The sequence below is a fragment of the Rhizobium sp. R339 genome, from assembly GCF_002211395.1.
In the GTDB taxonomy this organism is placed as follows: Bacteria; Pseudomonadota; Alphaproteobacteria; order Rhizobiales; family Rhizobiaceae; genus Rhizobium.
In genome coordinates, this window is the sequence record NZ_LOKV01000012.1 from 57672 (window position 1) to 113665 (window position 55994).

A 55994-nucleotide genomic window follows, 5' to 3' on the forward strand; every position below is an offset into this window, starting at 1 on the left:
ATCGCGAACGAGCTTCTACGCAGCAAAATATCGAACTGGCAGTGACATCACTTGCGGACGGGCTTAGAAACCTGGCGAGCAGAGATCTGCGGAACACCATCGAGGTCCCGTTTGCTGGGGATCTGGATATTCTCAGGCGAGACTTCAACAGCACGGTCAGCGACTTGAGCTCGACCATGCTGGACGTTCGTGCGACGTCAGCCGAAATTCACACCAATGGCCGGCTCCTCGCGGATGCGTCCGAAGAACTTTCTCGCAGAAATGAACAGCAGGCAGGCTCGATCGAACAGACTGCGGCAGCGATCGAAGAGATCACCATCACCGTAGCGGAGGCCTCTAAACGTGCAACGAGCGCGGCTGACATCGTACAGCGCGTCAAGCTCGAAGCCGATGGCTCACTTGTTATCGTGGAAAATGCTATCGCCGCGATGTCTCGGATCAAGGAGGCATCCGATCGCATAACGAGTATCGTCACGGTAATCGACGGCATTGCATTCCAGACAAATCTTCTCGCGCTTAACGCCGGAGTTGAGGCTGCCCGCGCCGGAGAAGCCGGCAAGGGATTTGCTGTCGTCGCGCATGAAGTCAGAGAACTTGCCCAACGTGCCGCCTCGGCTGCGAAAGAAATCGGCGCTCTTATCCATCATTCGACGACCGAGGTGGACGTGGGGGTAGATTTTGTCGAGAAAGCCGGCCACGCCCTCGACGATATTGCGGCCAAGATTGGCGCGGTTTCCGGGGATGTCGGGCAATTGGCACTCTCGAGTCAAAGTCAGGCAAAGAGCCTCAATGAGATCAACGACGCCGTAAGCACCATGGAAAGAGTGACCCAGTTGAACGCCGCAATGGCCGAGGAAGCTGGCGCGGCCACCCGCCGGCTTGCGGAGCAAGTAGACGACCTCGTTCAATTGGTGGGGTCGTTTGCACTTAACGAGCTGCCATTCGTCCACGCGGAGAGGGCGGCCTAGCCTTGATTGCCCACCCCGTGGCGATTCAGCCCTCCGCTCAGCACTTAAATAAATAAGGATACTCCCGTTGAAGCTCGATCCAAACAAGCAGTTCTCGGCCTTTCTTTTCGATATGGATGGAACCCTTCTGACTTCCATAGCCGCTGCCGAGCGAGTTTGGGGTGCCTGGGCGAAACGCCAGGGGCTGGATCCCATTGCCTTCCTGCCGACAATGCACGGGCAAAGGGCGATTGACACTATTCGGCGGCTGGAGCTTCCCGGCGTGGACGCGGAGATTGAAGCTGAAAAGATCACAAATGCGGAGATCGACGACGTTGAGGGGGTTGTCGCGATTGCGGGAGCGGCAGAGTTCCTAGCTGCTCTTCCTACCGATCGTTGGGCGATCGTCACATCTGCTTCAAAGGAGCTTGCTCGGCGGCGACTTGAAGCCGCGGGGCTACGCATGCCGAACGTCATCGTGACCGGAGAAGATGTCGCTGCTGGTAAGCCGGACCCTCAATGTTTCCTTCTTGCGGCAAGACGGCTTGGAGTTCCGGCTGCAAATTGTCTTGTTTTTGAGGACGTTGAGGCCGGCGTAAAAGCCGGCAAAGCGGCAGGCGCGGACGTAATGGTCGTCACAGCAGCCGGGCATGATTTGGATTTACCCGGCAACCCAACCATAAATGACTACACCAAGATTGCGCCGGTGGTGTCTGCAGACGGACTACTGTCGATTACACTTGCATATGCGTGATAGCGCCCCGTGTTTTCAATAAGTGGTGGTCACAGAATCGGCGGAGCGTTGTGGCTAACAAGCGCTCGCCCACAGTGTGGCGGCGGGTCACCCCTCGAATGTGTAGGGCGAAAATTTTCTTTTGGATCGGTATCATAAATGAAGCACCGATCGGCACGCAAATCCGGATCCGTGACTCTTCTAAGCAAGCCTCTCACCGCTGAACCGAGAATCTAATCTTCAACTCGGGCACACATCGCGGCCATTTGATGTTCCCGAAAGGAGTTAGGGGCACAAATGGAAAGGATCAAGTGCGAATTGGAAACAAGTTTGAGACATTGGCAAATACCCGCCCGCCCGACACCCTTTCACCCTTGACTGCAAATCAAAGTTACTTAATCTAAGAACCGGCAGGCCGCGCTGGGAGGAGGGGCCGGCAATTGCGATTTGTGTCGCATCATCTTCATCTCCCAAAGCCATGACTCCGGATCGCTCGCCGCTGATTTTTCAACAGGGATAGACCATGCCTCTGACCATTGCCCAACGCCTCGATCGCCTCAAAGTCCGCATTGCGGAGCTCGCGCATTGGCGGGATCGGCAGAGCAGTCCGATCGGCGGCTGGACCTTCGAGGGGGAGCCGATCGACCATCATCAGGACTGGCCGCATCGCCAGGGCGTCGTGCATTTCGCTGCAAGCGCCGAGGCGCCGGCGGGCTGGCCGCTCGACGATATCCGCCTGCAGCTCGATCTCGGCGGCGAGAGCCTGATCACGCTGAGCTATCCGGATGGGCAGAGCGAGACCTTCGGGCTCGATCCCTATCATCAGGAATTTCCGGTCAAGGGCCGGCGGTTTTCGATTGCGACGGAAAGTGTCGCGCGCTTTCCCTTCGGCGAGCCGAACCGGGCGCCGCGGCTGAACAAGGCCCGGCTGATCCGGCTCGACGGTCCGGCCCATCGCCTGCATCTTCTGCTGAAGCAGGTCGCCGAGGCGATCGAGGTGCTCGGCGAACATGAAGTCGTGCCGCATATGGTGGATGCCGCCGAGCAGACCTTGCGCAGCCTCGACTGGCCGTCGGATACGACCGCTTACGTCTCCCGCACCGCCGATGCCGTGATGCAGCAGAAGATCTGGGAGTTGCCGGAACTTCAGGAGAATCCGGCAGGACTTTCCGACGAGCAGAGCGCCTCGGCGGCTTCCGCCTTCGAGGCGCTGACGGCGCGGCTGAAGGAATTGCAGAAGCGCTTTCCTGCGAATGGCGAGCTGGTGCTGACCGGCCATGCGCATATCGATCTCGCCTGGCTCTGGCCCTATCGCGAGACGCGGCGGAAGATGCGGCGCACCTTCAACACGGCGCTGTCGCTGATGGAGCGCTCGGCCGATTTCCGCTTCAACCAGTCGACGGCGCATTATTACGCGCAGATGGAAGAGGAGGATCCGGAGCTTCTCGACCGCATCAAGCAGAAGGTCGTGGAAGGCAAGTGGGAAACGGTCGGCGGCATGTGGGTCGAGCCCGATACCAACATGCCGACTGGCGAAAGCCTCGCCCGCCAGGTTCTCTACGGCCAGCGCTATTTCGAAAAGACCTTCGGCGCGCGCCACACGGTCTGCTGGCTGCCGGATTGCTTCGGCTTCTCCGGCGCGCTGCCGCAGATCCTCAGACAGGGCGGCATCGACAGCTTCTTCACCATCAAGGTCAATTGGAGCGAGACCAACCACATCCCCTCCGATCTCTTCTGGTGGAAGGGCCTCGACGGCAGCCAGGTGCTGACCCACACTTTCGACAATCCGATGCAGGGCTATAACGGCTTCGTGCAGGCCGATTGCTACGTGCCGACCTGGAAGAATTTTCGCGGCAAGGTGCAGCATCACGCCTCGCTTCTCGCCGTCGGTTATGGCGACGGCGGCGGCGGCGTGACGCCCGAAATGGTGGAGCGCGAAGTGCAGCTGCGCGATTTTCCCGCCATTCCGCAGGCGCGCTGGGGCACGGTCAAGGGCTTCTATGAAGAGGCGCACCGCACCGCATCTGAGAAGAGCCTGCCCGTCTGGGACGGCGAGATCTATCTCGAACTGCACCGCGCGACGCTGACGACGCAAAGCGGCGTCAAGCGCAAGCACCGCCAGGCGGAGCGCGCGCTGATCACCGCCGAGACCATCGCTTCGCTTGCACACATGCTGGGCGCGGACGAGCCCAGAAGCCTGGAAGCGGACTGGCGCGTGGTGCTGAAGAACGAGTTCCACGATATCCTGCCGGGATCGAGCATCCGCGAGGTCTATCAGGATGCCGAGCAGGAGCTCGGCGGCGTCATCGACAATGCCAAGTCCGAGCAGGCAAAGGCCCTGCAGGCGCTTTCCGCCAACCTGCCGAAGGGCGGCGTCGGCAATGCGCTCGTCGTCGTCAATCCGTCGCTTGCGCCGCGGCCGCTGAGCGCCACGCTTGCCGACGGCACGGTCGTCTCGGCCTCCGATATAGTTACCCCTCTGTCCGTCGCGGTCTTCGACAGGCAGGCGCTGCGGCCGGCGGGCGGATTGACGGCAACATCCGATCGCCTCGAAAACGATCATCTCGCCGTCGTCATCGGCATGGACGGCGCGGTTGCGAGCCTCGTTCACAAGGCGAGCGGCCGTGAAGCGGTCGATGGCTCGGCAAACCAGCTCTGGGTCTATCCGGCCGACAAGCCGCGCAACTGGGACGCCTGGGATATCGATGCCGACTATGCCGAAAAGGCCGTCCGTCTCGAAGCGCCCGAAAGCATCAGCCTCGTCGAAAGCGGCCCGCACCGCGCGGCGATCCGCGTCGTCCACCGCTACCGCAATTCGAGCGTCACGCAGACCTATGTGCTGACCGCCAATGCCAAGCGGCTCGATATCGAAACGACCATCGACTGGCACGACCGCCGCACACTGCTGCGCACGCTGAACCCCGTCGACGTCAGGTCGCGCAAGGCGACCTTCGAATGCGCCTTCGGCGTGGTCGAGCGGGCGACGCATACCAACACCTCCTGGGAGCAGGCGATGTTCGAGGCCGTCGCCCACCGCTTCGTCGATATCAGCGAGCCGGGCTTCGGCGTGGCGCTGCTCAACAATGCCAAATACGGCCACAGCGCCCGGGGCAACGTGCTCGGCATGAGCCTGGTGCGCGGGCCGATCTATCCCGATCCGCTGGCCGACGAAGGCGAGCAGAGCTTCACCTATGCGCTGATGCCGCATGACGGCGCCTGGCATGAAAGCGGCGTGCTGGATGAGGCGCTCGATCTCAACCAGCCGCTCGTGACCGCGGAAGCCCAGGGCCTCTCCGCCGGCGCTTTCACGCCGCTTGCCGTCGCCGGAACCCCCGTCGCCTTCTCGGGCCTGAAGCCCGCGGAAGAGGGGGACGGCCTCATCCTGCGCCTCTACGAACCTGCCGGCCGGCGCGGCCGCCTCTCTCTGAACTTGCCTTCCGGATGGAGCACGTCGCAGCCGCTCAACATTCTCGAGGAGCCGATGGAGCGCCAGGGGCCGGCAGACATCATGCCGTTCGAAATCCGGACCTGGAGGCTGCGGAAGGGCTGATCCCGGCGCTCGGAAACGGGACAAACTGGACAAAAAGCAGGATCGCGCCGGCGAGGTAATCGACGCGGCGCAGAGCTATTTCGCCCCGCAAGACAAATCAGTCCTGTAGCGTCTGGCCGTCAGGGCCGATGTCACCGACTATCGTCTCTCGCGCCCATGCGTCGACGCCGCTCGGCATGGGTTTCGGCAAGACGCGGTTTTCAAGCCCGAGAGATAAGTTTCGGCTGCTTTATCTCGCCCAGGATCCCGCGACTGCGGTCGCGGAACGATTGTTCGCGACCGGTTTCAGGGCAAGGCCGAGCGAGTGATGCTGCGGGAAGAGCTCGACCGCTATTCGATCGCCGTTATCCGAAACCCGGTTCCGCTGTTCCTGCTCGATCTGCGTTACGAGGGTGCAAACCTGCTCGGGGTTTCCACGGATGCCGTCCAAGCGAGGGCGCAGACGAGCGGGCGCCGCCTCAGCCAGGCTATCTACGATCGCACCGATTTTAACGGGATCCTCTACATGTCCCGGATCACCAACAAACAATGCGTTGCCTGCTATGACCGCGCCGTGCCGGGTCTTGAGGCCGACAGCCCTGCATTGGATCTCATCCGGCTCTCGGCACTCGGCCGGATCTTCGATGTCCTGCACGGCACTGTTATATCAGGGGAATTATCAAAATCTGCGAGAAGACCTTCGGCGGTTGATGCAGCCTGAGGCGGCTCCGTATCCACTTTCGGCGCTCACTATCCCGATCGCGCATCCAAGTTCCGGGCGCGGTGAAAGCGGAACTTTTTATTAGACCTTTATCGACTGTTAGTGGGCCCAGGCCATGGCAAAAGTGCTTCCCCTTCGAAGACAAGGTGAGGAAAAGCCGGAGGCAGAGATGGCGGTCGAATGAAGTCTATCGCCCATTCGATGGCCGGCGGGAGATATGAGGACTCCTGCCGCGCTCAGCAGGAACTAAAACATGCCAAGCATCTTTTCGCGCATCAGCACAAAACTGGCCACGCTTTCCGCCATCGGTATCTTCCTGGTGACGGTTATGCTGCTGACCGTCTGGCAGGGCGGCCAGCATCTGTACGAACGCGCGAAATATCGCGAGGAGCTATTGATCGTTTCGCGCGATCTCGTCGACGCCAAGGCTTCATGGCGCGGCATGCAGGTCGGCGTGCGCGATCTGCGTCTTGCCAAATCTGCAGATGAGATCGCCAAGGCCACCGATTACATCGCCGCGCGCCATCACTCGGTTGTAAAATATCTCGACGACGCCATGGCCGGACTGCGAATTGAAGTCGAAAAGGACCGGATCGTCAAGCTCAAGGCCTTGGGCGACAGGCTTTTCGCCGCGACCGGCGATGTGGTCGAAATCGTCAGGGAAAGGCTCGCCCTTAAGGCCGCCGACACGTCCCTCGACGCACGGGAAAGCGAGGCTCAGGCAAACCTGCTGGTAATTTCAGCCGACGCATCCAAGCTGATCGATGAAGGGGTGGACTCGGCCAAGGCCATGGCGGCCACGGCAGAGGAAGAGGCGGATGCCGCCGCCCTTCTGGTCCTCAGCCTCAATCTCGGCATCGGCCTGCTGACGATCGTCACGCTGATCGCCGCCGCCATATTTGGTTCGCGGGTGATCGCAAAGCCGATCGGCCGGATCACCGCGAGCATGAACGATCTTGCCGAGGGCAAGCTCGACGTCGCCATTCCTTTCGCCGGCCGGCATGACGAAATCGGCCAGATGGCCCGGGCCGTCGAGGTCTTCAAGCAGAACGGCGTCAAGGTGCGCGAGCTGGACGCGGCCGGCGCCGACAAGCGGGCCAAGGTCGCAGAAATGCAGAAGAGCGTCGATGCGGTGATCACCGCGGCTGCGGCCGGCGACTTCACGCAGCGCGCGCCCGAGGAGTTCGGCTATCCCGATCTCAACCGCATCGTCATGGGTCTCAACCAGCTCGTCGCCTCAGTCGATCGCGGCGTTGCGGAAACCCGCCGGGTGGTTTCCGCTCTCGCGAACGGCGACCTGACCGAGAATATGCGCGGCGAGTTCCAGGGCTCCTTCGCGGAACTGCAGACCAATGTCAACGCGACGATGACCAACCTGCGTGCTGTCCTCGGCGAAGTGCGCGCGGCCGTCGACATCATCAATGGTGGCGCCGGCGAGATGCGCATCGCCTCCGGCGACCTGTCGAACCGCACCGAGCAGCAGGCGGCGTCGCTGGAGGAAACCTCCGCGGCGCTGGACGAAATCACCGTCGCGGTGAAGAACTCGACCGAGCGCGCGCTGGAAGCCAGCCACATGGTCGACGAGGCGAAGAAAAGCACCGGCCAGTCGAGCGCCGTCGTCAGCCAGGCGGTTTCGGCGATGGGACGGATCGAGCAGGCGTCGGGCGAAATCGTCCAGATCATCAACGTCATCGACGAGATCGCCTTCCAGACCAATCTTCTGGCGCTCAATGCCGGCGTCGAGGCGGCGCGGGCCGGTGAAGCCGGCAAGGGTTTTGCGGTCGTCGCCCAGGAGGTCAGGGAACTCGCGCAGCGTTCGGCCAATGCCGCCAAGGACATCAAGCTGCTGATCAACCGCTCCAGCGACGAGGTTTATGCCGGGGTGAAGCTGGTGACGGCGACGGGCGAAGCGCTGGGCAGCATCCAGGACCACGTCGTCAAGATCGACGAGCATGTCCGCTCGATCGCAACGGCTGCCCGCGAGCAGTCGACCGGCCTCTCGGAAGTCTCGACCGCGGTCAACCAGATGGATCAGGTCACGCAGCAGAATGCGGCCATGGTCGAGGAATCGACGGCGGCGACCAACCGGCTGGCGGAAGAGGCGGCAAACCTCGCCCGGCTGATCGCCCGCTTTAAGCTGGATGCCGCGCAGATGGCTCCCCGCACCGTCACTCCTGAAAGCCGGCCGGTAACCTCGCCCGCCCGCGCCCTCGGCCGCAAACTCGCCGGCGCCTTCGGCGGAAAGGCTGCGACGGCGGCAGCGGCTGCCTCATGGGAAGAGTTCTGAGGGCGGCTGCCTGTTGAAACTTTCCGGCGTCAATATATATTCCGATATATCGGAAGATTTATGGGGGCATAGCGGTGGCTGCGAGCGAGATGTTGAAGGCGACGGAGGCGGCGGTGGTCGCGCGTGTCGCGCTTCGCGATGTCAACAGGGTCATAGACGAGGGAATTCTGCCGGCGACATTTTTGTCGTCGGAGAATGGACGCCGCGTCTGGGTGACGGCATGCACGCTCATTTCCTTCTACTATGAAAGCGCCGCGCACCTAACCTCGGAGGAACGTCTGAATACGATCAGATGGGCCGAGCCCAGGTTCAGCAAATGGAAGACGTTGAAGCTGACATCCCTGGCCAAGAAAGATTGGACGATGCACCATGATTTCCTGACCATCGATCTTACGCCTTTCGTCGAGAAGACGGCGCAGAGCTTCGCGGATCTGGAAGCCGCGCGCGCGATGGTAAGTTCGTCGCCTGATATCCTTGGCGGCGTGCCTGTTATCAAAGGTACGAGAATTCCCGTCTATGACGTGGCTGCCTCCATCGCGGCAGGACACTCGCTCGATGAGATTCTCAAGGCATATCCGGCTGTCGATGAGAGGCGCGTCGGTCTCGCAAAGATCTATGCTGATGCAAACCCGCTTCGTGGGCGTCCCAAGCCCGTGAGCGAATTGCCGACTGGCGCGACGATTATCACCGATCGCCGCATTCCGCGCCGCAGGAAAGCGGTATGAAATTTTTGATCGATGAATGCCTCAGTCCGCGGCTTGCGACATTGGCACAGGCCGCGGGACATGGGGAGGCGAGCCATGTCGTCTGGCTCGGCAAGGGCGGCTGGAAAGATTGGGAACTGAAACCGGTCATCCTGGAAGGCGACTGGACCTTCGTGACCAAGAATTCCGTTGATTTTCGCGGGCCGGCGTCAAGGCCGGGATCGAGGGGGCAGTATGCTGACGTCGCGATACATGCGGGGCTTATCTGCTTGAACGGCCCCGAGACAATGGACCTTGCAATGCAAATGGAACTGTTCGAAGTGGCATTGGAGGAATTGTCCGCGAAAGAGGATCTGATCAACCAGGTATTGGAAGTGACGATGACCGACGAGGATGAGATCCATGTACTGCGTTTTCGGCTGCCGCCGGACTAGATGTGCGTGCTCCGATCACGCTGCCAAGCTTGGCTGATATGGATCGCATCACCGCGACCAGCTGGCCGCCGGTCGAAAAGCCTCGGGCCGGGCGGCAAAATTTTCGACCACGAAATCGACGAAAGCGCGGATTTTGGGTGAAAGCTGGCGGTTCGACGGCCAGACGAGCGAGAGCGAGCCGAAGGGCGCCATGAAGGCGGTGAGGACCGGGATCAGCGTGCCGGCCCGGATATGCGGCTCGGCGACATAGACGGGCAGATGCGCGAGGCCGAGCCCGTCTCTCGCCGCCCGCAGCCCGGCATCGGTGTTGTTGAATGTCAGGCTTTTCGGCAGAAGCAGCCGCTCGGAGGGCGGGCGGAACGCCCAGGGCGCGGTGCGGCCAGTGGATGGGTATTTGAAGTGAATGCAGGCGTGCCGCGAGAGATCGTCAGGCGTCTCCGGCTGTCCGCGAAGTTCGAGATAGGCGGGACTCGCGCAGACGACGAAATGCTGCTCGCCGAGTGGACGGGCGATCAGCCGCGCATCGGCAAGCTCGCCGCTGCGCACGACGACATCGAGCCCCTCCGTAACGAGATCGATGACCCTGTCTTCGAAATCGATGTCGAGTTCGATCTCGGGGAAGCGCGCGGCGAAGCTCGGCAGGATCGGCATCAGAAGATGGTGGCCGACGATATGCGGAACGCTGACGCGCAGGCGCCCCCTCGGCCGGTCCCGGCCCTTTGACACGGCTGCCTCCGCGTCCTGCATGTCGTCGAGGACGCGTTTGTAGTGCTCATAGAGGACTGTCCCTTCCTCGGTCAGGCTGATGCTGCGCGTCGTTCGGTTGAAGAGCCGCACGCGAAGACGGCTTTCCAGGCGCGCCACCGCTTTGCCGATCGCCGAAGACGAAACGCCGGCAAGCCGCGCGGCGGCGACATAGCTCCGCTGTTCGGCGGCATGAACGAAGGCGACGACGCTTGCGAGACTATCCACGGCCACATCCGATTGAGGACATTTTGTCCTTTATGTAAGTCCATCTGCGGCGATTGATCAACATTGCGTAACAAATATCCTCTGTCTCGGATGCCTGGCCCAACCGAAGGAGCGAATGCCATGCGGGACTATGCAAAGGAATTGTCCGAACACAGGGAAAAATTCATCGGAGAGAACGACCTGTTCCTTGAGATATTTCATGGGAACCGTGGCTCTCAGCAGCCCGGCCGGCCGCCTTTGCTGTTCGTCCATGGCGCCTTCACCGGAAGCTGGATGTGGAGCAAATACATTCCGCATTTCATGGCCGCGGGATGGAACTCTTACTGCATCAATCTGCGCGGCCACCACAAAAGCAGATCGGTCGATTTCACGCAGATCGAATTCGAGGACTATCTCGAAGACATTCGGGTGGCGATCGCCGAAATCGTCGATGAAAGCGGAAGCTCGCCTGTCGTGATCGGCTTCAGCATGGGCGGCATCCTCAGCCAGAAACTGGCGGAACGCGTGGAGATTGCCGGGCTGGTGCTGATCGATTCCAGCATCTGCAGGCAAGTGCATGACGCGGTGCCCTATCAGGGCCTTGCGCCAAGGGCGCCCGGCCTCGTTGTGCCCGCGCCGGCGCGCGACGAGCAGTTCAGCGCCGATGAGACCTTCGAAGATGTCGCGTTCCAGCGGAAATACCTGTCCATGGAGTCCGGCAAGGCTTTCGGCGCCTTCTCCTTTCATTTCGGAGCGGAGGGGATTTCCATCGACGGCCAAGGGATCACCTGTCCCAGCCTGGTGATCTCAGCCGTCGGCGATGAAGACGATGACCGGCGCGGCCGAATGGCGGCACAGCATATCGGCGGCGAATATCTGAGGCTTGCCGGCACGACGCATACGGGTCTGCTGGTCGGGCAAAGGTATCACGAAGCGGTCAGCCGCATTATGGACTGGCTGGCGCGCTTTGACAGATAATCCGGATCACTCCTTCAAGCCGAGGCTCGCCAGCAGCCTGACAACATAGGCTTCCAGCCCGCCCACCATGTCGAAACGGTCGGGATCGCGCAGCCAGAGCATCTGCAGGCCGTCCATGACGGCGATCAGTTCGGCGGCCATGGCTTTGCCGTCGATGCCGGCATTGATCGAGCCGTCGGCGGCGGCGCGCTCGAAGGTCGCGGCGACATGCTGCTGCATCTCGGTGGCGCGATCGAGAAACCAAGCCTTGGCAGGGTGGTCCTTCATCAGGCTCTCGGCATTCAGGATGGCGAAAGCCCTGATGACTTCGATCATGCCGGCATTGCGGCGGAAGATTTCGACCATGCCCTTGAGCAGGCCGGGAAGATCGGCGCGATAATGGCTGATGAAATCGGCGCTATCGAGATCACGCTTGGCGAGGATCGCCAGCAGCAGATCGACCTTTGTCGGGAAATGATGCAGCAGGCCGGGCAGCGACAGGCCGACATCGCGGGCGATATCGCCGATCGCGGCATTCTGGTAGCCGTCTTCGGCAAAACGCCGCATCGCCGCCGCCAGGATCTCCGCCCGGCGCGTCTCTCCCTTGCGGGATCGGCGCCGACGCTTCTCCTCCCCGACATTCTGTTCCGCCAATTCCGCCATCGTTCCCGGTGCCTTTTCCATGCTCTCTATTCCATACATCAGCTTCGCCCGATTGACATCTTAAAAATACCGAGTAATCGGTAGGTTTAAGGATTGAACCCCGGGAGGCTTGCATGATCGATTCCATTCTCGACAAGATGACCCTCGAGGAGCAGGTCTCGCTGCTCTCGGGCGCCGATTTCTGGACGACCGTTCCGGTCGAACGTCTCGGCGTGCCGAAGATCAAGGTGACGGACGGGCCGAACGGCGCCCGCGGGGCGGGCTCGCTGGTCGCCGGCGTCAAGGCGACCTGCTTTCCCGTCGCCATCGCGCTCGGCGCCAGCTGGAATCCCGATCTTGTCGATGAGATGGGTGTGGCGCTGGCCCGCCAGGCGAAGAGCAAGGGGGCGGCCGTGCTGCTCGCGCCGACGGTCAATATCCATCGCTCCGGCCTCAATGGGCGGAATTTCGAATGCTATTCCGAAGATCCGATGCTGACGGCCGAACTCGCCGTCGCCTATATTAACGGCGTGCAAAGCGAGGGGATCGCCGCGACGATCAAGCATTTCGCCGGCAACGAATCCGAGATCGAGCGGCAGACCATGTCGTCGGATATCGACGAGCGGACGCTGCGCGAAATCTACCTGCCGCCCTTCGAACAGGCGGTGCGCCGCGCCGGCGTCATGGCCGTCATGTCCTCCTATAACCGCCTGAACGGCACCTATACGAGCGAGCATCAGTGGCTGCTGACCAAGGTGCTGCGCGAGGAATGGGACTTCCAAGGCATCGTCATGTCCGATTGGTTCGGCTCGCATTCGACGGCCGAGACGATCAATGCCGGCCTGGACCTCGAAATGCCAGGCCCCGCGCGCGACCGCGGCGAGAAGCTGGTGGCGGCCGTGCGCGAGGGCAAGGTCGAAGCCGCAACGGTGCGCGCGGCGGCGCGGCGCATATTGGTTTTGCTGGAGAGCGTCGGCGCCTTCGAGAACAAGCCCGATCTCACCGAGCGGGCGGTCGATATGCCTGAGGACCGGGCGCTGATCCGGCGTCTCGGGGCGGAAGGCGCGGTGCTGCTGAAGAATGATGGCGTCCTGCCGCTCCCCAAGACCTCGCTCGACCGCATCGCCGTCATCGGACCGAATGCGGCGAGCGCTCGCGTCATGGGCGGCGGCAGCGCGCAGATCGCGGCGCATTATACGGTGAGCCCGCTCGACGGCATTCGCGCCGCGCTTTCCAATGCCAACAGCATCAGCCACGCGGTCGGCTGCCGCCATAACCGCTTGATCGATGTGTTCAAGGGCAAGATCACCGTCGAATATTTCGAGGGACGTGGCTGCAAGGGCGATCCCCTTCACGTCGAGATCGTGGACAAGGGCGAGTTCTTCTGGTTCGAACTGCCCTCCGGCGAACTCGATCCGGCCGATTTCTCCGCCCGGATGACGATGCAGTTCGCGCCGGAGGAGAGCGGCGAGCATGTCTTCGGCATGACCAATGCCGGGCTGGCGCGGCTCTTCGTCGATGGCGCACTGACGGTCGATGGGTATGAAGGCTGGACGCGCGGCGAGAATTATTTCGGCACCGCCAATGACGAGCAGCGCGGCAGCGTGGCGCTCGAAGCGGGCCGGGCCTATCAGCTCAGCGTCGAATATGAGCCGTCCATGGCGACCGAGGAAGGCATCAACCTCATCGCGGTGCGCTTCGGTCTGGAAAAGCCGCTCGGCGAGGCCGATATCGCGGACGCCGTCGAGACCGCCCGCAATGCCGATGTGGCGCTGCTCTTCGTCGGCCGCGACGGCGAATGGGACACCGAAGGATTGGACCTGCCGGACATGCGCCTGCCGGGCCATCAGGAGGAACTGATCGAGCGGGTGGCTGCCGCCAACGCCAACACCGTCGTCGTGCTGCAGACCGGCGGCCCCATCGAAATGCCCTGGCTCGGCAAGGTCCGCGCCGTCCTTCAGATGTGGTATCCCGGCCAGGAACTCGGCAATGCCGTCGCCGATGTCCTCTTCGGTGATGCCGAGCCGGGCGGGCGCCTGCCGCAGACTTTCCCCAAGGCGCTGACCGACAATTCCGCCATCGCAGGCGATCCCGCCGTCTATCCCGGCAAGGACGGTCATGTGCGTTACGCCGAAGGCGTCTTCGTCGGCTACCGCCATCACGATACACGCGGCGTCGAACCGCTCTTCCCCTTCGGCTTCGGCCTCGGCTACACCAGCTTCCGCTGGAGCGAGCCGCAGCTTTCGGCAAGCGAAATGGGTCCCGACGGCGTGACCGTCAGCGTCGAGGTGACCAACACAGGCGACCGCGCCGGCTCGGAGCTGGTCCAGCTCTATGTGCGCTCGCCGAAGGCCAAAGTGGAACGCCCGGACAAGGAACTGCGCGCCTTCGCCAAGCTCTCCCTGCAGCCCGGCGAAACCGGCACGGCCGTCATGAAGATCCTGCCGCGCGATCTCGCTTATTTCGATGTGGAAAGCGGCGCCTTCCGCGCCGAGGCGGGCGACTATCAGCTGGTGGTGGCGGCGAATGCTGCGGATATAAGGGCTGTGGTCGATCTGCCTTCGACGAAGGACTACCTGTTGCCGACGTTCTACGACCGGCCGCAACGATAGGTCACATTCGCGACTGGCTCTATCAATGCTGCTCCAGAGTAATGTCTGCGAACATGTCGCACAGCTCGGTGGTCGCAGAAATACAATTCATTAACGTTCCGCCTAGGTGGATGCTAGGATGAGTTGTGCCAAAATGATCGAGACGCTACTGCACGCAAATTCCAGCGGTGTTCGCATAAACCCGCGCCATTGTTTGAAGAGCATGGGGAGTTCGCAGTGCAAAGCAGAGGCCTTCCTAATACGATATTCTGGCTGACCCTGAGCGTCTTGGCCGCAGGGCCAGCCGTGGGGCAGGAGATAGTGACGATTCCCGGTTACCAGGCTGCTCCTGGTATTCACCGCTCCTATGAAAGCGAGCGGCGGATCGAACGCGATGAACTGGCTTGGGGATCGTCGCAGAAGTGGGTTGAACTCGGCGAGTTTCAACAAACGATGACAGTGGTTTCCAGGGACAGCCGAAAGATGCGGACACGCTGGACATCGGTCGCAAGAACACCCGTCGATACATATGCTTATCAGCCGCCGAAAGTTCTGTTTTTCACCACGTCGGACATCCTTGGCGCTGCTCCCGTGGAACTCGATGGCGAACTGAGCGGGCTTCCAACCGCACTGGCGGAACCCGGCGACGTTCGCCAGCGCATCGGGCAGGTGGTCTCAACGGCTTCGGCCGCGCAGGAAAAGACGACGTCCATGCGTCTGCTTGCGGAACTCGAGACCGATCCAGGTCGGGCGATCGACGAGCTTATCCCCGGGATCGGGCTTCTGGCTCGCAATCAGGCAGAAAGCAGCGTGACCGTCAAGCTTGGAGAAACATGGAAGGTCGCGCATGAAACCAGCGTCCAGGGCATGCCGGTGCAAGCTGTTACATCGGGCGTGTGGGAAAGCATCGATCGTTCAAGTCAGACGGCGGTCGTGACCTGGAGCGAAACCGTCGACGCCGATGCCATGACGAGGGCTACGCAAACCGGAATTGAACAAATCATCGCGCTCCAGCAAGCGAAATGGAATCTGACGAACGAACGACTGGTTCCGCTCAAGAAGGCGAACCTCCATTCATTCGGCCGCGCCGTCGTTTCGCTGCGGGACGGCTCCACCATAGAGGCAACGGAAGTCGCGATCCAGGAGATGGCCGGCCTGAAGTCGACCATGAGAACGCATATTCGACAAGTCGATGCAATCACCGGTTCCTCCGATTATGACTCTCGTCTGAGAGCGGCCCAGCTTGGGCAGAGGGAAAGAGATGAGGCCATGAAAGCGGGTATGGAGCGCTCGCAGGCCTCGGTCGGGAACATGAAGCAGGCGCGCGGGCTGCCGGAAAAGGCAGGTGTGGAAGCATTGCTGGGAAGTGCCGGGAATGACCCAGCAGAGGCTGACGAGCCCAGACTTCCCGAGCAGCTGCCGGAAAACGTCAAATACTCTGCGCCTCTCGTGCTCAAGATCGCTGCCGCGGCGATCGTCAATGTTGACGGAGGCGACGGTCTCAAGCTCGTCCTTGCGCCCGATAGCGCTATCGAGCTCGGCGACTTCACGATGGCCAACATACCTCGAGCAATACAGGTGAGGGTGGCAGGGAGGCCTATGCCCGAGCTCCACATGAATGAGCCGATCCTAGGGGGCGAATTCAACGTCTTTGGCGGGGATATCGCTGAGCTTCACACGATGGCAAGAGAGGCGTCCGTGCCTGGGGCTATCTTCGAGATCCAAGCCGTTCCGGAGGACTTGCCGATAGAGATCGCAAAAGTGACGGTCGTGAACGATCCCTCGTCCGGGCCAGCACTCGATATGACGCTGACGCCGGCGAGCGCTGCCTTATATCGGCAGTTTAGCAAAGCCGGTGAGGGGCGAACCGCGGAATTCCGAACCCGCCTTCTCCAGCCGGTCGGTTCGCTGATCATCGATAGGGAAAATGACTCCGGAAATATTCGGCTACGCGATCTGCCGGGCGGCGAAGCAACTCTTCGGCAATTGGCGGAAGAGCTTTGGTGTTACGGTGGCGATCAAGCCGGACCTAGATTAGGGAAGGCGGGGTTCACCCCAGATTGCCGGGCGTATCCGCTCAAGACGGATACGCCCGGTGTCGTCTTAAGGCTCGGCGCCACTCCTTTACAATTGGTCCTTCCCGCTTATTTCTGCGGGATCATGACATAGGCTTCGCCGCCGTTGCGGTCGTGCTGGAAGATGAAGCGCTTGCCCTTGATGATCGCGACGAAGGGCTGGTTGGGCTTGTCGTTCATCGGCACGTTGTCGGCGAATTCGGCGACGGTGCGCAGGAATTGGTCATGCAGGGTTGGGTCGGAGCGGTTGGGGCTGGTGATGGCGCATTCGCGGCCCGGCTTGATCTGCACGGACATGGAATGATCCTTCGTCATGCCGTTTTTGCCGCCGTTCAAATCGAAGAAATCTGTAACGCCGTAGCCCTTGGCGCCGCTGATGCCTGCCGTGAAGGAGGGGCCGGTTTTCAGGCACAGATCTTTGAAGGCCTTGATGGCGATATCGGTCTTGCCGGATGCCGCCGACGCTGCCGATGCGGTGCAAACAGCCAAAGCGGCGGTCAGAGCGAGGGAAATTGCTGCAGAGCTGAAATGATCGATGGTGAATAGATGCTTCATGGTTTCCTGTCTTTCGGTCCCGTCATCCGAGCAGCGCGGGAGCGGCTCGCTCGATTGTGACGTGTGCATCCTTAACTTGACAGTCTTTAGAATTTGCAACCCACGCGCCAGATGTCTTTGTCCTGCCGTGAGGCGATCAGAGCGCGGCGCCCTGGAGAAAGAAGAAGCGGCGGCGCGGTAGCGCATCAGCTTCCCGCGCCGGCCGTGGCCGCGTCAGCGCCGGTGGGCGCTCAGAGCAGGAAGTCGTCCTTCAGAGGAATGGCGATCGCCGATATGCCGAGCGGCATTCGCTTCCACAGAGGCGTCGAGCAGAGCTTTTCGAATGGCTGGGGGAATATCTTCGGTGAGCCCGGCTCCGGCATCAACATCCAGTCCGGCGGATGCGAGCAGTTCGGTCAATGCGTCGAAATGCTGCCGCCCCTTTCTCAGCACATCGGCGCTGGCGATCGGAAGATCGATAACCGCTTCCAGCGCGCGAACGACCCTGCGGGCCGCTCGCCGGATCTCGCGAGAAGACGCATCGCATTTGACGATCTCCGTCGCCAGGGCAAACTTGGCGCGATAGCTGATCGCGTTTTGGGCAGCGATCTGCCAGTGGCGGTTTATCTGTTGCATGCTGCGGTAACGCGGAAGATCGCGAAAACGGCGCCCGCGATTTGCGAAGAGGGTGAATCGCATTTTAACCAAAACTTAAGCGTAAATTAGTGAAAACTTACTAAACTCGGGCGTCGTTCGGTGCAGCGGCTTGGCCTGCAAGCGAAACGGGCGCCGGCCGAAGCCGACGCCCGCAATCATCCGGAGGGAGTTGTCACTCTTAAACCGGGCCGGATGCCACTACTGGATGATCTGCACGACCTTGCGGCTCTGCGGCTCGACGATGACCCGCTCCTGGCCGATCACGACGTAGCCATACTTGGGATTGTCTGGGACCGGAGTGACGATGACATCGGCCGGCAGGGCAGCGCCGACCTGCACGCGCTCCTGCACGACGACCGTCTGCGCCGGGGCGGGCGCCTGCTCGACATAGGTCACGACTTCGGCCGGCGGAGGGTCGATCGCACCGCCTGCTACGCCGCCCACCACCGCGCCGACTCCGGCGCCGATGGGGCCGCCCAGGATAGCGCCGGTGGCCGCACCGCCGACCATGCCGGTCGTTGCACCATCGGCATAGGCCGAGCCCGCGATGCACGCCATTGCCGCTGCGAGGATAATGCCTTTCATTTTACTGCTCCTTATCGTTGGTGCAGTGAAAAGCCAGTCGTGAAGAGTTTGTTCCAGGCATCGGACCTTGGTCGGACGGCGTCGGCGCTGGCGGGTGCAGGCGGCAAAATCTCATAAGGAACGATCACTGCCGACGGGCGTACGGGTCGACTTTTCTATCAGCGCGCCGCCTCTCGGCATGAGCAAGACCGAATTGCGGATCATCGCTGCCGGTAGCCTGATGATGATCGAAAGCATCAGGACTTTGGCCGAGGATGCCCCATTAGCGCTTGATATTCTTTGTCGGTTAATCGTTCGATCGACCGCAGCTGTGCGGGAATGTCCATGCGCTCGTGCAAGACCGCGGCAATGACGAAGGTGGCATCGTCAACGACTATGTACACTGCGTAATGGTGTTCGATCCTGTGGAGCCGGAAGGGGGAGTTCCCGACTCGCTCGTCTTCCCTCGCCTTCAGACGGGCATAGGCTTCCGGGATGCCTTCAAATCCTGCTCGAAGCAGACGGCCATATGCTTTTGCCTGTTCGGCAGACCATCTCCGTGCGGTTTCGCGGACCGCCAGACGATAATTGTCAAGTGCCGTCGGCAGGATGAGAACGCGCGGAGCCACTAGCGCAGCTCTTCATCCAGTTCGGCATCGACGGCATCGAGTGCGGAAAGGGGCAGCATCTCTCCGCGCCGGAATTCCTCTTCCGCCCGCAGCAGCGAGCGGATGGCGTAGCGGCGGTCTTCTTCACGTGCCATATCTTCGCGGATAAGGGCGCGAACATATTCGCTCGGGGTCGTATATTGGCTCTTCCCGTTGGCGCGCATATCGACGAAGGCGCGCATTTCATCGGGCAAACTGACATGCAGGCTGCTGGTCATAACCGCGCCCTCCCTGATCCGGATCACCGGATGAATTGTTCGCATTCCGACTGCGATGTCAATATTTGACATTCGCTCGCTTTATACACTCAGCCTTATCTCATCCCAAACCAGCGCAGGATCATATGGTCGAGCGAAAACCGTCCGGGGCCGCCGGCGATGATGACGAGGAAGCAGACGGCCCAGGTTCCGTGGGTCGGCCAGGCATCGGGATAGACGAAGATCTCGATGACGAGGGTCATGCCGAGGAGCGCGAGCGCCGAGAGGCGGCTGGCGAGGCCGATGACGAGGAGCACGGGGAAGAAATGCTCGGCGAAGGCCGCAAGATGGGCGGCGATCCAGGGATCGACGAAAGGCAGCCTGTATTCCGTCTCGAAGAGATAGACGGCATTGTCGGTGACATGCCAGCCGTCCACCTTGGTCTGGCCCGATTGCCAGAAGACGGCGGCGATCGACAGGCGCGAGATCAACGCGATCAGATCGTGCGGAATGCGGTCGAGAAGCCTGAATGCTGAATAGAGCCGCTCTGCCGTCGTGCGCGGGGCGGGGGCGGCCATGCTCATCTCAGTGTTCATCGGGATCAGTCTCCTTGTGAATGGCGGTGAAGGCGCCGGACTGAAGCAGGCCGGCGAGATTGACGGAAAGATCGAATTCGGCAGCGGCAGCGGCCGCCGTCTCCGCGGCGTCGGAAAGCGACGTGCCGCGGGTGAGCGCCTGCAGGAAGATCGCGCCGCCCGGCGGCAGGCGATGGATTTCGACGAGCATGTGCGGGCGGACGATGAGCGCATCCTCGCCTGCCCAGGGCTCGATCGGCGCGAGGTCCATCGCGCCGCTGTTCATCGCCCAGATGGTAATGATGGGGTGCGCCGATCGCAGGATGGAGAGCGAGGGATGCGGCTGGAAAACGAGGCGGGCGAGCTGCTCCGGTGCGACCCGCGAAAGTTCGCCGGCATCGAGCGGCGCAGCGTCGGCCGCGTGATAGGCATGGCCGCGCGCCGCTTCGAGGCGGATCACGTCGGGGAGATAGGCAAGCTCCTGCACCGGTTCGAAGCACTCGACGAAATCGGCAAAGCCGTCGCCGTAGGACATCAGCAATGGCGAGCGCGGCGGGAAAAGCCGGATGAATTCGCCCGCCATCGCCGCGAAGAAACCCTCTCCGACGATCCGCCGGGCAGCCGGGAACCGGGACGCAAGCGCGCTGACGAGCCCGCTTGCGACATTGTTGCGATAGACGCCGAAGCGGCGCAGCGGCTCGCCGCCATTCCAGGCGGCAAGACCGGCCGGGACGGGCAGAGCGGCGTCGGTAAGCGCCTTCGCAAAGCGGATTTGGATATCTGCTGGCATGGCGGACCTCACGCGGCGCGGCGGCTTGCGGCGGCGTCGAGTATGCGTTTGGCAGCCTCCGCCTCGGCGCGCAGGACGGGCCATTCCGGTACGTCGTTATCCCATTCGATGAGGGTGGCGACAGGACCGGTCCTGGCGATGACCTCTTCGTAAAGAGCCCAGACCGGATCCTTGACCGGTGTGTCGTGGGAGTCGATCAGCAGCGGTGCGCCCTGGTCATCGCTTGTTTCGGAGTGGCCGCTCAGATGGATTTCGCGCACCCATTGCAAGGGGAAGCGGGCGAGATAGGCGCGCGGGTCCATGTTGTGGTTGGTGGAGGCAACGAAGACGTTGTTGACGTCGAGCAGCAGCCCGCATCCGGTGCGCTTGACGACCTCTGCCAGGAATTCCGTCTCTTCCAGCGTGCTTTCTTCGAATAGCAGATAGGTCGCGGGATTTTCGAGCAGCATCTGGCGGCGCAGCTTGTCCTGCACCTCGTCGATATGCTCCGCGACGCGCGCGAGCGTGGTCTCGGTATAGGGAAGCGGCAGCAGGTCGTTCATGAAAACCGTGTCGTGCGACGACCAGGCGAGATGTTCGGAAAAGCTCTCCGGCTCGTATCGGTCGCAGAGGATTTTCAGCCGGGCGAGATGCGTGCGGTCGAGCGGCTGCATCGAGCCGATGGAGAGGCCGACGCCATGGATCGACAGCGCATAGTCCTGGCGCAGCTTGCCGAGCTGGGCATGCGGCGGACCGCCAGCGCCCATATAGTTTTCGGCATGGACTTCGAAAAAGCCGAGCGGCTGCGGGCGGTCGATGATTTCGGCAAAATGCTCGGGCTTGAAGCCGACACCGGGGCGGCGGGGAAGTTCGGAGGGTTTCATCGGACGATCTCCTGGGATGGAAGCGGACGGCGCTGAGGGGCGCCGTCCTTTCAGCGCCTTGGCTCAGACCGGAGCCTTGCCCTGCATCAGCGAGCCATGGCCGTCCGGCGTCTTCATCGACATGCACGTGCCGGCAGGAACGAGCTTCCAGGCGTTCTTCTGGTAATCGACCTTGGCGGTGCCGGCGCAGGTCGTGCCCGGACCGGCGGCGCAATCGTTCTGGCCCTTCAATGCGACGCCGTAGCATTTCTCCTTGCTGTCGGCGGCGGAGGCGGCCGGAGCGGCGACGGCTGCGAGCGCCGAAGCGATGGAGCCTGCCAGTGCAAGGGTGACGATGCTGTTCTTCATTGTTCATCTCCGTTGAATGATAAGCCGTGATTGGCTTGCATTGCGGGCTACGGAGAGAGAACCGCGGTTGTTACAGCGCCCGGTCCGATTTTTTTGGAGGCGCACCCTTGCCCTTTGCACAACCGCGGGCGAAAAGCCTGGAAACGAAGGGCTGCAGGGCCGCACGAAAGAATTTCGCGGTCGCGGTAACAAAAATGTGTGCTCATCCGTAGGGGATTATGTCGGGTGAAACATTCGGCGCGTGAAGAGGAATGGGCAGGCTGGATGCGCAGCGCCATCGATGGCGATACGCAGGCCTATCACCGCTTCCTTTCCGCCGTCACGCCGCATCTGCGCGCGATGGCGCGCCGGCGCTGCGACCAGTTCGGCGCACCGGCGAGCGAGGCGGAGGACGTGGTGCAGGAAGTGCTGCTCGCCGTCCACCTGAAACGCGCAACGTGGGACCCGGCGCGCCCGATCGGCCCGTGGCTGTCGACGATCGTGCGCAACAAGCTGATCGACAGCATGCGCCGGCGCGGCCGCCATGTCGACGTGCCGATCGACGACGTCATGGCGACGCTGGAGGCCGAAGAGCAGGCCGGCAACTTGGATCGGCTCGACGCTGAGCATATGCTGGAGCGGCTGAGGGATCCGCAGCGCGATATCGTCCGGTCCATTTCCATGGAAGGGGCGGGCATACGCGAGACGGCCGAAAGGCTGAAGATGAGTGAGGGCGCGGTGCGTGTTGCCCTTCATCGGGCGCTGAAAACGCTCGCCGCGCTTTACCGGAGTGAAGACAAGTGAAAACGGATGAGCTGATCAATCTTTTGTCGGAAGATGCGCCGGTGCGCCTGCGGCTCGGCCGCATGATGGCGCTGGTGCTGCTGATCGGTATCGCGATCTCCGCGACACTGATGGTTTCGACGATCGGCCTGCGCCACAACATGCAGACCGTCTTCGAGACGGCACGGGTCTTCTTCAAGATTTGCGAGACGCTGCTGCTCGCGATTATCGCCGCGCGCCTCGTCTTCCAGATCGGCCGGCCGGGGGTGCCGCTGAGGGCGCGGGCTCTGGCGCTGCTCCTGCCGGCAGCACTGCTTGTTACTGCCGTGATCGCCGAGCTTTTCACCGTGCCGGAACAGGACTGGGCGGCGAGCATGATCGGCAACAATGCGGCCTTCTGCGTCTTCTTCATCCCCGTGCTGTCGCTGGCGCCGCTCGTGGGCTTCATGCTGGCGCTGAAGAATGCCGCGCCTGGCGATCCCACGGCAGCGGGTGCTGCGGCCGGCCTTGCCGCCGGCGCGGTTGCGGCTGCGATCTATGCCTGGCACTGCCCTGACGACAGCCCGCTCTTCCTCATGAGCTGGTATGTCCTGGCGATTGCGATCGTCACCGTGGCGGGGTCGCTGGTCGGCCGGCGCATCTTGCGCTGGTAGTTTCCAAGCGCTGGAATTCCAGACGCCGCCGCTCATTCTTGCGCCGCGCAGTCTTGCCGGCGCCCACTGCTTTCTTCCCAAGTAACTTTGTTGACTCCGTCTTTCAACCGGTTGAAAAGAGACGTGGCTATAGAGGAGACGACTGATGGCTGACGAGAATAACACAGGTTCCGCTGCCGCGGCTGCGGAGACGGCTGCATCCGCGAAAACCGACGCGAAGAGGCCGCGTGCGCCCCGGCGCCAGAAGGCCGCTGCCGAGGCGGCGCCGACCGTGTCGGAAGCAGTAAGCGCGCCGACGCCGGCGGCAAGCCCGGCGAAGCCCGAGGCCCGGTCGAAGGGCGCCAAGCCCAAGCCGGCCGTGACGAAGGCCGCCGCTGGCAAGAGCGCGCCCAAGGCCGCAGCGGCGAAGAAGGTGGCGAAGCCCGCCGCTCAGCCGGCCAAGGCTTCCGCGCCCGCCATCGACGAGCTGGAAGATCTCATTCAGCTCGAAGAGGAAAACAAGCGGCTCCGCAAGAGCCTGGCGGAAAAGCTGCGCCAGGAAAATGCCGAGCTGCGCAAGAAGCTCGGGCTTGCCTGAGTCTCCTAAGCGGACAGGTCACGACGCCGATCTCAGCCATCGATTTCATTTCGCCGGGCGCATGTCGATGTGCCCGGCCGAACGACCATTGAGGATATAGTCGCTGCAGCAGGATCGCAGCTCGTATTGCGGGAGGGTCGAACATCATGAAGACACCGTGGAGATTTCTTGCCGATCTGACCTCACGTCGGCGGCCGGCCAAACCGGAGGAGAATTCGACCGGGCGCAGTGCCGATGCCGAGGCGAGCGAAAGCGAAGCGAAATCCGCTCCGGCGGTTCCATCAGATGCCGCGGCCTCCGGCGCGCATGTCTCAGGCGACCGATCGCCGACGATATCAAGCGAGACGGAAAGTGTTTACGATGCCGGCGCGGCATCGGAGCCGCCGGTCGATGCCGAGGAGGTTCAATCGCCGGCGCCTGCCGATCGGCGGCCTCCGCATGTCGAAGCGGTGAAGAGCGGGACAGGCGCCAAGCCTCAACGAAAGCCGCCGGCCAAGCGTCAGGGCAGCGCCAAGAGGACGCAGGCCGATGTGGTCGCCAAAAGCCCTGCCGCATCGTCGCGCGATCCTTTCTTCGACGACGTGGCGAGCCTCGACGAGGAGATCAGGGCGCTGCGAAGCGAACTGGCGCAGAAGCTTCATCGCCAGAACGCGCAGCTTAAGAAAATGCTCGAGCGTTTCGACCGCGCTTGAGTTTCTTCTCCGTCAGTCCAGGATGACGTGGGGGACGAAACGCGAGAGGTTTGCGGTGATGCGCGATTTGTCCTCGCGGATGCCGAGGCCGCAGGCGCGGTCGCCGACGACCCAGCTGCCGAGCACCGCGAAGCCGCCGGGGCCTTCGAAGAGCGGCGTATAGCCCTGGACGATAAAGCCCTCTTCGCCGTAACCGCCGGGGGCCGAGTCGAACTCCTCGCCATTGCGGAAGATCGTCACGTTTTCGCCTTCGCGCGACAGCAGCGGCTTGCGGACATAGTCGGTCAGCTCCGACGCCTTGGGGTCGTCGGGGAAATAGCTCGGCAGCAGATTGGGATGGTTGGGGTGGCGGCGCCACAGCAGCGGCAAAAGCCCCTTGTTCGAAAGCACGGCTTTCCAGGCCGGTTCGATAAAGATGTCGCCGCTGCGGATGAGCTGCTGCCCGAAGGGCTCGCGCATCATGAATTCCCAGGGGTAGAGCTTGAAGCAGCGATCGATCACCCGATCCTGCATATCCGTATAGCGCCCCTGCGCATCGATGCCGATTTCACCGATGTCGAGCAATTGCACGCGATGGCCGGCCTGGATGGCGCAATCCATCAGGTAGACCGTCGTGCCGCGATCCTCTTCGTTGTCGGTCATGACGGCGAAGTGGAAAATGGAATCGCGGGGAAACTGCTCGAACGCCTCGACAAGGCTTTCCTGCAGCAGATTATATTGGTCGGCGCCTTCGGGCAGAACGCCGAGGCCGATCTGATCGGTCAGCCAGTTGTACTGGAAAAAGGCGGTTTCGAACACGGCGGTCGGGGTGTCCGCATTGTATTCGAGAAGTTTGACCGGGCCCGTCCCGTCATAGGCGAGATCGAAACGGCCATAGAGATGCCGGTCGCCCCGGCGCCAGGAACGCTGCACGACGTCGCGCAGGTCGGCGGGGATGGCGAGCCGGTCGAGCGTTTTTTCATCGTTGACGATGTCGCCGACCAGATCCATGCACATATCATGCAGTTCCTGGCTCGGCGCTTCGATGTCAGTCTCGATCTGCTGGAGCGTGAAGGTATAGGCGGCGTCGTCGAGCCAATAGGGCTCGCCGTACATTTCGTGAAAGCCGAAGCCGACCGCCCGGGCCTTGTCGAGCCAATCCGGGCGCGCCGGAAGCGTGATGCGTTTCATCCTAACCGCCGAAACTGAAGGATGATCGGCCGCCGAAGCCCTGGCGGGCGACAGTGCGGGTGTTGACGTTGACGGGCTTGACCGTCTGGCGCACCGGCGCAACGCTGTCGCGGCTGCCCGACCGAACCGTCGTCACCAGCTCGCCGGAGCGATTGCGATAGATCGGCGTCGAGCCGCCGCCGACATAGACGGAGCCGCCGATCTCCTCCTGCCGCCGGCGATAGGTGTAATAGTCGCCGATATTATTGAGTGCCGAGGACAGGAGGTAGCCGCTCAGAAACGGCATGAAGAAGCTGCCGGTTGCTCCCATATTGTTGGTGACCGTGCTCTTCGGCTCTTCGGCGCACTTGCCCGTTCCGAATTCGGCTTCGCAGGCGGCCATGCCGTCGAAACGCGGCGCCGTGGCGAGGTGGGCGCGCATGGCATCCTGATAGGCGGCCTGGCACACCTGCTGGTCCATGCCGGCCGATACGCACTGGTCGACGGAGGTGAACATCACCTGCGAGTCGCCGGGATCGTCTCCGCAGCCGGAAAGCATCATGGTGGAAACGGCAATGGTGCCGAGTGCAAGAACTGGCGGCCGGCGGCCGGTCAGACGTCTACGCATGGCGGCCTCTCCCTCAGTAGGTCATGCAGGCGGCGTTGAGGATCCCGATCACCAGAGCAATGCCGCCGCCCCACAGACCTGCCGCGATCTCGCCCCGGGTGATCTTCTCGTGCAGATCCTGCATCGTGAAGTTGGCGATGAAGAAGCCGAGAACCTGTACAAGCGTGCCGATGATGGCCCAGATGATGTAGTCGACGATGCTGACCGAATTGGCGGCGGCCGAGGCGAGCGGCAGGCTGAAGCCGATAAGCGCGCCGAGGAAAGCCGTGACCGCGGCGAGATTGCCCGCGCGGATCAGTTCGACTTCCCTGTGCGGAGTAAGCCGCGTGTAAACCGCGCCGAAAACTCCATAGGCAGCGAGACCGATGGCAAAATAGATCAGGAAGGCCGGAAGTCCCGCCACATAATCAAGCATAATAAAATTCCTCCATGGATAAATCGAAAGCCTTTAAACCCGCCTGACATCGGCCGGAGCGATGCCGTAGCCGATCAGGAATTCGATGGAGCTTCCAGCAAGGCTTTGGCCCTGCTCGAGATCGCGTTCGACATTGAGCAGCAGCATTTCGCGGGTTCTGCCGAGCGGGCGGTAATAGAGCATGCAGGTCTGATGGATGGACCGCTGCTCCTCGCCGTCGTCGATGGTCTCGACGAACTGGACGAGTTCGGAGCGTTCCGGCCCTTCTCCCCAGAAGCGGTTGAAAAGGATGCCGTCGGCGTCATAGGAGGGCTGGCCGATCAGCCCGTTGGGGCCGGTCCATCGGTTCCATTCGCTCTGGCCGGCCGGCACGACGCTGTCCCAGGGCCAGTAGAAGCTGACATCGTCAATGGCTTCGTCAACCGCGCCGGAGGCCGACATGACCTGCACCATGCGGTGCTCGTCGTCGTAATAGCGCGAGAGCGTCGTTGCGGCATCGAGCTGCACCTGGCCATAGGCGGCAATGATGAACGGCCCGCTCTTCGGCAGGGGCATGGCGGGCGTGCCCGTCAGCGCGTCGGCTTCGAGCGAGAGGAAATCGATCTCCAGCGCCCCGCCGATGCTGGCACCGAGAGGGCCTCGCTCGGCCGCGAATTCCTTGTCCTTGTTTCCTCCGAACCAGCCGATCATGGTGCATCCCCTAGTTGAGCCCAGCCAATGGCGGCCGAACTCAACCGCATTTCGCTGATGTAGTAAAGTGTCTCTCCGCCCTGAAGCAGCAGGTCGTCGCGGCAGTTGAGGTCGGTCACTCCTTTATGCAGCATTCCAACCAGGGTCACCCTGTACTGGCGCTTGAGGCTGAGGAAGACCGAACCGTAACTCAGCGGCGCGGAGAGCGGCGGCACCAGCAGCGAAAAGGCGGTGTCGGCCGATGCGGCCGACAGAAGACGCGCGGCGATTTCGGACGAACCCGGATCGCGCGCCGAGCGCGACAGCAGTTCTTCCGCGAGCGATCCGATCGCTTCGACGCGGGGGCGGCGCTGCTTTACCATCTGTGCGGTGCGGTCGTCCTGGAAATAGGCGACGATGTGGGCGGCGGTCGCATGCTCTTCGGCGATCAGCACCGCGGCCAGCGTCTCGTCGTCGTTTGCGCCGCGGATGACGATCGACCGGGCTCCGGCCGCGCCGGCCCGCGTCAGCGCATCGGCATCCGCCAGCCGCTCGGTACGGATGTAATCGGCGCAATCGCTTGCCGGATTTTCCGCCGGATCCTTGGCGATCAGCACGCTCATCGGTTCGTGCGCCTGCCGCTCGGTATGGAGCAGCCGCAGCACCTGGTGCGTCTGCCCCTCCTGCCAGCCCACCACGATGACATGGCCGGCTCTTTCGCCGTAATCGCCCAATCCCCGCATGCGGTTCCTCCAGATCGTGCCTATGCCTGTCAGTAATTTGCCGAGAACGGCGGTGAAGATCGCGATGCCGCCGGGAAGGACGAACAGGGCGACGAGCAGCCGGCCGGCCTCCGATTTTGGCGAGATGTCCCCGTAGCCGACGGTCGTCGCCGTCACCATGTAGTAGTAAATGAAATCGATGAGGTTTCCGACAAGCGCGCTTTCGCCGGCGAGGGCAAGCAGCGCATAGGAAGCGACGAGATGGACGGCGAAAATCGACAGCAGCGCCGACCATGTCAGCTCGCTCAGCGATAGATAGACACGCCGCATGATCGAGCCGAGAAATATCAAGCGAGTCCATTCCCCTGTTGCCGACCGGACATATATCAACTTATGTAGGCCTCGCAAACCTTAGATTGATACTGACGATACTTTCAGCCGACGGAGGATCTTTTGGAGACCTGGACCCTAACGACCCTGACCCGCCTATTCGCAGCCGATCCCGAACCCTTGGGAGATGTCGATGTCTCCGTGCCCGATCAGGGCGACGTCATTTGCGTGACCCTCAAGGAAAAAGGCGATCTCGATGTCTTCGTGACGGTGAGCGGCGAGCGCGACATTCTGGTCAGCGCCGTTCTTCTGCCATGCAAGGACGTCCCCAAGCGGGAGGCTTTCGAGCGCATGGTGCTCAAGACGCATAAATTCGTGCCGCTCTCCAGCTTCGGGATCACCACCATCGGCGGCGAGGAATGGTATGAACTGTTCGGCTCGCTCTCGGCGCGCTCGCGCGCCGATACCATCGTCGAGGAGGTGGCTATTCTCGCCGCCAATGCGGTCGATGCGGCCAGAATGGTCGAAGAGTGGAAGAAGGGAGAAATTGCAGCGTGAGCACCTGGGGCAAGATTTTCACCGCCATTCGCGGCGGCATCAACGAGGCGGCCGAAGCAGCCGCAGACAGCCAGTCGATGCGCATTCTCGATCAGGAGATCCGGGATGCCGAGCAGTCGCTTCGCCAGGCGCGGTCGGATCTGGCGGGCATCATGGCCTCGAACAAGAGCGTCAACCGGCGGCTCGAGGAAAACCGCGCCAAGGAATACAAGGATACCGAAAGCGCCAGGGCCGCCATCGCCGCCGGCCGGACGGATCTGGCCCAGGGGCTGGCGCAGCGCATCGCCACCGTCAGGGCCGAGGTGCAGCGGGATCAGGACGAACTCGACCGCCTGCTGCCGCGCCAGCAGCAGATGCTGCGCACCATCCAGGACACCGAAGCGCGCATCACGCAGATGAAACGCGAGATCGAAAACGTCAAGGCGAACGAGTCGCTGCTTCGGGCGCAGTCGGCGATCGCGCACAGCCAGTCCGGGATTAACACCCGCCTCGGCAGCGCCGTTCAGAGCCTTGAACGCATCAAGAAGCGCCAGGAAGCCGTTGCCGGCCGGATTGAGGCGGGCGCCGAACTCGCAGCCCTCGAAGATGGCAGCGATCTCGACCGTCAGCTTCGCGAGGCGGGTATCGGCGGCTCGAGCCACTCGGCAGACGACATTCTTGCGCAGCTGATGGCGCCGGCGGCCCCGACCGCTCTGCTGCCTCCGCCATCGGACAAGAAGTAAGCCGGTTCCGGCCGGGGCTGGCTATTCGCCGACCCCGGCCGGGCCTGTTGATCGTCAGCCCTTCGTCAGAAGACGGCAGGCGCGGTCGATGCGTGCCAGCGCCTCGATGAGTTCGCCTTCCGAGGTCGCGTAGGAAATGCGGAAATAGGGTGAGAGGCCGAAGGCCGAACCCGGCACGACGGCGACGTGAGCCTCCTCCAGCAGATAATCGGTGAAGTCGTGGTCGGCTTCGATCTTCCTGCCTTTCGGCGTCGTCTTGCCGATCACGCCGGCGCAGCCGGAGAAGGTGTAGAAGGCGCCTTCCGGCGTCCGGCATTCCAGCCCGTCGATGGCGTTCAACCCGGCAACGACGATATCGCGCCGGCGGCGGAAGCTCTCCTGGCGCTCCTTCAGGAAATCCTGCGGCCCGTTCAGGGCCTCGATCGCAGCGGCCTGGCTGACGGAGGACGGGCAGGAGGTCGCCTGGCTCTGGATGACGGCCATGACCTTGATCAGGGCTTTCGGCCCACCGGCATAGCCGATGCGCCAGCCGGTCATGGCATAGGCCTTGGAAACGCCGTTGACCGTCAGCGTCCGGCTTTTCAGCCGCGGCTCCAGCGCGGCCGGAGTGACGAAGCGAAATCCGTCATAGACGATGTGCTCGTACATATCGTCGACCATCAGCCAGACATGCGGATGGCTGAGCAGCACGTCGAGCAGCGGCCGGTAATCCTCGGCGCCATAGGCCGCACCCGAGGGGTTGGATGGCGAATTGAGCAGCACCCAGCGCGTCTTCGGCGTGATCGCCTTTTCCAGCTGGTCGGCCGTCAGCCGGAAGCCGGCCTTGGCATCGCAGGGGATCAGCACGCTGACGCCGCCTGAGATTTCGACGATGTCGGAATAGGAGGTCCAGTAGGGCGTCGGGATGATGACCTCGTCGCCGGGATCGAGGCTCGCCATGAAGGCGTTGAAGAGGATCTGCTTGGCGCCGGTTGCGACGGTCACCTCGTCGAGCGCGTAGTCGACGCCGTTCTCCCGGCGGAACTTCTCGACGATCGCCTTCTTGAGATCGGGCGAGCCGTCGAGGGCGGTATATTTCGTCTCGCCCCGGTCGATCGCCGCCTTGGCGGCTTCCTTGATATTCCCGGGCGTATCGAAATCCGGCTCGCCGGCGCCGAGCACGATCACCGGAAGGCCCTCGCGCTTCATGGCCGCGGCGCGCGCGCCGATCTGCAGGATTTTCGAAACGCCGACGGAGGCGATGCGCGAGGCGGGCCTGAAGCCTGCCTCCTCGATCCGGGTGTTGATCGTCATGCCGTTATCCGATCCTATTCGATATCGAACGAAACGCCTTGCGCCAGCGGCAGGGCCTTCGAATAGTTGATCGTGTTGGTGGCGCGGCGCATGTAAGCCCGCCATGCATCCGAGCCGGATTCGCGGCCGCCGCCGGTCTCTTTCTCGCCGCCGAAAGCGCCGCCGATTTCAGCGCCCGACGTGCCGATGTTGACGTTGGCAATGCCGCAGTCGGAGCCGTCGGCAGCGAGGAAACGCTCGGATTCCTGCATGTCGCGGGTGAAGATCGACGAGGAGAGGCCGGCTGCCACCGCATTGTGCTCTTCGATCACCGCGTCGAAATCGCTGTACTTCATCACGTAGAGGATCGGCGCGAAGGTTTCCTCCAGCACGGGGCCGGCCTGCTCCGGCATCTCGACGAGCGCCGGCTTCACATAATAGCTGCCGTCATGGCCGAGCTCGACGCGCTCGCCGCCATGGACGCTGCCGCCATGTTCTCTCGCCGAAGCGATCGCCTTCTGCATGGCGTCGAAGGCCGCCTTGTCGATCAGCGGGCCGACAAGGGCAGCGGATTCGAGCGGGTTGCCGACCGAAACCGAGGCATAGGCTTTCTTCAGGCGCGGCACGAGCTGGTCGTAAACGCTGTCATGCACGAACAGGCGGCGCATGGTGGTGCAGCGCTGGCCGGCGGTGCCCATGGCGCCGAAGGCGATGGCGCGCAACGCCATGTCGAGATCGGCAGACGGGCAGACGATGCCGGCATTGTTGCCGCCGAGTTCGAGAATGGCGCGGGCGAAACGCTTGGCGAGCCGCGGGCCGACCTCGCGGCCCATGCGGGTCGAACCGGTCGCCGAGACCAAGGGGACTTTCGGATTATCAACCAGCACCTCGCCGATCGTCCGGTCGCCGATCAAGACCTGCGACAGGTTCTCGGGCGCATCGCCGAAGCGGGCGAGCGCCCGCTCGAAGATCGCCTGGGCGGCGAGCGCGGTCAGCGGCGTCTTTTCCGAGGGCTTCCAGACGACGGGATTGCCGCAGACGATGGCAAGTGCGGCATTCCAGGCCCAGACGGCGACGGGGAAATTGAAGGCGGAGATGATGCCGACGACGCCGAGCGGATGCCAGGTTTCCATCATGCGATGGCCGGGACGTTCGGTGGCGATCGTCAGGCCGTAGAGCTGGCGCGAGAGCCCGACGGCGAAATCGCAGATGTCGATCATTTCCTGCACTTCGCCGAGCCCTTCCGACGGGATCTTGCCGGCTTCCAGCGAAACCAGGCGGCCGAGATCGGCCTTGGAGGCGCGAAGCTCCTCGCCGAAGATCCGGATCAGTTCGCCGCGCTTCGGCGCCGGCACCAGGCGCCAGATACGGAAGGCCTTGTCGGCCTTTTCGATCCTGGCAGCGGCCTCGGACGCCGAGACGGTCTTCAGGCTCGCGACCTGCTCGCCGCTGACCGGGCTGTAGGACACCATGTCGCCGCCGGTATAGAGGTCTCTCGCGACGCCGAGCTTCTCCAGAAGGGCGGCGGCTTCCCTGACGACGTCAATTTTCGCAGTTGCAATGTTCATGATCGAGCTCCTGTTTTTCCTATGGTCTAATTCAGCCGAAACGCACGCTGCCGAGCCGGGCCGGCGAGGTGAGCGCTTTCAGGCCGGCGGCCAGATGTTTTCGTTTTTCCGATGTGTAGCGGTCGTAGAAGGCTTGGTTGCGGCGGCCGATCGCGTGTTCGGCGCTGAAGCTGCCGCCATAGTCTCCGACGGCGACTGCGAAGACCCAGTCCCGAAGCCGGCCCTCGAAGGTTTCGTCCTGCAGCAAGGGGCTGTCCTTCGGCACGACGAGATTGAAGTGCACGCCGCCGTCGCCGATATGGCCGAAATCGCAGATCGCGACGCCGGGAAATTTCGCCAGCATCTCCGCCTTCATGCGGTCGCAGAAAGCCATGATGTCTCCCCTGCGGAAGGAGAGATCGAAGGCGATCAGCTTGCCGAGATGCTTGACGCCCTCCGACAGGCTGTGGCGCAGAGCCCAGATCTCCTGCGGCGGGCCGGGCAGGGCATCGGCGAGCGGCGCGGACGGCAGCTCCCAGATCTCGGCGAGCGCGGTTTCGAGCACGGCATCGAGCGGCTGTTCGCCCTCGCGCGGCGCCCATGTCCGGCTGATCTCCGCCAGGATGACATAATCGGGAACCTGGCCGCCCTGGAAGGGATTGCGCAGCGACGGCACATGCGCGAAGGCGGCCTTGATGGCGTTGGCGGACATGCCCTCGAAGGCGGAGAGATAGGCGCCGAGCCTCTCTTCCATCGCCCGCAGCAGCGGCAGCACCTGTGTGCCGCCGGCCGGTATCAGAAGGGCCGTCGCGACCTGCCGGGGCAGCGGTTCGAGGTTCAGCACGCATTCGGTGACGATGCCGAAGGCGCCCGACGTGCCGATGAAGAGCTGCTTCCAGTCGACGCCGGTATTGTCCTTGCGCAGATGGTTTTGCAGGTCGAGCACGGTTCCCTCGGCGTCGGCGAGCACGACCGTCAGTCCGAGCGTGTTGCGGCGCACGTCGCCATATTTGAGGAAGCGCGAGCCGCCGGTGTTCGTCGCGACCATGCCGCCGATGCGGGGATCGGCGCCGAGATCGATCGGGAAGAACAGGCCGTGCTCTTCCAGCCGCGCGTTGAGATCGGAAAGCCGCATGCCGGCATCGACCCGCACCGAACGGTTGTCGAGATCGAGATCCATGCCGCTGCCGAGACGATCCAGGCTGAGCACGACCTCATTTCCGGAAGCGTCGGGCGTCGACCCGGAAACCAGGCCGGTATTGCCGGATTGCGGGACGAGCGGGATGGCGTGGCACACGCAATAGGCGACAGCTGCCGAAACCTCACTGGTGGTTTTCGGCCTCAGCACCGCGGCGGCATGGCCGCGGTCGTAGCGGGCGCCGGTTTCATAGGCTTCCATCCCCTCAGTGAGGACGCCCTTGTCGCCGAGGATCGCCGTCAACGCATCGATATGCACGCGCTCCAGCGTCATTCCGCGGCAACCGAACGTAGCGCGCCGAGGCATTGGTCGATCGAAGCGGCTTCGATGCCGGCATAATGGTCGAACTCGTTCAGGACAGTGGCGCCGAGATCGGTTTCGAAGCGCTTCTGGTTCGGGCTTGCGACGAATTCCTGCTGTGCGCTGTCCCCGAGGTTCGACTGGAAGATGCCGGCGGCGCTGACGGGGAGGAAATCCTCGTAGACGATCGGGTCGAAGCGAACGAAGCTGTCGGCAATCAGCGCCTCGAGATCGCCGGAGGCGAGCGAACCGGCCGCGCGGCCCTTTTCGGTGAGGGAGTAGCTGAAATAGCCGAGGCTCGCCGCGCGTATGCCGGCCCAGCTGTCTGGGAAGCCCTCGAAGGCCTTTGCCAGCGCCGCCTCGTATTCGCGAGCGTTGGAGCCATCGGCGGCCGGGCGGACGATCTTACGCGAGGCTTCCAGGTGTTCGTCGTAGAGCGCGCGGCCCTTCGGCGTCAGCGCGATGCCGCGCTGCTCGATTTCGCCGAAACGGGCGGTGTGCGAGCCGGGCTTCCAGCTGCCGTCGCCGGCCGCGAAGGAAACCGGCTCTTCCAATGCCTTGAACGAGGTCTGGCGCAGCAGGATCGGGCATTTGCGCGTCGGCGGGCCTTCGACGACGGCCTTCGGCGCAATGCCATATTCCGGCATCAGCGCCTGAACCCTGTCGATATCGAGCGTGCGGGGCGTCAGGTGATTGATGTGCGGCCCCTTGAAGGACACGACATCGGCGATCAGCCGGTGCGCGTCGTGCAGGCGCTTGTACATGCCGGCATCGACATTGGCCTTGTCATGCCAGCGGAAGGTTTCGAGCACTTCGGAAACGAAGCGGCCGGCATCGGCTTTGTCGAGGCCGCCGTCGCGCTCCGCCTTTTCTGTCAGTTCGACGGCGCCGGGGGTGAAGATCCGGCGCCCGGCAAGCACGGCTTCGGCCTCGGCGCGCAGGGTCTCGTCCTTGATCAGGTCGAGGCGCAGGAGCGAAGTGAAGACACGGAAAGGATTGCGCTTCAATGCGGCTTCGCCGACCGGCCGGAAGGCAGTCGAATGGACGGGAACGCCGGCCGTCGAAAGGTCGTAATAGCCGACGGGATACATGCCCATGACGGCGAAGACGCGGCGCATCATCGCGAGTTCTGCCGCCGTCCCCAGGCGGATCGCGCCGTGGCGTTCCTCGGAGATGCGCTCCAGCGAGTCGGTGGCGTCGAGCCGTTCCTTCAATTCAGGGTCCGCAGCCAGCGCCTCGCCATTCACCCGGGCGACCAGTTCCATCAGCGTGCCGTAGGCCGGCACCTCCTGGCGATACATGGCGGACATGGCGGCGGAAAAGGCTGAGCGGATGTCGTCTGATGAAACGTGGTTTTGCATGGCCACCTCCTGAAGGAAATTGCGATCGGCTGGCGCGCACCTTATGCCTTGTCGTGCCGCCCGTGTTGTGAGATTAGATATTCAGTTGATGCGGAAATGGAATGATCATGCGCCGAAGGCTGATACCCGACATTGCCAATCTGCAGGCTTTCGAATCCGCCGCGCGGCACGGGAATTTCACCCGAGCGGCGGCCGAACTCAACCTGACGCAGAGCGCAGTCAGCCGGCAAATCAGGGATTTGGAGCAGCAGACGGGGCTGCTGCTTTTCGAAAGAGTGCGCCAGCGCGTGGTTCTCTCCGAAGCCGGCACGCGCTTCCTGCCGGATGTCCGGAAATTGCTCGGGCAATCCGAAAAGCTCATGATCGGCGCCATGGCCGCCGAGCATATGGGGCAGTCGCTGCATATCGCAACCCTGCCGACATTCGGCGCCCGCTGGCTGGTGCCGCGGCTCGGCGGCTTCATGGCGCTGTCCGATGTCGCCGTCACGATCGAATCCCGCTCGCAGCCCTTCGTCTTCGAGGAAGAGAATTTCGATCTGGCCATCCATTACGGCCAGCCCGTCTGGCCGCGCGCCACCTGCACCTTCCTGTGCAACGAAACCGTGCTGCCGGTCGTCAAGCGCGAGGTGGCGGAGCGATGGGCGCTCGAAGACCCGAGCGGCCTGTCGACCATCCCGCTCATCCACCTGACGACCCGCCCGCGGCTCTGGTCGGACTGGTTCGACGCGCATGACGTCGTCAGCGACAACGCCTATCGCGGCCTGCGGCTGGACCAGTTCTCGATGATCATTGCCGCGGCCGTTGCAGGGCTGGGTGCCGCGCTGCTTCCCTCATATCTGATCGAAGAGGAGCTGCGCAGCGGCATATTGGTCTCGCTCTTCGACCTGCCGATGGCGACAGAAAACAGCTATTACATCGCCGTTCCGGAGGAAAAGCGGCAGAACGCCACCGCGAGGAATTTCGTCGAATGGCTGACCGCGCAGGTCGGAAGCGATGCTTTCGCGCAAAGCGAGACACGCGGGTGATGACCGGCCGGCACAAGCCGTCCGATCACAACAGGTCAGGCCAGGATCAGACCTCGTCGCGCTGGGCGCGCAGATTGGTGACGACGCGCCGGTTCTGCACCTTGCAGGAGCGTTCCGTGCAGTCGCGCACTTCGCGGTCGTTGCCGTAGCCCTTGGCCCACATGCGCCGTGCATCCACGCCCTTCGAGACGAGATAGGCCATCGCCGCATCGGCGCGCTGCTGCGACAGGGTTTTCATCTTGGCCTCGGAGCCGGAATCGTCGGCAAAGCCCTGCAGCTTGATCAGCCAGTTCGGGTTCCGGGCGAGCCAGGCGGCCTGGCTGTCCAGCGTCGCCATGGCGACGGAATCGAGCCTGGCGGAATCCTGCGCGAAATAGATCCGCCGGCCGACATTGAGGATGAAGTCCTCTTCGCTACCGGCAGAAACACTCTCGAAGCCGGGAGCGGGATCGTTGGTCTGGCCGGTCATCGGTGCGGCGGGCGGTTCTTCCACGGAAGCGATATCGGTGGTGGAGCAGGCGGCAAGCGCCAGGAACATGGCCGCGGTGAGAAGGCGGCGCGCAAATCCGGTCGAAACAAACATCGGGACGTATTCCTTATTCGACCGCGGTGACTTCGGTGGCCTGGGGGGCCTGATCGGCGATATGCGGCAGGACCTGCACGGCGGTGCCGATCGGGCAGCGCTGGTAGAGATCGATCGCATCCTCGTTGAACATGCGGATGCAGCCGCTGGAGGCATCCTTGCCGATGCTCCAGGGCTCCAGCGTGCCGTGGAAACGATAGCCGGTATCGACCCCGTCGCGATGCAGATACATGGCGCGGGGGCCGAGCGGATTCTTCGGCGAGCCGCCTGCCACGAATTCCGGCAGTTCGGGATGGCGCTTGCGCATCTCGGGCGGCGGCGTCCAGCGCGGCCAGAGCGATTTGCTGTCGATCGTGGCGCGGCCGAACCACTTGAAGCCCTCGCGGCCGACGCCGACGCCGTAGCGGATGGCCGTCTTGTTCTCCATGATCAGGTAGAGGAAGTGATGCCTTGTATCGACGACGACGGTGCCGATCGGCTCGCTGCTGAAATATTTGACGACCTGGCGGTGCCACCGCCTGTCGATCTTGGCGAAGTTCGTCGCTCGGAACGTTACCCCGTTATCGACGGCAGTGCCGGCAAAAAAGGAAGAGGCCTGGGCGAAAGCCGGCCTCCCGACCGCGCCGGCGCCAAGTAACGCCAAACCGCCAAGCAAAAATTCCCTGCGAGTCCCCACCATCGGCTATATCCCCCTAAAGCCCAAGCAGCGAGGTGGCAGTAAAGCAGATTTTTCATTTGCGACAACAAAAAATGCCGCCGCGCCTTTTCTTTCTGCAACTGGCCGCAACAGGCCGAGAGTGCCGAAGACACTTCCCGGCCCCTGCTCCTAAGCCTCAGGCGATGCCGCCAAGGCAGACATATTTGATTTCGGTGAATTCCTCGATGCCGTATTTCGAGCCCTCGCGGCCGAGGCCGGAAAGCTTGACGCCGCCGAAGGGCGCTTCGGCCGTCGAGATCAGCCCGGTATTGACGCCGACCATGCCGTATTCCAGCGCCTCGGCCACCCGGAAGACCCGGGCAAGATCCTTGGCGTAGAAATAGGAGGCAAGGCCGAATTCGGTGTCGTTGGCCTGGGCGATGACGTCGGCCTCGTCCTTGAAGCGGAAGAGGGGCGCGACCGGCCCGAAGGTCTCTTCCTTGGCGACCGCCATGGCAGGAGTGACGTCGGCGAGCACGGTCGCCTCGTAGAAGCGTCCGCCGAGCCGGTGGCGACGGCCGCCGGCAACGACCCGGCCGCCCTTCGACAGCGCATCGGCGACATGCTCCTCGACCTTGGCAAGGGCAGACTCGTCGATCAGCGGGCCGAGATTGATGCCTTCGTCGAAACCATTGCCGGTTTTCAGCGCGCCGACCGCTTTCGCCAGCTTCTCGGCAAAGGCGTCATAGACGCCCTCCTGCACATAGAGCCGGTTGGCGCAGACGCAAGTCTGGCCGTTGTTGCGGAACTTGGCGATCAGCGCGCCTTCGACCGCCGCATCGAGATCGGCATCGTCGAAGACGATGAAGGGGGCATTGCCGCCGAGCTCCAGCCCGAGCTTCTTGATGGTCGGGGCGCTCTGTCGGTAAAGCTCGGCGCCGACTTCGGTCGAGCCGGTGAAGGTCAGCTTGCGCACGATTGGGCTTGCGGTCATCTCGCCGCCGATGGCGCGGGCCGAACCGGTGAGCACGCTGAACAGGCCCTTGGGCAAGCCGGCGCGCTCGGCGAGGATGGCGATGGCGATCGCCGAAAACGGCGTCTGCGAGGCCGGCTTCAGCACCATGGCGCAGCCGGCGGCAAAGGCCGGTCCCGCCTTGCGGGTGATCATCGCATTGGGGAAATTCCACGGGGTGATCGCCGCGACGACGCCGATCGGCTGCTTCATCACCAGGATGCGCTTGTCCTTCTGATGGCCGGGCACGATGTCGCCATAGACCCGGCGGGCCTCCTCGGCAAACCATTCGATGAAGCTGGCGCCATAGGCGATCTCGCCCTTGGCTTCGGGAAGCGGCTTGCCCTGTTCCGCCGTCAGGATGCGGCCGAGATCGTCCTGATTGTCCATCATCAGCTCGAACCAGCGCCGCAGGATCACCGCGCGTTCCTTGGCGGTGCGCGCCGCCCATTCCTTCTGCGCCACCTCGGCTGCAGCAATCGCCGCCCTGGTCTCGGCAGCCCCGAGATTGGGAACGCGGCCGAGGATCTCGCCGGTCGCGGGATTGTCGACGGCGATGCCGTCTTCCCCGGCTTCGATCCACGCGCCGCCGACCAAGGCCGCCTGGCGGAACAATGTTGCGTCCTTCAATTGCATGACTGTCTCCTCAGATGAATTTCTTTTTCGAGTCGCGGCGATGCTCTAACTCTTTTCGCATTTGCGCAATTCCGGAGTGGGAAATCTCTGCGCAGTTTTTCGGGAATTGTTCCGGCCGATGCCGAGCCCGAGCGCCAGTCATTCATGAGCTGGTTCGATAACTGCATGCAAGAATTCTCATCTACTCATCCGCGCCCGCCGGCCTACCTCTAAAGCTGCCACCAATCCCGCCCACCCGCCTGAACGGGCGCCTCCCACGATGAAGTGGAGCTGACATGCATAGCGATCAACTTGAAATCTCCCGCCGGGACTTACTTATCTCGTCGGCTGCGGCAGTCGCAGTCACCGGGGCCGCGACGGTCGCGGCGGCTCAACCCGCTGGGAGCGACATGGCTCTGACCTCCAAACTATCCCTCACCGTCAACGGCAAGCGCCACGACATCGAAATCGACAACCGAACCACGCTGCTCGACGCCTTGCGCGAAGATCTTCACCTCACGGGCACGAAGAAGGGCTGCGACCACGGCCAATGCGGTGCATGCACCGTCATGGTGGACGGGCGCAGGATCAATTCCTGTCTGACGCTCGCCGTCATGCATGACGGCGATCAGGTGACGACCATCGAGGGGCTGGGGCAGCCCGGCGACCTTCACCCGATGCAGGCGGCTTTCGTCAAACATGACGGTTTCCAGTGCGGCTATTGCACGCCGGGACAGATCTGTTCCTCCGTGGCGGTGCTCGAGGAGATTAAGGCGAATATCCCGAGCCACGTCACCGGCGATCTCACCGCGCAGGCGCAGGTTACGCCCGCCGAGATCCGCGAGCGCATGAGCGGCAACATCTGTCGCTGCGGCGCCTATTCGAACATCCTCGACGCCATCGTCGAAGTCGCGGGGACAAAAGCATGAGAGCCTTCACCTATGAGCGTGCGGCGACGATCGAGGCCGCCGCCAAATCCGCCGCCGCCAATCCGAACGCCAAATTCATCGCCGGCGGCACCAATCTTCTCGATCTGATGAAGCTGGAGATCGAGACGCCGACGCATCTGATCGACGTCAACGGCCTTGGCGTCGACAGGATCGAAGCCACACCGGAAGGCGGGCTGCGCATCGGCGCGCTGGTGCGCAACACCGATCTTGCCGCCCACGAAACCGTGCGGCGCGACTATGGGCTTCTGTCCCGCGCGCTCGTCGCCGGCGCTTCCGGCCAGCTGCGCAACAGGGCGACCACGGCAGGCAACCTCCTGCAGCGCACGCGCTGTCCCTATTTCTATGACACTAACCAGCCGTGCAACAAGCGCCAGCCGGGCAGCGGCTGTTCGGCGATCGGCGGCTTCAGCCGCCAGCATGCCGTCGTCGGGACGAGCGAAGCCTGCATCGCCACTCATCCGAGCGACATGGCGATCGCCATGCGGGCGCTCGACGCCGTCGTCGAGACCGTCAAGCCGGACGGCAGCCGCCGGTCCATACCGATCGCCGAGTTTCATCGCCTGCCGGGCGACACGCCCGATATCGAGACGGTGCTCGAACGCGGCGAGTTCATCGCCGCGGTTCTTCTGCCTCCGCCGATCGGCGGCCGGCAGATATACAGGAAGGTTCGCGACCGCGCATCCTACGCTTTCGCGCTGGTTTCCGTCGGAGCGGTCATTCAGCCGGATGGCACCGGGCGCGTCGCCGTCGGCGGTATCGCCCACAAGCCCTGGCGGGTCGAGGCGGCGGATGCCGCGCTTCCGAAGGGAGCAAGGGCGGCGGCCGCGGCACTTCTGGCCGACGCCCGCCCGACCGAACAGAACCGATTCAAGGTCGATCTTGTCGAGCGCACGCTCGGCGCGGTCATCGCCGAAGCCAAGGGATGAGATGACATGCAGTTCGATACGCCAGCAACGACCAATCCGATCGACCGTCTCAAGATCGTCGGCCAGCCGGTCCACCGCATCGACGGCCAGCTGAAGACCACCGGCCAGGCCAAATATGCCTATGAATGGCATGATCCGAACATGCCTTATGCCTACGGATATCCGATCGGTTCCGGCATCGCCAAGGGCCGCATCAAGTCGATCGACGTCTCTGCCGCGAAGAAGGCGCCGGGCGTTCTCGCGGTCGTGACCGCGCCCGAGGTCGGCGAGCGCAAGAAGGGGCAGTTCAACACCGCCAAGCTCTTCGGCAGCGAGGGGATCCAGCACTATCACCAGGCGATCGCCGTCGTCGTCGCCGAGACCTTCGAGCAGGCCCGCGCCGCTGCGGCGCTGGTCAAGGTCGATTACGCCGAGGAGAAGGGCGTCTTCGATCTCAGGGCGGCGATGGCCTCCGCGGTGAAGCCGGAAAGCGGCGATCCCGATACATCAGCCGGCGATTTCGAGGCGACCTTCAAGGCGGCACCCGTCACCGTCGATCAATCCTATACGACGCCGGACCAGTCGCATGCGATGATGGAGCCGCATGCTTCGATCGCCGCCTGGAACGGGGACGAGCTGACGATGTGGACGTCAAGCCAGATGATCGACTGGTGGCGCTCGGATCTGGCGGCAATGCTCGACATCGACAAGGAAAAGATCCATCTGATGTCGCCCTTCATCGGCGGCGGCTTCGGCTCGAAGCTGTTCCTGCGGGCCGACGCGGTGCTGGCGGCCTTCGGCGCCAAGGCGGCGGGGCGGCCGGTCAAGGTGGCGCTGCCGCGGCCGTTCGTCATGAACAACACCACGCACCGGCCGGCGACGATCCAGCGCATCCGCATTGGCGCCGAGCGCGACGGCAAGATCACGGCGATCGCCCATGAGAGCTGGTCGGGCGACCAGGCCGGAGGCCAGCCGGAGACGGCCGTCAACCAGACCAGGCTGCTTTATGCCGGCGCCAACCGCATGACGGCGATGCGGCTGGCGACGCTCGATCTTCCCGAAGGCAACGCCATGCGGGCCCCGGGCGAGGCGCCCGGCATGATGGTGCTGGAGATCGCCATGGACGAGATGGCCGAGAAGCTCGGGCTCGACCCCGTCGAATTCCGGATCGTCAACGATACCCAGGTGGATCCGGAAAAGCCGGAGCGGCCCTTCTCGCATCGCAATTTCGTCGGCTGTCTAAAGCTCGGCGCCGAGCGCTTCGGCTGGAGCAGCCGCGGCAAACCCGGTTCGCGCCGCGAAGGCAACTGGCTGATCGGTACGGGCGTTGCGGCGGCCTTCCGCAACAATCTGCTGCTTCCGTCAGGCGCGCGCGTCCGCCTCGACCGGGAAGGCGTCGTCACCGTCGAAACCGATATGACCGATATCGGCACGGGCAGCTACACCATCATCGCCCAGACGGCGGCCGAGATGATGGGCGTCGGTATGGACAAGGTCGCCGTTCAGCTCGGCGATTCCCGCTTTCCGGTGTCCGCGGGCTCCGGCGGCCAGTTCGGCGCCAACTGTTCGACGGCGGGCGTCTATGCCGCCTGCGTCAAACTGCGCGAGGCGGTCGCCCAGAAGCTCGGCCTCAACTCCGAGGATATCGTCTTCGAGAACGGCGAGGTCCGGTCGGGCAACCGATCGGTGCCGCTCGCCGAGGCAGCGGGTCCCGAGGGGCTGGTCGGCGAGGACACGATCCAATGGGGCAATCTGGCGGAGACGCATCAGCAGTCGACCTTCGGCGCGCATTTCGTCGAAGTCGGCGTCGATGTCGCCACCGGCGAGACCCGCATCCGCAGGATGCTCGCCGTCTGCGCGGCGGGCCGGATCCTCAACCCGATCACGGCGAGGAGCCAGGTGATCGGCGCGATGACCATGGGGGCCGGCGGCGCGCTGTCGGAGGAACTTGCGGTCGATACCCGCCACGGCTTCTTCGTCAATCACGATCTTGCCGGCTACGAGGTTCCCGTCCACGCCGACATCCCGCATCAGGAGGTGATCTTCCTCGATGAGACGGATCCGATGTCCTCGCCGATGAAGGCGAAGGGTGTCGGCGAACTCGGGCTCTGCGGCGTCGCCGCCGCAATCGCCAACGCCATCTACAACGCGACCGGGGTGCGGGTCCGCCATTATCCGATCACGCTCGACAAGCTGATCGGCGGTCTGCCCGATGTCGCATAGCGTAACCGGCGTCTCGATGCGGACCGCCATCCCGGCGCCGGTCAGGGCGCTTTCGACCGACGACCCGGCCGAGATCCTCGGCTTCGCCGCCGCTTGCCTCAGAGAGGGCGGCGAGGTGGCGCTCGCGACCCTGGTCGAGATCAGGGGCGGGGCGGCGCGCGCGCTCGGGTCGCATGTGGCGGTGGCGGCGGACGGCCGCTACTGCGGCTATGTCTCCGGCGGCTGCGTCGAGGCGGCCGTCGCCGCCGAAGCGCTTCTTGCGATGTCGGAGGGCCGCGACCGGTCGGTGATATTCGGCGAAGGCTCGCCCTTCTTCGATATCGTCCTTCCCTGCGGCGGCGGCATCACCGTCGCCATTCATCTGCTGCGGCAGGCGGGCGCGATCGAGCGCGTCCTCGATCTCATCGACAAACGCCAGCCGGCGGGGCTGCGCTACAATCCGGAACGGCAGTCGCTAGAGATTGCCGAGCCGCCGCAGCGAACGCATTGGCAGGCCGGGGATTTTCTGACGATCTACCGCCCGCGCACCCGCGTGGTCATCTCCGGACAGACGCTGGAGGCGAGGACGGTCGCCCGTCTCGCCGCAGCTGCGGATTTCTATGTGCACGTGCGCGAGCCAGGCGAGGCCGGGGGGCATATCGGGAATATCGATGCCTATACGGCGATCGTCTTGCTGCATCACGATCTCGACCAGGAAGCGCCGGCACTCGAAGCGGCGCTCGACTCGGAAGCCTTTTACGTCGGGGCACTCGGAAGCACCAGAACACACCACAGACGCATCGAGCGCCTGCGAAAGCGCGGCTTCGGCAGCGGCGATCTCGACCGCATCAGGGCGCCGATCGGGATATTCGGCCCGACGCGGGATTCGACGTCGCTGGCGCTGTCGATCCTCGCCGATGTCGCGACCTGCCGGCTGGCGGCCTATGGCTGATCCGCCGCCGCAGGTTTCTTCCGTCGCCATCGTCATTCTGGCGGCGGGACAATCGAGCCGGATGGGCGGCGCCCATAAGCTGCTTGCCGAATTCGGCGGCATGCCGCTGATCCGCCGCTCGGCGATCACCGCCAGCAATTGCGAGAGCCATTCCGTCATCGTCGTGACCGGCTACAGGCATGCCGAGATCGAGGCGGCAATCGCCGATCTGCCCGTCAAGCTCGTGCACAATGCCGAATTTTCCTCCGGCATGGCACGCTCGCTTGCCCTCGGTGTCGCGGCGGCCGAGGCCGATCAGCCGGATGGCATCATGATCATGCTTGCCGACATGCCTGCCTTGACCGCGCCCGATCTCGACGCCCTCATCGCCGCTTTTCGCAGTTGCGGTGGCCGATCCATCGTCCGCGCCACGGCAGGAGGCAGGCTGGGCAATCCGGTCATTTTCCCCCGCGCGCTTTACGCGGCTTTGAAAAGCCTGACGGGGGACAAAGGCGCGCGCGAACTCATAAAGGGTTCCGGCTTGCCCATCGCCGATATCGAGATCGGCGACGGCGCCCTCATCGATGTCGACACGCCGGATGCGATCGAAGCTGCGGGCGGAATTCTGCGCCGCTGAAAGAAGTGCGTTCACGATTTCGCGGAGATCGCACTCAGTTCTTCGAGATCGAGATCCCGTTCCAGCTCATGCAGCGTCTCGTCGTCAATGTCTCCAGCGCGGTGCAGCCGGATGAGTTCGCGCCGGCCGGTGGCGACGGCTTCGAGGACCAGATCGAAATGGGCCTGAAGCAGGGGCGTATAATGTTCCGTGCGGGCGGCATAATCGACGATCGATACGGCACGGCGCTGATATCTCTCCAGCAATTGCGGATGGATGAGTTTGCCGTCGCCGTCATAGGCTCGGCTTTGCACGGTCGCAAACTGTGCCTGGGCCATGGCAGCCTCGGCCTGGCTCATGGTGAGCCGGGCTTTTTCCGATTCCGGTTCGGTCAGCCTCGCCCAGCCAATCACATATCCCAATGTGGTGCCTTGCAGGAGAACGGTTCCGAGGATGACGGCGAAGGAGGTGACCAGGATGAAATCGCGGCCGGGGAAGCCGGCGGGCACGCTGAGCGCCAGTGCCAGCGTGACCACGCCGCGCACGCCGGCCCAGCCGAGCACGGTGGAGCCGCGCAGGCCGAGCGGCGTGTAGCGCCGGAGACCGAACGCATTGCAGAGCCTGATGACGAGATCGGACCCGAACACCCAGGCGAAGCGCGCGAGCGTCAGCGTGATCAGGATCGCGAGCATCGGCCAGCCCATGGTGGCGATCACCACGTCGAAACCGCCGCCGCGCTCGACGACGCCTCTCAGCGAAAGGCCGATGAGGATGAAGACGGCGGCCTCCATCAGGAAAACCACGACCGTCCAGAAGGACGTGCCGCGCATGCGGGTGGCGGCGGAGAGAACGGTATGCTGGTGCCAGCTCGCGATCAGCCCCGTCGTCACCGTGGCGATGACGCCGGAGACGTGAACGAATTCGCCGAGCAGATAGGAGGTCCAGGAGAGCAGGACGGTGGCGGCGATGATGAGGTACTCGTCGCCAAGCCGGCGCACGAGCAGAACCCAGGTCGTGCCGACGACGATGCCGATCAGCGCGCCGCCGGCTGCCAGCACGAAGAAGCTGCCCGCCGCCTCGCCGATGCTGAAGGCGCCGGTCACGCCGGCGGCAATGGCGAAACGGAAGAGAACGAGGCCGCTCGCATCATTGAGCAGGCTTTCGCCTTCGAGCAGGATCTGCAGCCGCCGCGGCAGCCGCACCCGCTCCAGCACCGCGCGGACGGAAATGGCGTCGGGCGGCGAGACGATCGCCCCAAGCGCGGCGCAGGCGGCCCAGGGCAGCGATGGAAAGAGCAGATGGGTCACCACGGCGACGACGACGCAGGTGAAGAGGACCGCGCCGATGGCAAGCGAGCCGATGCCGATCATGTGGCGGCGCAGCCGCCGGAGCGCTATCGACCAGGCGCCGTCCATCAAAAGTGGCGGCAGGAAGATCACCAGCACCAGCGCCGGATCGACCTCGATGGTGGGCAGCCCCGGCACGAAGGCGAGCAGCGCCCCGCCGGCAAGCAGTGCGACGGATGGCGGCAGGCCGAGCCTGTGCGCGGCGTAATGCAGCGCGATGATCGCGACGAACATGCCGATGACAAGCTCGAACAAATGTGTCGGGTCCATGCGCCTCAGCCTCTAAATGGTTTTGACTATGGTCTTATTACAAAGCGCCTCTTGCCGAAACGCAAACAGGTGCAAGCTCTATCGGCGGTAACGCAGCGCGTCGAGCACGGCAAGGAATGCCGGCGAGGACTGGCGGCGGCTCGGATAATAGAGGTGGAAGCCGTCCCAATGCGGCGAATATTTCCGCAGCGTACGCCGGAGGCGGCCGTCCTCCACATAGGGCAGGATGATATCCTCGGGAATATAGGCGAGACCGAAGCCGTCGAGCGCCGCGTCCAGCACGTCGAAGATATTGTTGAAGCCCACCTGGCCGTCGACCCGGATCCGGAGCTCCCTTCCGTCTTCCTCGAACTCCCAGACGTAGAAGGCGCCTGATGTCGGCAGACGGAAATTGATGCAGCGGTGGTCGACGAGATCCTGAGGATGCAGCGGTTCCGGGTGGTTTTCGAAATAGGACGGCGCGCCGACCACGGCGAGACAGAAGTCGGGGCCGATGCGCGCCGAGATCATGTCCTTCGCCAGGTGCTCGCCCATCCGTACGCCGGCGTCGTAACGCTCCGTGACGATGTCGGTCAGGCCGTTGTCGAGCGCGAGCTCGATCTTCACATCGGGATAGTCGGGAAGAAACTTTCTAAGCTTCGGCCATAAGACATGCCTGATCGCATAATCCGAGGCGGCGATGCGGATGGTGCCGGCCGGCTTATCGCGCAAGGCGCTCAGCGCATCGACCTGCATTTCGATCTCGTCGAAATGCGGCCCGATGCCCTCGAGCAGGCGTTCGCCGGCTTCGGTCGGCGAGACCGCGCGCGTCGTGCGGGTCAAAAGCCGCACGCCGAGCCTCGTCTCCAGCTGGCGGATGGTGTGGCTGAGCGCGGATTGCGAGACGCCGGATTTGGCGGCCGCCCTCGTGAAGCTCCGTTCCCGCGCCACGGCCACGAAAGCCATAAGATCGTTGATGTTCTCACGCGCCATTCATGAATCCTCTTCATGTGATTGCGCCCGTTATAGCGGTTGGATGATTGATGGAACAGCATTTGATGGCGGCCCGCAGTAACGGCGCAATCAAAGATTTGCGAAAGCTCGTCCGCATTCATGAGCACAGCTCATTGCGGCATGCGATCTGGACCCCCTAATCAGGAGGAACGGCTTCGTTTATCTCTCGCGGCATCGATCCAACATCAATTTTGTCACGCGCCCGCCCGCCTGTTGTGGCGAGGATGGAGAGCCTCCATCGCGGGCAAGCCACCGCTCAACGACCCGATATAATCCGCCGAAGCGCTAGAGGCAGCCCGGCGGACGAACGGGGTTGGGCGACCATTCAGCATCGAGGATAAAATGCAGCTGCAACTCTCTTCCGAAACTGCCGAGATCGAAACCCCGGCAGCCGCCTGGGGCGCGGTCTTCGCGCTGTCGCTCGGCGCCTTCGCGCTTGTTGCTTCCGAGTTCATGCCGGTCAGCCTTCTGACGCCGATCGCGGCCGATCTTGGGATATCCGAAGGTCAGGCCGGACAGGCTATTTCCGTCTCGGGCGCCTTTGCGGTGCTGACGAGCCTGTTCATCACATCCGTGGCCGGGCGCATCGATCGCAAGGTGCTGCTTCTGGCGCTGACGGGCGTCGTGATCGTTTCGGGAACGATCGTGGCGATTGCCCCGAACTATGAAATCTTCATGGTCGGCCGCGCTTTCATCGGGGTCGCGATCGGCGGGTTCTGGTCGATGTCGGCGGCAACGGCGATGCGGCTGGTGCCGGAGCATCAGGTCTCGCGCGCATTGGCGATCTTCAACGGCGGCAATGCACTGGCGACGGTGATTGCCGCGCCACTCGGCAGTTTTCTCGGCGGGGTGATCGGCTGGCGGGGCGCCTTCTTCTTCGTCGTTCCGATCGCCGCCATCGTCTTCGTCTGGCAACTGATCAGCCTTCCCTCGATGAGAAGCGAGACGCGGTCCGGTTCGGCCAATGTCTTCACGCTGCTGAAGCGCCCCGTCGTCGCTTTCGGGATGGCGGCCGTGGGGATCTTCTTCATGGGGCAGTTTGCGCTCTTCACCTATATCAGGCCGTTTCTCGAAACCGCAGCCCATGCCGGCGTGTCCACGCTGTCGCTGATGCTGCTGACGATGGGGGTCGCCGGCTTTATCGGCACCACGCTCATCGGCGGCTTCCTGAAGGAAGGCCTTTACCGGACGCTGATCACCATACCGCTGCTGATGGCGGCGATTGCATCGGCACTGATCGCCGTTTCCGGCGGGCTCGCCATGACGGCGCTTCTGCTCGGTGTCTGGGGCCTGTTCGCGACCGCCGCACCCGTCGGCTGGTGGACCTGGGTGGCTGAGACGCTGCCCGATGATGCCGAAGCCGGCGGCGGGCTGATGGTGGCGATCGTCCAGGTCGCGATCACGGCGGGCGCGGTGGTCGGCGGTCTGCTGTTCGACATGAGCGGCTACAAGCTGACCTTCGCCGTTAGCGCCGTGCTGCTGCTTGCCGCCGCCGCACTCGCGCTCCTGACGCTCAGAAGCAAGCGGGCCGATCTTGGCTGACGATCCCGGCGCCGCTTACTTCCCGCCCGGGGCCGCGCCCTTGCGCACTTCGTCCTCCATGACGATCCCGTTCAGCGCCGCGACATGGTCGCTCAGCATCGGCACGTAATCATCGCCATGACCGGTCGCTTCGACATGTGTGTAATAATGCCGGGCGGCCGACGCCATGACTGACATGACCTGCGCGTCGGCGGCCATGTTGTTGATGTAGCGCAGATCCTTCGCGGCATTGGAGATCGCGAATTTATGGGCGTCGCGATCACGGTCGACGACATAGCGCATGAAGGTTTCGAAGAAGCCGTTGCCAAGGCGGCTCGGGCCGATCACCTCCCGGATCATCTGCGGGGAAATGCCGATCTTGGCGCCGAGCGTCACGGCTTCGGAATAGAGCGCGCCGTAGCTCATGCCGATGAAGTTCATCAGCAGCTTCATCTTGTGGCCGCTGCCGACGGCCCCGGTCCGGGTGATCCTGCCGGCCCAGCATTCGATGACGGGCCGGACGCGCTCGAACAGCGCGTCGTCGCATCCGACCATGGCGTCCAGCGTCCCTTCCTCCGCCTCCTTCGGCGTGCGTCCGAGCGGCGCATCGACCATGTGCATTCCTCGCGACGTGAGCTCGGCGGCAAGCTTTGCGGTCGAGCCGGGATCGGCGGTCGACGTATCGATGACGATGAGGCCGGGTCTGGCGCCGGCGAGAATGCCATCCTCCGCGCCGATCACCGCTTCAACCTGCGCCGAGGTGGAGAGGCAGATGAGGATGATATCGCATCGTTCCGCCATATCCCTCGGGCTCGCGGCCTCGCTCGCGCCCATCGACAGCAGGCTTTCGACGGGTGTGCGGTTGCTGCGGCCGCGCACCCACAATTCATAACCTGCCTTGCGGATATTCTTCGCCATGCCGTGGCCCATGAGACCCAGGCCGATGAAGCCGATAACCGGTTTGTCACCCATGATCTTTCCTTTCGCTCATGCGAGGTTGATGGATCCGATGCTTATCGATGGCGGGCGAGCCACGACATGTCGGGGTTGGCGACATCGCGCGGCAGATATTCGGCGCCGATTGGGTGCTTCCAGCCGAGTTCCGCGACCCGCTGCAGCACGTAGCCGTAATCGAGCTCGCCATGATCCGGCGTTCCGCGGTCGGGCACCGAGGCGATCTGGACATGGCCGATCAGCGGCAGCAGCGTCTCGAAGCGGCGCGTCACGTCGCCCTCGATGATCTGGATATGATAAAAGTCGAACATCAGTCGGAGGTTAGGCCTGCCGACCTCGCGAATGATGTCGGCGGCCTGCTGCGTGCCGTTCAGGAAATAGCCGGGCGCATTGTATGGATTGAGCGGTTCGATGAGGATGGTGACCGCATCGCCCGCGACATCGCAGGCATAGGCGAGGTTCTCGCAGAATGTGCGCCGGGCACGTGGCCCGCTGGAATTGCCGGCCATGACATGGACGGCCGATGCGGAAAGCCCGGCGGCATAGGCTAGCGCTTCGTCGATGGCTGCCCGCGCATCGGCTTCCCGCCCGGGCAGGGCGGAAAGGCCGTTCTCCCCGATCGCGGTGTTGCCGCGGCTGGTGTTGAGCCCGAGCATCGGAAGACCGGTTTCCTCGAGCGCCGCCTTCGTCGCCGCAACGGGCACGCTGTAGGGCCAGTGGCATTCCACCGCGTCGAAGCCGGCGGCCTTGGCCGCGCGGATCGCATCGGGAAGGGGACGGTCGGTCCAGAGGAAACCGAGATTTGCGGAGAACCTCATGCGTCCCACTCCACATTGAAATGCGTGACGATATCGCCGACCTGAGCCTTGTTCAGGAGGCGCGGGCGGCAGCCGCAGGTGAGCACCGCGAGCCGGGCATTGGCTTCCAGCTCCTCGATCGCATTGCAGGCCGCTTCCACATCCTTGCCGGCGACGACCGGCCCGTGATTGGCGAGCATGACGGCGGAGCGCTTTCCGGCAAGCCCGCGCACGGCCTCGCCCATGGCAGGATCCCCGGGCCGGAAGAAGGGCAGGAGCTTCACCCGGCCGAGCTGCATGACGGCATAGGGGGTGAGCGGCGGCAGAAAATCGTCTTCATCGACATCGGGCATCAGCGACCACGCCACAGCATGGCACGAATGCAGATGGACGACGGCGCCCGCCTGGCTGCGGGTATCGTAAAAGGCGGTGTGCAGCGGCATTTCCTTGGTCGGCTGGTCGCCGCTCAGATGCCGGCCTGCCGCGTCGAAGCGGCTGAGACGGGCCGGATCGAGCCGCCCGAAGCTGGAGCCCGTCGGCGAGACGAGCAGCCCGCCATCCGCCATGCGTGCCGATATATTGCCGGTCGAGCCATGCGTCAGGCCACGGTCGAACAGCGATTTGGCCAGGGTGCAGATGAGTTCGCGCAGGCGGGTTTCGTCGGTCATCTCTCGAGCACCTCAAGGGCCTTGGCGAAAAATTCTTCGCTGCCGAAATTGCCCGATTTCAGGGTGATGGCGACATCGCGGCCTGCCGTGCGGGCAAAACACCAGGGCACACCGGGCGCGATCTCGGCACCGATATCGAGCCTCGATATGGCGAGGCTCTTGGTGACCGCCCCCGACGTCTCGCCCCCGGCGACGACGAAGCGCCGGACGCCGAGATCCCTGGCCCTGGCGGCGCAGGCGGCAAGCGTCGCTTCGACGAGCGCACCGGCGCGTTCGGTGCCGAGCTTCTCCTGCGCGGCGCGCACCGCATCCGGCGCGGCGGTGGCATAAATGATTGGCGTGCCGGCCAGATCCTGGCGGGAGAGCCAGTCGAGTGCGGCCCCATTACCGTTCTCGGCAAGATCGAGCGGGTCGAGTTTCAGACTTGGCCGTCCCTCGGACAGAAAGGCCGCGACCTGGCGATTGGTCATTGCCGAGCAGCTGCCGGAAAGAACGATGGCGGGGCCTGCCTCGAAGCGATGCGCGCGGTCGGCTTCGTAGCGCTTCAGAAGGCCTTGCTTCAGCCAGATCTCCGGCAGCGGCATGGCAATGGCGCTGCCGCCGGTCAGCAGCGGCATGTCGTGGCAAGCCTCTGCGATGAGAGAGAGATCGTCATTGGCAACGGCGTCGACGACGACATGGACGACGCCGTCGTCCATGAGCTGCGCGAGCCTGTTGCGCAATGTCGCCGCTCCCTTCGCCACCGCATGGCGGTTGGCAAGGCCGACCGGCGATGTCACTTGCGGTGCCAGCAGGCGCAAGAGGTTCGAATCGCGCATCGGCGTCAGCGGATGATCTTTCATCGGGCTTTCGGCAAGCGGCTGTTCGCCGACGAAAAGATTGCCCATGAAGATGGAGCGGCCGTTTTCGGGAAAGGCCGGGCAATAAATCGTCTGCTTCGTTCCGAGCGCCGTCATCAGCGCTTCCGCGACCGGGCCGATATTGCCCTGCGGCGTCGAATCGAAGGTCGAGCAATATTTCCAGAAGAACCGCTCGGCGCCGGCCCGGCGAAGCCAGTCGAGCGCGGCCTGCGTCTCGGCCACGGCTTCGTCGACCGGCGCTGTCCGGCATTTCAGCGCGATGATTTCCAGCGGCGCGGTATCGGCGGGCGGCTCCTGCGGCACGCCGATCCTCAACGATACCCGCACACCCGATCGCGCCAGCAGCCCGGCGAGATCGGTCGCGCCGGTGAAATCATCTGCAATCGCGCCGAAATATGTCGTCATGGACTCCGCCCGCTCCAATGATTGCGACCAATCGCCAGATCAATCACCCATATCCGGCAGTTTTCAAGCCCACATGTCGTACAAATCGGAGTCCTCCGGGCCGAAATTCGATGGTTCAAACCTGCGCATTGTTGCTTTCGACACGTGGGAAACAGCATTCAGTTCAAAAATTCGCGAGCGGGCGGCGGCGATTTTATCGGTGCCGGATATGGAAGATTCCGTGCAACCTCTTCGGGAGTGACGGACTAAGGATTTTTCTCGTCTAAAAGATGACAAAAATAATCACCTTATGTTGACAAGGCTTTCTTCGCTCCATAGGTTCCGCGCGCATCTGTGACGTAGGGACCAAGCAATGGCGCGTGTTTTTTTGAATGTTTCTAATAATGTATCGCGATTTTATAGAGATACCCTATTTGCCACCACGGCGATTGTTCTGACCGGCATTGCAGCATCGCCGGCTTCCGCCCAGAGCGCCACCACCGGCGACACGGCGACGGCGTTGGAACCAATCGTCATTCAAGGTGCATCCTCTGATAGCAAGACCGACCGGACGTCGGTGACCGCCAAGAACAGCGCCGGTGCGACCAAGATCAGCACGCCGCTGGTCGAGACCCCGCGCTCGGTCTCGGTCACCACCGAGAAGGAAATCGAGCAGCGCGGCGCACAGACGGTCATCGAGGCGGTGCGTTATACGGCCGGCGTGACGACGGGAACGAGCGGCTTCGACCCGCGTTTCGACCAGATCTACATTCGCGGCTACAACGCCACGACGGTTGGCGACTATCGCGACGGATTGCGCCAGCCCTACATCAATTACGGCATGTTCCGCACCGAGCCCTATCAGCTGCAGCGCGTCGAAGTGATCAAGGGACCGGTTTCCGTTCTTTACGGTTCCGGTTCGCCGGGCGGCCTCGTGAACAAAATATCGAAGCTTCCGACCGACGAGCCGATCCGCGAAGTCGGCATTATCTACGGCACCAAGGACCGGGTGCAGGGAATGTTCGATTTCGGCGGGCCGATCAGTGAGGGCAACGACGATTTTCTCTATCGCATCGTTGGTGTTGCCCGCAACGGCGACACCAATTTCGATATTGCCGACGACCGCTATTTGCTTGCGCCGTCCTTCACCTGGAAGCCTGACGAAGGCACGACTTTCACGGTTTATGGTCTGGCGCAGTCCGACGAGATCGACGCCAATGTCGGCGCGATCACGACCTTGGACGGCCGGATTCTCGATCTCAGGGCGAGCGATCCGGATTACGATCACCAGAAGGTCAAGCAGCAGCAGGTCGGCTATCAGTTCGAGCATGAATTCGACAACGGCCTGACCTTCCGGCAGAACCTGCGTTATTCGCATCTCGATCTGGAGTCTCGCTATCTGGGTGTTACCAGCTGGACCGGGACCGTCGCGCATCGCGGCACAAATGCGATCCGGGACGAAATGAACGTTTTCCAGGTCGATAACCAGCTCGAGGCGAAGTTCGATACAGGCCCGCTTGCGCATACGATGCTGTTCGGGCTCGACTATACCAATCTCCAGTCGAGCTTTGGCTACGGCGTCGGAGCCGCAGATCCGGCATTCGACTTCGATATCGCCAATCCGACCTATGGAGTCTCGGGCGCCACGCCGGATTATAATTTCTTGGCGTCCGATGCCGACATGCGGCAGCTCGGCATTTACGTCATGGACCAGATCGAGGCCGGAAACTGGCGCTTCAACCTCGGCGGCCGGCAGACCTGGGTGAATCAGACGCGAGATTCGACCTTGCCCACGGTCAGCTCGGAGGACGTCGACAAGAATGCCTTCTCCGTACAGGCCGGCGCTCTTTACCTCTTCGACAACGGCATCGCGCCCTTTGCTTCCTACGCTACCTCCTTCGATCCGGTCACCAACCGGTCGGCATCCAACACTATTCTTCCGCCGTCGAAGGGCGAGCAATTCGAACTCGGCGTGAAGTACCAGCCGCCCGGTTCCGACATCCTGCTCTCGGCTGTCGCCTATCATATCGTCGAGAAAAACAAGCCGAGGCTCGCCGACCCGCTGACCTTCGCCTACGACTCCCAGGGCGAGGTGACGGGAAAGGGCATCGAGCTTGAAGCCCGCGCGGCAATCGCCGACGGTCTCGATATTATTGCCGCCTATACCTACAACGACTCTGAGGTAACCGGGGGCAACAACGTCGGAAATACTCCCGCCCTCACCCCGACCCATGTCGCGAGCCTTTGGGCGAATTATACCTTCCAGGAAAGCAATCCCTTCAACGGCCTGTCGATGGGCGCCGGTGTGCGCTACATCGGCGAGACTTGGACGGATGTCGCCAACACCTCGAAGAATTCTGCAACTTTCTATGTCGACGCCGCCCTCGCCTATGATTTCGGGGCCGTCGACAAAAAATATGAAGGACTGACGGCAGCCTTCAACATCCGCAACATCGGTGATGAGCGTGAAACGGTCTGCGAAGAGGGCTTCTGCTACCTCGGCCAGGGCCGCAACATGACCGGCACCCTGAAGTATCGGTGGTAGCACCATGGCGGCAGAGATGAACGGGGCGGTCTCGCGCCCTTCGATCGCCGATCATCCTGTCGCCCACCAGGCCGTCGATCTCGACGGCCTGGTGGGCGATGGCCCGTTCGCCTATTGCCGCGGCAAGCTGCTTGCATCTCCGCCGCCGGCCGGGATTGTCATTCCCTGCAGGGACCTTGGCGACCGGGACGTGTTTGACGGCATCATCGCGCGCTATTCCGAAAAATTCCCGGGCAGCGACCGCCGCGCGATCGTCTCCATGTGGACGCTCTATTATTTCAGCATGCTGACGATCGCGCCGAGCGTCCATATGTTCGTGAACCGCATCGCCCTGCCGATGGAAATCGACCGGCTTTCGCTCGTCTGCAATGCCGAGACGGGCGAACCGGAAGCATTCGTGATGTCTGATCGGCCGGAGCTTGCGACAGATCCGGCTGCTGAGCTTCACCGGCTGATGCTCGGCCATGCCGAACCGGTCATCGCGGCGATCGCGGCCAATGCCGGCGTTGCGCCGAAGCTTCTGTGGAACAACGCCGCCGCCTATCTTTCCTGGATCCTCAAAGAGATCGCTCATCGCCACGAGCCCGCTCTCGTCGAGGGCGGTCTGGCGCTGCTGAATGATGCTGAGTGGCCGGGCGGCGGGCGCAACCCGATGTTTGGCATGATCCGCATGGCGCGCCAGCAATGCGGGCTGGAATTCGCCCGCCGCAAGGTCTGCTGCCTGCGCTACAACCTGCCGGGCGTCGGCGGCTGCGGCGAAGCCTGTCCGCTGCCGGACGGGCGGCATTGATCTTCCCGACCTCGGTCTAAATGATTGCCGGTTGCCTCATCCGGCTGCCGCCACCGACCAGGATCGAG

At 63.2% G+C, this 55994-nt stretch carries 56 protein-coding genes (1 of these 56 only partly in view); 27 read left to right on the plus strand and 29 right to left on the minus strand.

Features of this window, described 5'->3' with window-relative positions; all coding sequences use genetic code 11:
- The 8 genes from ATY76_RS14535 to ATY76_RS14565 form a co-directional block, all read left to right on the plus strand.
- Nucleotides 1-968, plus strand: the 3' end of a protein-coding gene (locus tag ATY76_RS14535; RefSeq protein WP_088675456.1) for a methyl-accepting chemotaxis protein. The gene continues 1552 nt to the left of window position 1, outside the view; the window shows 968 of its 2520 coding nt (coding positions 1553-2520); the start codon falls outside the window, past its left edge; it ends in the stop codon at nt 966-968.
- Between the two features lie 67 nt (nt 969-1035).
- Complete coding sequence (locus ATY76_RS14540; RefSeq protein ID WP_280950933.1) at nt 1036-1701, plus strand: HAD-IA family hydrolase; 666 nt, start codon at nt 1036-1038, stop codon at nt 1699-1701.
- A gap of 502 nt (nt 1702-2203) precedes the next feature.
- A complete protein-coding gene (locus ATY76_RS14545; RefSeq protein ID WP_088675457.1) occupies nt 2204-5230 on the plus strand; it encodes a glycoside hydrolase family 38 C-terminal domain-containing protein in 3027 nt (1008 codons plus the stop codon).
- A 176-nt stretch (nt 5231-5406) separates the two neighbouring features.
- On the plus strand, nt 5407-5538 hold the full coding sequence (locus tag ATY76_RS34195) for an RES domain-containing protein (protein ID WP_245309953.1): 132 nt from the start codon (nt 5407-5409) through the stop codon (nt 5536-5538).
- Nucleotides 5538-5930, plus strand: coding sequence for a hypothetical protein (locus ATY76_RS34200; protein ID WP_245309871.1), 393 nt, complete (start codon nt 5538-5540; stop codon nt 5928-5930). The genes ATY76_RS34195 and ATY76_RS34200 overlap by 1 nt, the downstream gene beginning before the upstream one ends.
- A 253-nt stretch (nt 5931-6183) precedes the next feature.
- Nucleotides 6184-8217: a methyl-accepting chemotaxis protein gene (locus ATY76_RS14555; protein WP_088675458.1), complete on the plus strand. Its 2034-nt coding sequence runs from the start codon at nt 6184-6186 to the stop codon at nt 8215-8217.
- A gap of 89 nt (nt 8218-8306) precedes the next feature.
- Nucleotides 8307-8942, plus strand: coding sequence for a DUF433 domain-containing protein (locus tag ATY76_RS14560; RefSeq protein WP_088675459.1), 636 nt, complete (start codon nt 8307-8309; stop codon nt 8940-8942).
- The gene (locus tag ATY76_RS14565) at nt 8939-9355 is read left to right on the plus strand and encodes a DUF5615 family PIN-like protein (RefSeq protein WP_088675460.1); all 417 of its coding nucleotides are present in this window, start codon (nt 8939-8941) and stop codon (nt 9353-9355) included. The genes ATY76_RS14560 and ATY76_RS14565 overlap by 4 nt, the downstream gene beginning before the upstream one ends.
- Before the next feature lie 48 nt (nt 9356-9403).
- Here ATY76_RS14565 and ATY76_RS14570 read toward each other — a convergent pair whose 3' ends face one another.
- Nucleotides 9404-10327, minus strand: a complete 924-nt coding sequence (locus ATY76_RS14570; protein ID WP_190233658.1) for a LysR family transcriptional regulator — start codon at nt 10325-10327, stop codon at nt 9404-9406.
- 120 nt (nt 10328-10447) lie between these two features.
- Here ATY76_RS14570 and ATY76_RS14575 point away from each other — a divergent pair, with 120 nt between their 5' ends.
- The gene (locus ATY76_RS14575; protein ID WP_088675462.1) at nt 10448-11284 is read left to right on the plus strand and encodes an alpha/beta hydrolase; all 837 of its coding nucleotides are present in this window, start codon (nt 10448-10450) and stop codon (nt 11282-11284) included.
- Between the two features lie 6 nt (nt 11285-11290).
- Here the strand turns inward: ATY76_RS14575 and ATY76_RS14580 are convergent, their stop codons facing one another.
- Complete coding sequence (locus ATY76_RS14580; protein ID WP_088676047.1) at nt 11291-11926, minus strand: TetR/AcrR family transcriptional regulator; 636 nt, start codon at nt 11924-11926, stop codon at nt 11291-11293.
- A 113-nt stretch (nt 11927-12039) separates the two neighbouring features.
- Here ATY76_RS14580 and ATY76_RS14585 point away from each other — a divergent pair, with 113 nt between their 5' ends.
- The gene (locus tag ATY76_RS14585; RefSeq protein ID WP_088675463.1) at nt 12040-14517 is read left to right on the plus strand and encodes a beta-glucosidase; all 2478 of its coding nucleotides are present in this window, start codon (nt 12040-12042) and stop codon (nt 14515-14517) included.
- Nucleotides 14518-14733: 216 nt separating this feature from the next.
- Nucleotides 14734-16665: a hypothetical protein gene (locus ATY76_RS14590; protein ID WP_210199518.1), complete on the plus strand. Its 1932-nt coding sequence runs from the start codon at nt 14734-14736 to the stop codon at nt 16663-16665.
- Here ATY76_RS14590 and ATY76_RS14595 read toward each other — a convergent pair.
- The 9 genes from ATY76_RS14595 to ATY76_RS14635 all read right to left on the minus strand — a co-directional run bounded on the left by ATY76_RS14595 (nt 16641) and on the right by ATY76_RS14635 (nt 21767).
- Nucleotides 16641-17126, minus strand: coding sequence for a hypothetical protein (locus ATY76_RS14595; RefSeq protein ID WP_245309875.1), 486 nt, complete (start codon nt 17124-17126; stop codon nt 16641-16643). The two genes, ATY76_RS14590 and ATY76_RS14595, sit on opposite strands and share 25 nt — an antisense overlap.
- Before the next feature lie 213 nt (nt 17127-17339).
- A complete protein-coding gene (locus ATY76_RS34205; RefSeq protein WP_245309882.1) occupies nt 17340-17804 on the minus strand; it encodes a hypothetical protein in 465 nt (154 codons plus the stop codon).
- Between the two features lie 156 nt (nt 17805-17960).
- A complete protein-coding gene (locus ATY76_RS14605) occupies nt 17961-18347 on the minus strand; it encodes a DUF1236 domain-containing protein (RefSeq protein ID WP_088675465.1) in 387 nt (128 codons plus the stop codon).
- 236 nt (nt 18348-18583) lie between these two features.
- On the minus strand, nt 18584-18955 hold the full coding sequence (locus ATY76_RS14610; protein ID WP_088675466.1) for a type II toxin-antitoxin system RelE/ParE family toxin: 372 nt from the start codon (nt 18953-18955) through the stop codon (nt 18584-18586).
- Nucleotides 18955-19212, minus strand: coding sequence for a hypothetical protein (locus tag ATY76_RS14615; RefSeq protein ID WP_008536431.1), 258 nt, complete (start codon nt 19210-19212; stop codon nt 18955-18957). Before ATY76_RS14615 ends, ATY76_RS14610 begins: the two co-directional genes overlap by 1 nt.
- 95 nt (nt 19213-19307) lie before the next feature.
- Nucleotides 19308-19769, minus strand: coding sequence for a DoxX family protein (locus ATY76_RS14620; protein WP_245309955.1), 462 nt, complete (start codon nt 19767-19769; stop codon nt 19308-19310).
- Between the two features lie 7 nt (nt 19770-19776).
- Nucleotides 19777-20556 (minus strand): DNA-binding domain-containing protein, encoded by a 780-nt coding sequence (locus ATY76_RS14625; protein ID WP_088675468.1) that lies wholly within the window; start codon nt 20554-20556, stop codon nt 19777-19779.
- 8 nt (nt 20557-20564) lie between these two features.
- Entirely contained in the window at nt 20565-21419 is an 855-nt protein-coding gene (locus ATY76_RS14630) for a DUF692 domain-containing protein (protein ID WP_088675469.1), read from the minus strand.
- Between the two features lie 63 nt (nt 21420-21482).
- Entirely contained in the window at nt 21483-21767 is a 285-nt protein-coding gene (locus ATY76_RS14635) for a DUF2282 domain-containing protein (RefSeq protein ID WP_088675470.1), read from the minus strand.
- Nucleotides 21768-21992: 225 nt separating this feature from the next.
- Between ATY76_RS14635 and ATY76_RS14640 the strand changes: the two genes are divergently transcribed.
- The 4 genes from ATY76_RS14640 to ATY76_RS14655 all read left to right on the plus strand — a co-directional run bounded on the left by ATY76_RS14640 (nt 21993) and on the right by ATY76_RS14655 (nt 24451).
- Entirely contained in the window at nt 21993-22550 is a 558-nt protein-coding gene (locus ATY76_RS14640) for a sigma-70 family RNA polymerase sigma factor (protein ID WP_088675471.1), read from the plus strand.
- Nucleotides 22547-23182: an NrsF family protein gene (locus tag ATY76_RS14645; RefSeq protein WP_088675472.1), complete on the plus strand. Its 636-nt coding sequence runs from the start codon at nt 22547-22549 to the stop codon at nt 23180-23182. The genes ATY76_RS14640 and ATY76_RS14645 overlap by 4 nt, the downstream gene beginning before the upstream one ends.
- Before the next feature lie 145 nt (nt 23183-23327).
- Nucleotides 23328-23759, plus strand: coding sequence for a SyrB2 regulator (locus tag ATY76_RS14650; protein ID WP_088675473.1), 432 nt, complete (start codon nt 23328-23330; stop codon nt 23757-23759).
- 146 nt (nt 23760-23905) lie between these two features.
- Complete coding sequence (locus tag ATY76_RS14655) at nt 23906-24451, plus strand: hypothetical protein (protein WP_088675474.1); 546 nt, start codon at nt 23906-23908, stop codon at nt 24449-24451.
- A 12-nt stretch (nt 24452-24463) separates the two neighbouring features.
- Here ATY76_RS14655 and ATY76_RS14660 read toward each other — a convergent pair whose 3' ends face one another.
- Genes ATY76_RS14660 through ATY76_RS14680 form a run of 5 tightly spaced genes read right to left on the minus strand, consistent with a single transcriptional unit; the run spans nt 24464 to nt 28385 of the window.
- On the minus strand, nt 24464-25621 hold the full coding sequence (locus ATY76_RS14660) for a glutathionylspermidine synthase family protein (RefSeq protein WP_088675475.1): 1158 nt from the start codon (nt 25619-25621) through the stop codon (nt 24464-24466).
- A 1-nt stretch (nt 25622) separates the two neighbouring features.
- Nucleotides 25623-26228 (minus strand): DUF1190 domain-containing protein, encoded by a 606-nt coding sequence (locus tag ATY76_RS14665; protein WP_088675476.1) that lies wholly within the window; start codon nt 26226-26228, stop codon nt 25623-25625.
- Nucleotides 26229-26241: 13 nt separating this feature from the next.
- Nucleotides 26242-26643 (minus strand): DUF350 domain-containing protein, encoded by a 402-nt coding sequence (locus tag ATY76_RS14670; RefSeq protein WP_088675477.1) that lies wholly within the window; start codon nt 26641-26643, stop codon nt 26242-26244.
- 33 nt (nt 26644-26676) lie between these two features.
- Entirely contained in the window at nt 26677-27333 is a 657-nt protein-coding gene (locus ATY76_RS14675; RefSeq protein ID WP_088675478.1) for a YjfK family protein, read from the minus strand.
- Nucleotides 27330-28385 carry an ion channel gene (locus ATY76_RS14680; protein WP_088675479.1) on the minus strand — a complete coding sequence of 352 codons (1056 nt, stop codon included), beginning with the start codon at nt 28383-28385 and terminating at the stop codon, nt 27330-27332. Before ATY76_RS14680 ends, ATY76_RS14675 begins: the two co-directional genes overlap by 4 nt.
- A 102-nt stretch (nt 28386-28487) precedes the next feature.
- Here ATY76_RS14680 and ATY76_RS14685 point away from each other — a divergent pair, with 102 nt between their 5' ends.
- Both ATY76_RS14685 and ATY76_RS14690 read left to right on the plus strand, forming a co-directional pair.
- A complete protein-coding gene (locus ATY76_RS14685) occupies nt 28488-28922 on the plus strand; it encodes a YjfI family protein (protein WP_088675480.1) in 435 nt (144 codons plus the stop codon).
- Nucleotides 28919-29644: a PspA/IM30 family protein gene (locus tag ATY76_RS14690; protein WP_088675481.1), complete on the plus strand. Its 726-nt coding sequence runs from the start codon at nt 28919-28921 to the stop codon at nt 29642-29644. Before ATY76_RS14685 ends, ATY76_RS14690 begins: the two co-directional genes overlap by 4 nt.
- 54 nt (nt 29645-29698) lie before the next feature.
- Here ATY76_RS14690 and ATY76_RS14695 read toward each other — a convergent pair whose 3' ends face one another.
- Genes ATY76_RS14695 through ATY76_RS14710 form a run of 4 tightly spaced genes read right to left on the minus strand, consistent with a single transcriptional unit; the run spans nt 29699 to nt 35322 of the window.
- Nucleotides 29699-30937, minus strand: a complete 1239-nt coding sequence (locus tag ATY76_RS14695; protein WP_088675482.1) for a pyridoxal phosphate-dependent aminotransferase — start codon at nt 30935-30937, stop codon at nt 29699-29701.
- Nucleotides 30938-30951: 14 nt separating this feature from the next.
- Nucleotides 30952-32484: an aldehyde dehydrogenase family protein gene (locus ATY76_RS14700; protein ID WP_088675483.1), complete on the minus strand. Its 1533-nt coding sequence runs from the start codon at nt 32482-32484 to the stop codon at nt 30952-30954.
- Nucleotides 32485-32515: 31 nt separating this feature from the next.
- Complete coding sequence (locus tag ATY76_RS14705; RefSeq protein ID WP_088675484.1) at nt 32516-33934, minus strand: FAD-binding oxidoreductase; 1419 nt, start codon at nt 33932-33934, stop codon at nt 32516-32518.
- The gene (locus ATY76_RS14710) at nt 33931-35322 is read right to left on the minus strand and encodes a VOC family protein (protein WP_088675485.1); all 1392 of its coding nucleotides are present in this window, start codon (nt 35320-35322) and stop codon (nt 33931-33933) included. Before ATY76_RS14710 ends, ATY76_RS14705 begins: the two co-directional genes overlap by 4 nt.
- A 101-nt stretch (nt 35323-35423) precedes the next feature.
- On the opposite strand from ATY76_RS14710, the gene ATY76_RS14715 reads away from it, so the two are divergent.
- On the plus strand, nt 35424-36347 hold the full coding sequence (locus ATY76_RS14715) for a LysR family transcriptional regulator (RefSeq protein ID WP_088675486.1): 924 nt from the start codon (nt 35424-35426) through the stop codon (nt 36345-36347).
- 46 nt (nt 36348-36393) lie between these two features.
- On the opposite strand, the gene ATY76_RS14720 is transcribed toward ATY76_RS14715, so the two are convergent.
- The 3 genes from ATY76_RS14720 to gabD all read right to left on the minus strand — a co-directional run bounded on the left by ATY76_RS14720 (nt 36394) and on the right by gabD (nt 39215).
- The gene (locus ATY76_RS14720; RefSeq protein ID WP_088675487.1) at nt 36394-36930 is read right to left on the minus strand and encodes an OmpA family protein; all 537 of its coding nucleotides are present in this window, start codon (nt 36928-36930) and stop codon (nt 36394-36396) included.
- Nucleotides 36931-36943: 13 nt separating this feature from the next.
- A complete protein-coding gene (locus tag ATY76_RS14725; protein WP_088675488.1) occupies nt 36944-37609 on the minus strand; it encodes a L,D-transpeptidase in 666 nt (221 codons plus the stop codon).
- Between the two features lie 154 nt (nt 37610-37763).
- Nucleotides 37764-39215 carry an NADP-dependent succinate-semialdehyde dehydrogenase gene (gene gabD / locus ATY76_RS14730; protein WP_088675489.1) on the minus strand — a complete coding sequence of 484 codons (1452 nt, stop codon included), beginning with the start codon at nt 39213-39215 and terminating at the stop codon, nt 37764-37766.
- A 275-nt stretch (nt 39216-39490) separates the two neighbouring features.
- Here gabD and paoA point away from each other — a divergent pair, with 275 nt between their 5' ends.
- From paoA to ATY76_RS14755, 5 genes are read left to right on the plus strand one after another with little or no spacing between them, the layout of a single operon-like run.
- Nucleotides 39491-40123 carry an aldehyde dehydrogenase iron-sulfur subunit PaoA gene (gene paoA / locus ATY76_RS14735; protein WP_088675490.1) on the plus strand — a complete coding sequence of 211 codons (633 nt, stop codon included), beginning with the start codon at nt 39491-39493 and terminating at the stop codon, nt 40121-40123.
- Complete coding sequence (locus ATY76_RS14740) at nt 40120-41070, plus strand: xanthine dehydrogenase family protein subunit M (protein WP_088675491.1); 951 nt, start codon at nt 40120-40122, stop codon at nt 41068-41070. The genes paoA and ATY76_RS14740 overlap by 4 nt, the downstream gene beginning before the upstream one ends.
- A gap of 6 nt (nt 41071-41076) precedes the next feature.
- A complete protein-coding gene (gene paoC, locus ATY76_RS14745) occupies nt 41077-43272 on the plus strand; it encodes an aldehyde oxidoreductase molybdenum-binding subunit PaoC (RefSeq protein ID WP_088675492.1) in 2196 nt (731 codons plus the stop codon).
- A complete protein-coding gene (locus ATY76_RS14750) occupies nt 43262-44203 on the plus strand; it encodes an XdhC family protein (RefSeq protein ID WP_088675493.1) in 942 nt (313 codons plus the stop codon). The genes paoC and ATY76_RS14750 overlap by 11 nt, the downstream gene beginning before the upstream one ends.
- Nucleotides 44196-44819 (plus strand): nucleotidyltransferase family protein, encoded by a 624-nt coding sequence (locus ATY76_RS14755; RefSeq protein ID WP_088675494.1) that lies wholly within the window; start codon nt 44196-44198, stop codon nt 44817-44819. The genes ATY76_RS14750 and ATY76_RS14755 overlap by 8 nt, the downstream gene beginning before the upstream one ends.
- An 11-nt stretch (nt 44820-44830) precedes the next feature.
- Here ATY76_RS14755 and ATY76_RS14760 read toward each other — a convergent pair whose 3' ends face one another.
- Both ATY76_RS14760 and ATY76_RS14765 read right to left on the minus strand, forming a co-directional pair.
- A complete protein-coding gene (locus ATY76_RS14760) occupies nt 44831-46414 on the minus strand; it encodes a Na+/H+ antiporter (RefSeq protein ID WP_088675495.1) in 1584 nt (527 codons plus the stop codon).
- Nucleotides 46415-46492: 78 nt separating this feature from the next.
- Nucleotides 46493-47386: a LysR family transcriptional regulator gene (locus tag ATY76_RS14765; RefSeq protein WP_088675496.1), complete on the minus strand. Its 894-nt coding sequence runs from the start codon at nt 47384-47386 to the stop codon at nt 46493-46495.
- Between the two features lie 363 nt (nt 47387-47749).
- Here ATY76_RS14765 and ATY76_RS14770 point away from each other — a divergent pair, with 363 nt between their 5' ends.
- On the plus strand, nt 47750-48949 hold the full coding sequence (locus ATY76_RS14770) for an MFS transporter (RefSeq protein WP_088675497.1): 1200 nt from the start codon (nt 47750-47752) through the stop codon (nt 48947-48949).
- A gap of 15 nt (nt 48950-48964) precedes the next feature.
- Here ATY76_RS14770 and ATY76_RS14775 read toward each other — a convergent pair whose 3' ends face one another.
- Genes ATY76_RS14775 through otnK form a run of 4 tightly spaced genes read right to left on the minus strand, consistent with a single transcriptional unit; the run spans nt 48965 to nt 52612 of the window.
- On the minus strand, nt 48965-49900 hold the full coding sequence (locus ATY76_RS14775; protein ID WP_088675498.1) for an NAD(P)-dependent oxidoreductase: 936 nt from the start codon (nt 49898-49900) through the stop codon (nt 48965-48967).
- A gap of 41 nt (nt 49901-49941) precedes the next feature.
- Nucleotides 49942-50700, minus strand: coding sequence for a TIM barrel protein (locus ATY76_RS14780; protein WP_088675499.1), 759 nt, complete (start codon nt 50698-50700; stop codon nt 49942-49944).
- Complete coding sequence (locus ATY76_RS14785) at nt 50697-51347, minus strand: aldolase (protein WP_088675500.1); 651 nt, start codon at nt 51345-51347, stop codon at nt 50697-50699. Before ATY76_RS14785 ends, ATY76_RS14780 begins: the two co-directional genes overlap by 4 nt.
- Nucleotides 51344-52612, minus strand: a complete 1269-nt coding sequence (otnK, locus tag ATY76_RS14790; RefSeq protein WP_088675501.1) for a 3-oxo-tetronate kinase — start codon at nt 52610-52612, stop codon at nt 51344-51346. The genes ATY76_RS14785 and otnK overlap by 4 nt, the downstream gene beginning before the upstream one ends.
- Between otnK and ATY76_RS33240 the strand changes: the two genes are divergently transcribed.
- The 3 genes from ATY76_RS33240 to fhuF all read left to right on the plus strand — a co-directional run bounded on the left by ATY76_RS33240 (nt 52611) and on the right by fhuF (nt 55926).
- Nucleotides 52611-52853: a hypothetical protein gene (locus tag ATY76_RS33240; protein ID WP_141105019.1), complete on the plus strand. Its 243-nt coding sequence runs from the start codon at nt 52611-52613 to the stop codon at nt 52851-52853. The two genes, otnK and ATY76_RS33240, sit on opposite strands and share 2 nt — an antisense overlap.
- A 111-nt stretch (nt 52854-52964) precedes the next feature.
- The gene (locus ATY76_RS14795; RefSeq protein WP_088675502.1) at nt 52965-55136 is read left to right on the plus strand and encodes a TonB-dependent siderophore receptor; all 2172 of its coding nucleotides are present in this window, start codon (nt 52965-52967) and stop codon (nt 55134-55136) included.
- Nucleotides 55137-55140: 4 nt separating this feature from the next.
- The gene (gene fhuF / locus ATY76_RS14800; protein WP_088675503.1) at nt 55141-55926 is read left to right on the plus strand and encodes a siderophore-iron reductase FhuF; all 786 of its coding nucleotides are present in this window, start codon (nt 55141-55143) and stop codon (nt 55924-55926) included.
- Nucleotides 55927-55994: the final 68 nt, after the last annotated feature.

Excerpts from the sequence above, each read along its gene's own strand:
- ATY76_RS14755 (WP_088675494.1), top strand. The coding sequence starts at position 44,196 with ATGGCTGATCCGCCGCCGCAGGTTTCTTCCGTCGCCATCGTCATTCTG.
- ATY76_RS14565 (WP_088675460.1), top strand. The coding sequence starts at position 8,939 with ATGAAATTTTTGATCGATGAATGCCTCAGTCCGCGGCTTGCGACATTG.
- ATY76_RS14595 (WP_245309875.1), bottom strand. The coding sequence starts at position 17,126 with ATGAAGCATCTATTCACCATCGATCATTTCAGCTCTGCAGCAATTTCC.
- ATY76_RS14750 (WP_088675493.1), top strand. The coding sequence starts at position 43,262 with ATGTCGCATAGCGTAACCGGCGTCTCGATGCGGACCGCCATCCCGGCG.
- ATY76_RS14630 (WP_088675469.1), bottom strand. The coding sequence starts at position 21,419 with ATGAAACCCTCCGAACTTCCCCGCCGCCCCGGTGTCGGCTTCAAGCCC.
- ATY76_RS14705 (WP_088675484.1), bottom strand. The coding sequence starts at position 33,934 with ATGACGCTGGAGCGCGTGCATATCGATGCGTTGACGGCGATCCTCGGC.
- paoA (WP_088675490.1), top strand. The coding sequence starts at position 39,491 with ATGCATAGCGATCAACTTGAAATCTCCCGCCGGGACTTACTTATCTCG.
- ATY76_RS14580 (WP_088676047.1), bottom strand. The coding sequence starts at position 11,926 with ATGGCGGAATTGGCGGAACAGAATGTCGGGGAGGAGAAGCGTCGGCGC.
- ATY76_RS14635 (WP_088675470.1), bottom strand. The coding sequence starts at position 21,767 with ATGAAGAACAGCATCGTCACCCTTGCACTGGCAGGCTCCATCGCTTCG.
- paoC (WP_088675492.1), top strand. The coding sequence starts at position 41,077 with ATGCAGTTCGATACGCCAGCAACGACCAATCCGATCGACCGTCTCAAG.
- ATY76_RS14655 (WP_088675474.1), top strand. The coding sequence starts at position 23,906 with ATGAAGACACCGTGGAGATTTCTTGCCGATCTGACCTCACGTCGGCGG.
- ATY76_RS14560 (WP_088675459.1), top strand. The coding sequence starts at position 8,307 with ATGTTGAAGGCGACGGAGGCGGCGGTGGTCGCGCGTGTCGCGCTTCGC.
- ATY76_RS14785 (WP_088675500.1), bottom strand. The coding sequence starts at position 51,347 with ATGACCGACGAAACCCGCCTGCGCGAACTCATCTGCACCCTGGCCAAA.
- ATY76_RS33240 (WP_141105019.1), top strand. The coding sequence starts at position 52,611 with ATGGACTCCGCCCGCTCCAATGATTGCGACCAATCGCCAGATCAATCA.
- otnK (WP_088675501.1), bottom strand. The coding sequence starts at position 52,612 with ATGACGACATATTTCGGCGCGATTGCAGATGATTTCACCGGCGCGACC.
- ATY76_RS14555 (WP_088675458.1), top strand. The coding sequence starts at position 6,184 with ATGCCAAGCATCTTTTCGCGCATCAGCACAAAACTGGCCACGCTTTCC.
- ATY76_RS34200 (WP_245309871.1), top strand. The coding sequence starts at position 5,538 with ATGCTGCGGGAAGAGCTCGACCGCTATTCGATCGCCGTTATCCGAAAC.
- ATY76_RS14720 (WP_088675487.1), bottom strand. The coding sequence starts at position 36,930 with ATGTTTGTTTCGACCGGATTTGCGCGCCGCCTTCTCACCGCGGCCATG.
- ATY76_RS14670 (WP_088675477.1), bottom strand. The coding sequence starts at position 26,643 with ATGCTTGATTATGTGGCGGGACTTCCGGCCTTCCTGATCTATTTTGCC.
- ATY76_RS14780 (WP_088675499.1), bottom strand. The coding sequence starts at position 50,700 with ATGAGGTTCTCCGCAAATCTCGGTTTCCTCTGGACCGACCGTCCCCTT.
- ATY76_RS34205 (WP_245309882.1), bottom strand. The coding sequence starts at position 17,804 with ATGCGATTCACCCTCTTCGCAAATCGCGGGCGCCGTTTTCGCGATCTT.
- ATY76_RS14545 (WP_088675457.1), top strand. The coding sequence starts at position 2,204 with ATGCCTCTGACCATTGCCCAACGCCTCGATCGCCTCAAAGTCCGCATT.
- ATY76_RS14765 (WP_088675496.1), bottom strand. The coding sequence starts at position 47,386 with ATGGCGCGTGAGAACATCAACGATCTTATGGCTTTCGTGGCCGTGGCG.
- ATY76_RS14775 (WP_088675498.1), bottom strand. The coding sequence starts at position 49,900 with ATGGGTGACAAACCGGTTATCGGCTTCATCGGCCTGGGTCTCATGGGC.
- ATY76_RS14660 (WP_088675475.1), bottom strand. The coding sequence starts at position 25,621 with ATGAAACGCATCACGCTTCCGGCGCGCCCGGATTGGCTCGACAAGGCC.
- ATY76_RS14675 (WP_088675478.1), bottom strand. The coding sequence starts at position 27,333 with ATGATCGGCTGGTTCGGAGGAAACAAGGACAAGGAATTCGCGGCCGAG.
- ATY76_RS14710 (WP_088675485.1), bottom strand. The coding sequence starts at position 35,322 with ATGCAAAACCACGTTTCATCAGACGACATCCGCTCAGCCTTTTCCGCC.
- ATY76_RS14760 (WP_088675495.1), bottom strand. The coding sequence starts at position 46,414 with ATGGACCCGACACATTTGTTCGAGCTTGTCATCGGCATGTTCGTCGCG.
- ATY76_RS14715 (WP_088675486.1), top strand. The coding sequence starts at position 35,424 with ATGATCATGCGCCGAAGGCTGATACCCGACATTGCCAATCTGCAGGCT.
- ATY76_RS14615 (WP_008536431.1), bottom strand. The coding sequence starts at position 19,212 with ATGACCAGCAGCCTGCATGTCAGTTTGCCCGATGAAATGCGCGCCTTC.
- ATY76_RS14725 (WP_088675488.1), bottom strand. The coding sequence starts at position 37,609 with ATGGTGGGGACTCGCAGGGAATTTTTGCTTGGCGGTTTGGCGTTACTT.
- ATY76_RS14620 (WP_245309955.1), bottom strand. The coding sequence starts at position 19,769 with ATGGCCGCCCCCGCCCCGCGCACGACGGCAGAGCGGCTCTATTCAGCA.
- ATY76_RS14575 (WP_088675462.1), top strand. The coding sequence starts at position 10,448 with ATGCGGGACTATGCAAAGGAATTGTCCGAACACAGGGAAAAATTCATC.
- ATY76_RS14650 (WP_088675473.1), top strand. The coding sequence starts at position 23,328 with ATGGCTGACGAGAATAACACAGGTTCCGCTGCCGCGGCTGCGGAGACG.
- ATY76_RS14585 (WP_088675463.1), top strand. The coding sequence starts at position 12,040 with ATGATCGATTCCATTCTCGACAAGATGACCCTCGAGGAGCAGGTCTCG.
- fhuF (WP_088675503.1), top strand. The coding sequence starts at position 55,141 with ATGGCGGCAGAGATGAACGGGGCGGTCTCGCGCCCTTCGATCGCCGAT.
- ATY76_RS34195 (WP_245309953.1), top strand. The coding sequence starts at position 5,407 with ATGGGTTTCGGCAAGACGCGGTTTTCAAGCCCGAGAGATAAGTTTCGG.
- ATY76_RS14665 (WP_088675476.1), bottom strand. The coding sequence starts at position 26,228 with ATGCGTAGACGTCTGACCGGCCGCCGGCCGCCAGTTCTTGCACTCGGC.
- ATY76_RS14625 (WP_088675468.1), bottom strand. The coding sequence starts at position 20,556 with ATGCCAGCAGATATCCAAATCCGCTTTGCGAAGGCGCTTACCGACGCC.
- ATY76_RS14605 (WP_088675465.1), bottom strand. The coding sequence starts at position 18,347 with ATGAAAGGCATTATCCTCGCAGCGGCAATGGCGTGCATCGCGGGCTCG.
- ATY76_RS14770 (WP_088675497.1), top strand. The coding sequence starts at position 47,750 with ATGCAGCTGCAACTCTCTTCCGAAACTGCCGAGATCGAAACCCCGGCA.
- ATY76_RS14795 (WP_088675502.1), top strand. The coding sequence starts at position 52,965 with ATGGCGCGTGTTTTTTTGAATGTTTCTAATAATGTATCGCGATTTTAT.
- gabD (WP_088675489.1), bottom strand. The coding sequence starts at position 39,215 with ATGCAATTGAAGGACGCAACATTGTTCCGCCAGGCGGCCTTGGTCGGC.
- ATY76_RS14700 (WP_088675483.1), bottom strand. The coding sequence starts at position 32,484 with ATGAACATTGCAACTGCGAAAATTGACGTCGTCAGGGAAGCCGCCGCC.
- ATY76_RS14695 (WP_088675482.1), bottom strand. The coding sequence starts at position 30,937 with ATGACGATCAACACCCGGATCGAGGAGGCAGGCTTCAGGCCCGCCTCG.
- ATY76_RS14740 (WP_088675491.1), top strand. The coding sequence starts at position 40,120 with ATGAGAGCCTTCACCTATGAGCGTGCGGCGACGATCGAGGCCGCCGCC.